The sequence below is a fragment of the Patescibacteria group bacterium genome, assembly GCA_041664365.1.
GTDB lineage: Bacteria > Patescibacteriota > Patescibacteriia > UM-FILTER-42-10 > UM-FILTER-42-10 > JAHJEX01.
In genome coordinates this window covers 57,672-115,342 of sequence record JBAYKW010000002.1, presented here as the reverse complement: position 1 = coordinate 115,342, position 57,671 = coordinate 57,672, and the positions used below count along the sequence as shown (strand labels likewise).

Below are 57,671 nucleotides of genomic sequence, written 5' to 3'. Positions count from 1 at the left end.
ACATTTTTACTTCATATCCGCCTTCCAAAAGACGGACCAGCTGTACGAATATCACATCCAGTTTTCCTTCATGCCCCAGCGCTTTCAGCGCCGCCTGCAAACGGGGTATTTCGCCGTGGTGATCCGCACCGAGAATATTTACTTTTCTGGAATTGGTTTCAAAATTAACCAGATGATGCGCAATGTCCGTCGCGAAATAAGTCGGCTTGCCGTCTTTCTTAATCAGCACCCGGTCTTTATCATCGCCGAACTCTGTAGACCTGAACCATAACGCTCCATCCTGTTCAAAGGTCAGATTTTTTTCTTTTAACTGTGCGATGGTCTTATCAAATTTCCCCGAGTCCATTAAGGACTTTTCGGAAAACCAGACGTCGTATTTAATATTCAGTTTTTTCTCCAGAAAATCCTTGATCTGTTTTAACATTTTATTCAGAACAGTCATCTTTGTTTTTTCTTTGATCTCGTCAATCTTTTTGACACTGCTCAATGTATAATTTCTCAAAACAAATGAACTGGCCAGGTCTTTGATGTATTCTCCCTGATAACAGTAATCCGGGTACGGAACCGGAATCCCCTTGCGCTGAAGATATCTTCTTAAGACCGACTCGCCCAGAGTATCAACCTGCTTGCCCATGTCGTTTACATAATATTCCCGCTCCACCTGATACCCGACATGTGCCAGAATCTTCGCCAGTGTATCCCCGAGGAATGATCCACGGCCGTTGCCGACATGCAGGGGGCCTGTGGGATTGGCGGAAACAAACTCAACTTGTATTTTTTTCCGATGGCCAAAATTGCTCCTGCCAAAATCTTCCGCTTTATCAAATATTATTTTGGTAGCATCTGAAAGCCAGGCGGGTGATAAATAGAAATTAATAAATCCCGGCGCAGCCAACTCCACTTTTTCCAGAATATCATTATCCGCGATCCTTTTTTGGATTCCTTCGACCAGCTGACTGCCGAGCTCCATGGGACTCTGCCTGAGCGTCCCGGCCAGTTTCAGAGCCACATTACAGGAATAGTCCCCGTACTGATTATTTTGCGGATATTCAATATCAATTTCAGGGATGTCAAAACCGATCAGCTCATTATTCTGTTGCTGCTTCATAATCTCATCCCTGACGATATTTTGTATTTTCTCTTTGATCATTAACTGTATTATAGCTTCTTTAACGATAAAATAAAATGTCTACTCTAGGGTAGTCTGAATGACGTCATTCAGGCAACTCAATATGAGAATGCCTTCATTAGCGATGAAATAAAAATAAATCTCCAGGGTAGCTTGGATGACGTCATCCAAGCTACCCAATACGAGAATGACTTCATTCAAACAACCCAATATGAAAATAACTTCATCCAAGCTACCCTACACAATCCGCGATTGACCGGTGGGTAATTATCCGATATGATAGCGTATCGCCAATTAGACCTGACAATGATAGAATTACTATAGATATTAATGAAAATTATAGCAAAAAACAAGCGCGCCTATTTTGACTACTTTGTTGAGGAAACACTGGAGGCCGGTTTAGTTTTGACCGGGCCGGAAGTGAAATCAGCTAAAGCAGGCCACGTCAACCTCAAAGGCAGTTTTGTTTCTTTAATCGACGGCATTCCAAAAATTGTAAACTGCCACATATCATCATACAAGCATGCTAAAACCAAGCAAAGCAACTATGATCCGACCGGACCCAGAAAACTGCTGTTAAACAGGAAAGAGGTGTCATCATTGATCGGATTATCACAGCAAAAAGGCTTGACATTACTGCCACTTTCTATTTATACTAAGAACGGATTTGTTAAAGTCGAGCTTGGTTTATGCAAGGGCAAGAAGAAACACGACAAGCGTGACATTCTGAAGAAAAAAGCGGTCAACAGGGAAATTGCCCAGGCCATCCGCGACAAGACAAGCCGCTAGTAAACATCATGGGGATGTTACAAAATCGACAGTAAGTTCATTATAGAACCAGCAAATCGGAGCTCCGGGAACTCCGTTATCAATCCTGGAACAATCATAAATGCCAAATCATTTATGTCCAGAGTAAAGACTGCATTTGCATCTTTATCTTTGGCACCCGCAGTAGCCTAAAACCTACTGCCATCCGTTTTGCTGATGCTCGATGGGCAAATAACGGGTGTCATATTATCGAGATTACTGGTTCAAGCGCTCCAGATGAATCAGGACACCAAAATGGAGACCGATACTTACGGCTTTGTTTGCTCTATACGTAAGTATTTAAACTTAGAGCAAACTATATTTGTAGAAGGTTTTATGGTTTCTTGCTAGACAGGGGTGAAAAGCCCCTCATCTCCACCACTCGACTCATCACGCTTTGCGTGATTCGCTCGTGGTCTTCGACCACTTTCATTAATACAATTAATAATTAAGCATCACAACTATTTACAACAAATTCAACAAACCGATTGATCGAGGGCCGAGAAAAAACAGTTTTATTCGAGCCACCGAAGTTCTATTAATTGATGAACAGGGAAATAAGTTGGGCACCGTTCCGATTGCAGAAGCACAGCAGATGGCTATAGATCAGGGAATTGATCTTGTTGAAGTTTCAACCGGAGCCACCCCTCCGGTATGTAAATTGGTTGATTTCGGAAAATACCAGTACCGGAAAGATAAAGCGGAACGTAAACAAAAAGCCAAACAGAAAAAGGTAGAGATCAAAGGAATCAGGCTAACCTTAAAAATCGGCAAACACGATATTGATGTCAGGCTGAAACAAGCCTCAAAGTTCCTGGACCAGGGTGATAAAGTAAAGATTGAAATGATGCTCAAAGGTAGAGAGAAAGCCCATTTTGACCTGGCTAAAGAAATATTTGAAAATTTTCATGCGAGTTTAGGTGATACCATTTTGATTGAACAGCCGATTGTCAGAAAAGGCGCAAAATTGATCAGTATCATTGCAAAAAAGTAAATTACTAATTACCAATTACTAATCACCAATTACCAGTTACCACTTACAAATTACTAATTACTAATTACGAATTACCAACTACTAAACAAACCAAATGCCGAAAATCAAAACTCATAAAGCAACAAGCAAACGAATCAGAGTAACCAAGCCAAGCAAGAGAGGTAAGAAATCAATTAAAATGATTCAGCGCACTTCCGGACAGGATCATTTCAACTCTCGTGATTCAGGCGAGGAAACTATTCGGAAACGAAGAGACAAAGTCATTCACAAGACCAATGTCAAATCAATTGAAAAATTGATGCCCTATCGATAAACTTTATAAAATATAACTGATACAAAATAATGCCTAGAGTAAAAAGAGGAACCGCGCATGTAAAAAGGAGAAAAAACCTTTTAGCACGCACCAAGGGTTACAAATGGGGACGCAAGAAAAAGATTAAAGAAGCCAAGACCGCGGTCTTAAAAGCCGGCGCTCACGCATTCCGTGACCGACGCGCCAAAAAAAGATCCGCCCGCAGTGTCTGGCAGATTCGAATCAACGCCGCCGTCAGAGAAGAAGGATTGTCTTATTCCAAATTCATCGACCTGCTGAAAAAATCCAAAGTGGAAATCGACCGCAAAGTTCTTTCGGAACTGGCGCAGAAGAATCCGGAAGTTTTCAAGGCAATCGTCAAACTGGTGCAAAAATAGTTTCTAAATAAACAACGTAGGCGCGAATTCGAATTCGCGCCTACGTTTTTGTTTTATTCAAATTACCATCGTTTGCGGTCGTAGATGATGGTTCCAATAACAATCCCGATAAAATCAATCCCGGCATCCCACAGCGAACCGCTTCTGCCCGGCACGAAAACCTGGTGGAACTCGTCAGACAAAGCATAAAGTAATGATACCAGTATCCCGGCCGCGATAATTTCCAGGTATAACATATTCTGATGTTTAACCGTTCCGGTTTTCAGGTCTCTTTTAATTTCATCATTATTAAAAAACATTCTCAGCAGTAAAATTACCAAAAGCCCGTATTCCGCCATGTGGGCTATTTTCCTCAAAACCAAATCAAAAGTATTCGGCAATCCGCTCTGTAAATCAGGGATTGATGATAAATAGAAAATTAGCCCGGCCAAAAGCAGCGGCGGAAGGTAATAGTAAATAAGTTTCTTATATCTGTTCATATGACCATTTCATTATATGTTAACAAAATAATATTGCAAGCATTTTAGCTAATAATAGCCAAAATTATCTTCTTAAGTATTGACAAAATGCAGATTTAGGTATATACTACGCGGTTAACAATTGAATAGGTAGAGGAGAGAATCTTTAGCAAAAATCGCCTTACGTCTGGATATTGCAACCTCAAATTATAGTATGCAGACGTAAGGCCTTTTTCTTGTAAGTTGTCCAACAAACAACGAGAAACCGCCTTTAACGATAGACGCGCGGCAGTGGCAATTCACCAGCACTGCCTTTGACAACCTACCCCACCCTGGGAGGAAAATAATGTTCAAGTTCCGCACGATTCTCATGGCCGTCATCCTGATGGCCGTCATGTTCATCACCGTCACCGCTTCTGCCGACACGGAGGTCACATTGACCAACGCTCAGCTAGAGCAGATCCTGAACTCCGGCAACGTCGCCACGGCCGATTCCATGACGATCACAATTCGGGTGATCGATAGAGATGCGGTCCCATCAACTTATACATTTTTTATGGAGGCAGCTATAATAGCTCTGATAATAATGGCCTTCGGTAACGTTGTGGCGATCTGCATCATACTGATCATGAAGCTGTTTTCGAGACTCTTCGGCAAGTGAACGCGGCGGTCCTATTCCTGGATCGCCATTGACAACCGCCCTCTCTGGGAGGAAACGAAGATGAAGTTCCGCACTCTGACCATGGCCGTCACCCTGATGGCCGCCCTGTCCATCGCCAACGTCTTCGCCGCGACGCCGGAGGTCACACTGACCACCGCACAGCAGGAGCAAGTGCTCCAGCTGCAGGCCGCCGGCAAGATCACCCAGGCCGACAGTCTGAAGGCTGTATTCACTGCCCAGACCACGCTCGACCTGCAGAAGGCAGCTGCCAGAGCCGAGCTCAGGAAGCTCGCGGCCAAGAAGCAGTCCGAACGGGAAGCCGTTTGGGCCAAGGCCGTCAGCAAGCTCACCTTCGAGGAGAGCATGCAGTGGGCGGCTGACGATTCCACCGGAAGTCAAGAGGAGAAGCTGGGCTGGCTCAACAACCGTTGGGTCGAAAGGTACGGCTTCAAGACCTTCGACGAGAAAGCAACCCTGGATGAAGTCCTGGATTCCATGTGGTTCCAGGTCAACGAACGTCGCGCCGCTGCCAAGCAGCGCATCGAGATCGACACGCGCGTGCGGGCCGCGATCAATCCCCTGCGGGCCGACCTGGAGGAGAAGATTAACGCCGGCGCCGACGCTGACGTCAAACTGGCCCAGATCATCGGCAACCTCAACGAGGAGGTCGTCGACCTGCAGGCCCAGATCGCCGAGATCAAGACCTGGCAGACCTCCGCAGATTCCAAGTTCGAAATTCTGCTGAACACCGCAAACGCCGGCCGCGTGAATATCGCGGCCTGTATGGAGGCCCTCAAGTACGCCAAGTACAATGGGTCGCCAGAGAACGCCAAGCATGCGGCGAAATTCGTCGCCAATGCGAAGGCGAACACCCAGCCGGTGACGTTCCCCGAGAACGACACCGAGTAGCTGCGAATCCGATTCGCAGCACCGCTCTTTCGGTCGAACCTCGTTCGACCACCCCTCGTTCCATAGAAAGGTTCCCATCTATACCAAGCATTACGTCTTGGCAACTTGCAGATGATCGGAACCTTTTTTCTTTACCAAAAACAGTAGGCGCGAATACGTATTCGCGCCTACTTATTATTTTGAGCCCTGCTTTTTATTATGCTTTCAGTTTACTCAACCTGGCATCAATCACTTCAATAATCGCGTTATTCCCCCTAGTAACAGCTGCTAACACTTCCGTATCGGATCCATAAGGAGGGTTAGCTTTAATTTCTTCAATCACTCCCCTGGCTCCTTCCCTAATATTTTCCAGCAAAGTCGTGTTGTTAATTTTTGCAATATCATCCAGACCAATACCGTCAAGCGCCTTTAATACTTCCGGCGAAACATTGTCCATATCTGATAGAATACCGGTTACCAGGTTTTCCATGGCAAGTTTGACATCCAGCGGTGATGCCGGAATTTCTACACTTGATTCTATGTTGGTAGGGATGCTTTCAGCCGGTGAATTTTTGAATACATCTCCATATATTTTTTCTGTGTGCTCGATCGCTCTTTCAATCTGCTGTCTCATGAATTCCGCTTCTGGCGAATTACCCTGACCAGCTGCTTGCATTGAACTCAATACACTGCGATGCAGATCAATCTTCCCGGCTTCCATTTCAACTTTATCAATATTTAATTGAATATCACCTTTTTTACCTGCCGCTTCCCAAGCGCTTTTAATTTTTTCCCTGAAATTATCCTGCAGAGAACCGGATTCACCGCTTGTAGATCCTTCTACATTAACACCCGTCACATTACCGGTATTATCATAAGTAAAACGCGCTGTAATTCCGTCTGGTGTTTTTACTGTTTCTAACTGATCACCGGCTGTTTCAGCTGCTGAACTTGCGTCAGGTGCAACCGGGATTTCAGGTGGCGTTGTGCCTAGATTCTCTGCGCCCTGAATATGTATTATCTTGCCCGCGGATGTGACTTCTTGTATAGCTTTTAAACCATCCGTATCTGTAACAATAACTCTCATATTTCCATTTTCCGTCATCTTAAAATCCACTGCTTGTGTCGTACCGGCATTCATATCTGGCCCCGGTTCAGGTATAAAGTCAATCTTATGAAGCAACTTATCACCGATAATTTGCCCGTTAAAAATTCTTATGCCATTCTGCCTCATAAAATGATCCGCTTCCGGCGTGGCTTTGATCGTCATACCTTCCGGTATTTCGGTCTTAGGAATAGGGTTGAGACTGCTGCGTGGAATTTCGCGCGCGCTGTCAGTGCTTTCGGCTGGTTTGGTATCAGTGGTATTATTATCAGGCGTTACTGCATTATCGGTAGTTTTCAAGTCCAACAATTCATCGTCATCATCTGCATCAGTTCCAACACTCGCATCCCCAATAATATCATCGTCAGTGTCATCCAAATTATTCGCTTCAATCCTTTGTGCCTCAATCCTATTTGCCTCTTCCAGCAGTTTCGCATGCCCGGCTTCGCTGTCCAGTGGTATTGGTTGATCAAAATGCGTATCGCCGATTCCAGATATCATACCGTGATCTACAGGTACAAGTTCACCCGCGAGTTTAAATGATCCAGTATTTTCGTCGTTGACTTCAATATTAGTAATGTTTTTATCAAGACCAGTTTGCTCTCCCGTATCATCAACCAAATCGTTAAACGCACGGGCTTCTGCATGCTCAATCTGCGCCTGATCCAGATTTACTTCCGCACCAATCGGCTTAGCCATATCCGCCCATGTTTCATTTTTAATATTATTTAAATATTCTATTGCACCGGAGTTACCTACATTATCTGCTGTAATAAGTTGCTCCGCATGAGCCGTTAATTTTGACAGAACTTCCTCATGAAACCCGGCAAAGTTTGTGATTGCTAATTTTCCATCCGCAACCGTTACGTATTTTGCAAAGGTTTCCGCAGAAACTCCTGCTATATCATGCCCTTCTGACAGCGCAGTCATGTTTGCACCGACATTTAAAATTCTAGCTCCTTCCAGGTTCGTAATCTCACCACCGATATTTGCATCATCCAGCGCCATACGGTAAAACACCTGCTCCAAAAATTTAGGAGCCCCTTCCTTGCCTAGATCAAGCGCAAGGTCAACTTTGGCATCCGCGGTTTCCGTCTGGAATCCGGCATGCTCAATTGACGGGTGTTCAATTGGGAAACGTCCGGCTAAAACAGCATCGTGTCCAATCAGTCCTTTACTCTCCCAGGCTGCTAAAAGCTTGTCTGCGTTTTCTTTATTTTCTCCGGCAAGTTCGGCAATAACCTTTTTCAATTCTTCCGGCGAAACCTGGCCTTCAAATGAGTTTACTCCTAATGCTTTCTCTAATCCAACAAGCGCTCGAGACTCCTGAATAGAATTAGCAATTTCGGGATGCGTGCCCTGCCAGGATTTAAGCAGTTCATCCGCCGAATCGGCATTTACTCCCTGCAATTGAGCTGCTACCTTTTGCACATCTTCAGGAGTTATACCATCCGCTGAATCTACTCCAAAGCTTGATTCTAAATTTATTATTCTTTGTTCATTTAACATCCAGGATGTAGGTTGTTCTGCTCCAACCAGCGGTTCTACCTTAGGAGGGATAGAATCTGTTCCTGCCACGGCATTTGAAGCAACTGCCTCACGCGGTGCACTCAAATTTTCACCGGATTTAGGAATATTGGTTTCAGCCGGAGCGCTGGGTTCCACCTGCGCGTCAGGAACCGCTCCCCCTTGGACTCCCGCATTTTTAAGTGCGTCATATTTCAAAGTCTCCGCTGTAATCGGTCCTGGTGTAGGCTCTACCTCAGCAACCTGGGCAACTCTGCTAGCTTCCGCCGCTGATATTGCACCCGAGTGTTCTGCGTGCGGTGTATTAAGTGCCGCAGTGTCTTCTGGAGTGAATGCCCCTGCTGAAGGAGCCACGCCCTTTGCCAAATTCTCTGATTGTGCAGCATCCGGTGCATGACCATGTAAACCTTTAAATAATCCAAAAGTTCGGTGGAATGTTTCTTGCCAATTTAGTGTTAATAAAACGGCTTTAGCAGCATCACCGCTACCGTTCATTACAGCAGTCCATGCTTTCTGAACCTCTTCTGACCTTTCTATCGCATGCTGAATTGATTTACTGAATGTACCCGAACCATAGTCTCTCACTTCATCAAAACCAGCCAATGCAATCATTGCCGGTACCATTGCCTTTGCCCAAGTACCCGCTACAGCCATATTTTTCTTTCTTCCTTTCTCCATACCTTTCAGTCTGCCTTGGCCAAACATCTCCCGAGCCATATCCCAGAGCCCATCAACAATCAGTTCTTTTGGTGTTACTCTTTCACCATCTTTTTTTGCATCGTGTAGATTTTTGAATCTTTCACCTAAAGCAATTGCACCACTTGCGGCGAGACGAATTGTAAATGCACCTGACACAACACCCACTCCACCCACCACCGTCTCTTTAACATAATCCATCTTCTTTGCTTTTTCCCCTACATTTTCATCCAAATCACTGCTGATCTCACCTTCAATTGCATGTTGTAAGGCATTTAACCTTCTTGCTTTTTCAGCGTCACGGCGATCAAGTTCAATATCAATATCTGCCGCCATTTGAGCATGTATTTCTGCTTCACCTTTGATCCACCTTTCTTCCAATAATCTAAGTCTTTCTTCCAGCTTTACTTTTTTTTCTTGAGAAAGAAATTTGGATTCTTTAATTTCTTTTCTCATTGAATTCATTCTTTGTTGAATTCTAACATCTCCTGTTTCTGATTCACCTACATTCAGCTGATCTAATCTCGCCCTGATCTGTTTTTTCTCATCTTCATCTGTCGTTGAATCTAATCTCTTCCTCAAATTTTTCTCCTCTGCAAGTATCCCCATAATCCTTCCAGCTTCGCTTAATCTGGCATTTCTTTTTGCCCATCGATCAGCAAGTCGAAAAGCCGTTCCGGCACCAAATAATTTAGTAACTCCAGCTGCAAATTTACCGGCGTTCCAGGCGGTCTCCTCCCATGCGCTCGCATGATCTTTTTCTTTTTGACTTATGTATTCACCTTTCCACATTCTACCCAAAATTGCACCCTTTTTTTCAGGTACACTGACATTCTCTTCTCCTAAATTTTGCCTGATTAGTGCTCCTAGTCGGGTTAAATCCACGGAACTTAAAGTGTCGTTTTCCGGTTTAGCATCTTTCTTTAGCAATTCCATTATCTCCGGATAATTGGGATTATCTTTATCCAATATATTCATTGACACGTTCTCCTGAAATTTTCTAACAAGTCCGGATCCGTCGCCATGATCTACACCAACAGAATTTTTGCTATATATTTCCCATCCCAGTTGCCTGCTAGCAATTTGATCCTGAAGCACTTCGTCTTTAAGCGGGTCCCCAATACGATATCTGGTGTCCTGTTGATCCGGATGGTCATTTATATATTTCTGTTTAGCCATATCCCAGTACGTCCAAGACTCGCTCTTGCTGTGGGTACTGGGTTCCAGATGTAAACGATACATTATATCATTAAATTTCTCTCGGATTTGAGTAACAATCGGTTCAAAATTTGGATCATCCTTGATGGATTCCAGTGTTGTTGCATAGGCATTTGCTTGTGCTATTGTTTCAGGCGAAACATCATCTGCATTTTCAGGAATCATATCCAAAAACATCAAATAATCTCTTGCCGTAGCATTTAATTCTGGAACCGTCTCTGCTTCAGGCGCTCCACTACCATCCGGAGTTGGGACAACAGGATCCGGCGTTACTGCATCTGCAGATACTGGCGCACCTTTTTTTCTAGAAAAAATTCTTCTCAATTTACTCCCACCTCGATCCGCTGCCGGCGTAGCTTGCGAATTAGACGTACCGGATTCCTCCCCTCGAGCTTGATCTCCCCCTGGAACAATATCATTCTCATCTTTTATATCATTAAAATCCGCATCAATGATAGATGAATTTCTTGGATTATATGGGCTTGTTGGTTCTGGCATATTTTTATAATTAAATGTCTTGTATCTTTTTTTGAATTTGTTTAATCTTTTCAGCACCTTCTTCATTTCCTATTTCAGCCTCTAGCGTCTGAAGCTCTTGTTCTGTTTTAACTTCTAGTTCCTGCATTTTTGCTGCATAATTTTTCTTTATGTCAAATAAGACCGCACGTAGCTTTTGAGTGTCTTCATTACTACCTTCTGTATATTGTTCGATCTGTGCCAAAACCTCTTTCAGTTTATCATCATCAATACGTAATATCATTTCTATTAGCATCAATTTCAAATCAGCGTCCAGCGGAGCACTTTTAATCATTTCCGCCGCCTTAACAAGTAATTTTGAATCAGGAGTTGCTTGCATTTTATTAATAGTTATTGGTCAATTTCTTTTTCAATATTATCAAGATCTTTCATAATAGAACCGGACAAATCATCCCGTTTAGAATCATATTTTTCTTTAACCTCACTGAGCTTCATTGCCAGTTCTTTATCTATATCACCACCACGCGCTACATTTTCGGTCAATAAACTAACCAATTCGTCTATTTGTTCCAAAGTCATATCTGGTATCAGCTGAATTATTGAAATCTGTACATCTTCCGGTAGATCGGATGATTGTAATAAAAGCACTATCTTTTTCCCAAGCGCGCGCGCTTCTTCCTCTAAATTTTCCCCGGTCTGCTGATTTGTATTATTATTCATATTGTTTTTTGAAATAATTTAAAAATAAATACCCTAACTCAAAAAGAGAGGGCATTTTTCGATTTCTATCTTATTTAATAAAAATAGAATCATGGATTCATATTTAACTTATGTTTATTTTTGTTTTACTTCGTTAGTATATCACATTATGTTGATTTTGGCAAGTGCATTTACTTAACTACTGCACTTTTTTGTGTTATAGTCTTTCGTATGTGGTTCACAACTCATGTAATTACCGGTGCCGTTATTAGCCAGAACATACCTTCAGTCCCGGCCATTTTTAGTGTATCTCTTATTTCTCACATTATAATAGATATCCTGCCACACGGAGACAATATTCTGATGGGTAATGATATGGAAGAACCGCTTCATGCCAAAATTGATAAAAAAAGAGAATTCTTCCTATTTGCTTTCATCGATGCCACTTGTTCACTTTCCGTGCTTGCTGTTTTAATATTTTCAAAAAAAATGGATCTGGGATTGCTATTCTGGGGAATACTGGGAGCGGTAATTTTTGATATTATTAGCAGCATTAATTATTTTGTCAGATGGAAATGGTTAAATAAGTTTGAGCGTTTTCATATTTGGTTGCATACACTCCTGACCAGGTATTTCAAAAAAGGCGATATTTCCCCCAAATTCGCCCTAGGTTTACAAATTTTATTTGTTGTTGTAGTATTAGGGGCGCTAGTCTACTAGCAATTTTTTTACCCTGGGCTCGTGGTGTAGATGGCCTAACACGTCTCCCTGTCACGGAGAAGATCGCCGGTTCGAATCCGGTCGAGCCCGCCAGTTAATTGAATAAACTTAAAAGGGGCGTCCTCGGAAAGGAACGCTTTTTATGTTTTACAGAGATGAAAAAGAAAAAAATAGATTCAGAATAATTATTATTTCACTTTACCCTATATTCCCTATCGCCTAATTTAATAAGAGAGTTTTACATAGTTATTTTGGTAATAATTAAAGCTGTAGCTAGACCCCAATTTTTTGACGTTTTTTGTTTTTAAAACAAAGTGATACAATATATCCATGAAGAACGTACTCATACTTGCCAATCCAAACGCCGGAGTAGAAGCATTATTTATGCTAGCTAAAATTAGTCTGCTTAACCGTCTGAAAAAAGAAGCTGTTTTTTATCAGATTTATGAAACAATCGAACAGGTGCCCGGCAAGATATTAAAAAGCCCGCTGGACAAGGTGATCGTTTTGGGTGGCGACGGGACCCTGCATTTTGTCACTCAATATTTATATAATAAAAAAATTGATATTCCAATTGCCGTAATCCCAACCGGATCGGGCAATATATTTGCACTGACCGTTGGTATCCCGATTACTATCAATAAAGCAATCAAAACTGCGCTTCATGGAAAACCGAAAAGAATCCCACTCGGAATCGTAAATGATAAACACCTTTTCATGATCAGCGTTACTACCGGGGTGCATGCGCAAATCATGGAAAAAACTCCGCGCTGGAGTAAAAAAATTATCGGTGCAGCCGCATACTACTTAAGACTGCCGCTCGATCTGGCGAATATCATTCAACATGAATATCAGATAACATTGGATAATAAAAAAACTATCCAGGGGAAAGCGAGTTCTGTTTTTGTCTTTAACGGCATGCCCAAAATTTCGCGTGGAACATTTTCTAATATGAATTTATTTTCTTCCAAACTATATGTTTTAATAGTAGATGCAATCGGTGCTAAAGAGATTGCCCAACTTTTTACATCAATATTTATACAGGGAAAACTTGCGCCAAAAGGTTCTCAGTTTTATGAAACCAAATCACTATCACTGATCACAAAAAATTCTTCTACCAGACTGGATTCGGAACAAAGCACTCTTAAAAACATGACTATTAAAACCATACCTGGCGTGGTACGGTTTATGTTACCAAAATAATTCATCTAGAATCAAAAAAGATGCGATCTGTTAACCGCACCTTTTTTTATATTCTTAATCCGCGTCAATTATTCTTAAGTTAGGTCCGCCGTCATCCCGGGGTAAAACAAGCAGTTCATCCCGTCCGTCGGCATCCGTATCACCGGAACTGATATTAACACCACTTTGGAAACTCTCACTATAGACCAGAAATTCCTTCAGTATTTCGGTTGCAGTTTTATTGAATACACGGACAATCGGTACAGCGCCGGAACCCACACCTACGATAATCTCGTCCTTGCCGTCTCCGTCAACATCACCGCCGGTCAGTGAAACACCACCTCGATAATTCGGACTAAAGGCGTAGAACCCCGGATTTAATTTTTTTACCAGATTAGGCTGGATGCTAAACATTTGAATATGCGGTGCGCCTGTAACCGGCCCGGTAAGAATCTCGAAGCGGCCATCATTATCGAAATCCAGGGTAATGGGCATTATCCCGTATCTGAACGTATTTTTGTCATAGGCAAAGAAATTTGCCAGAATTGTACCTTTTGCATTATGCACTGTTACTTGTGCTCCACCGCCCGGACCGGCCGTAACTACAATCTCATCTTTACCATCTCCGTTGACGTCCCCTCCGGCAATAAATGCACCACCCTTAAACAACCCGTCCAGAGCAAAGAACCCAGTGTCATATAAAGTACCATCAGAATTAAAAATTCTAATATGCGGTCTCCCGCCTGGTCCCGGGGCTGTGATAATTTCTTTTGTACCATTGCCGTCAACATCCCCGATCGCCACCCTGACACCGGAACGCAGATGAGTAGCATACGCGAAGAAAGATGCCAGAAGATTTCCATCAGCGTCAAATATTTTCACTTGTGGTCCAAAACCCTCCCCCGCACCAACAACAATTTCCGCTCTGCTATCACCGCTCAAATCAGCTGATGCGGAAAAGAAACCGCCCCGATACGCTTCATCATGGGTAAAAAATCCTCCACCAGCTACAACCGGCCGGTCACCGGTAAATGGAACCGGTCCGTCAATTGTATGCTCGATTTTCGGTATTTCCCCTCCCACTGATATGGCAAATCCCCGCTCCAGAATCCCTACCTGTCCGTCTGTATTTGTTACACTAATGTCATAATACCCCCCTGCCATATTGCCAAAAGGAATTTCAACCGCTATTTTTCCGCTGGATTGGATATACGCCGCGTTGGCATTATGTTCGCCAAAAGCAACCGTCGCTCCATGGCGGAAATTACTGCCAGAAACAAGAATCATTTTGGTTTCGGACGTGCTTCCAGCTATTTCCTGAACATCCGGGTAAGACGCGGAGATTTGTGGTGCGGGATTTGTGAATGGCGCATCTCCTGTTATATCAACAGAACGAATCAGATCATTCCATGAATCAGCCACATATAGACGTTTGCCGATCAGATCAACCGCCACCCCTTTAAGATTATTAAACTCAGCCAGGCTCTTGTCGCCATTTTTAAAACCTCTATTGCCTGATCCCGCGACCAGCTTTGTTACTCCCGTGCTTGTATTGATAACCCGTATGCGATGCGAGCCAACCTCTGTTACATATAGATTGCCGTCCGGAGCCCATTTCACATATTCCGGATAAGAGAATACTGCCTTTGTTCCGATTGCATCCACGTAGCCGGCATTTCCGGATCCAGCCACCGTTGATACCACACCGGTTGTAATTACTATTTTTCTGATGCGATGGTTATTGGTGTCCGCAACATAAAGGTTCTTGCCGTCTGAATCAATAGTAATGCCGAATGGCCTGTTAAACTTCGCCGACGCTCCGGTGCCGTCCGCAAATCCTTCCACACCGGATCCAGCGATTAAACTGGTCTGACCGTTCGAGATGCGGACTTTTCTTATTCTGTTGTTCCCGCTGTCTGTAACATACAAATATGCATTGTCCGGAGAAATAACAATTCCCGACGGGCTTTTGAAGTAAGCGCAACCGTCAACATCCAATTCATATTCCCCGACACATTTAGTTCCTTCCTGATATCCGTTATCATCTGTACCGGTCGTATTGATTAAACCGGCTCCTGAGATTAATGATGACTCAAAAGGAGAAGCCGTAAGATCAACCTTCCTAATCCGGTTATTCCACCGGTCGGCCACGTATAATGCAGTTCCATCGGAATTGATTGTGATCCCCTGGATGGCGCTGAATCTGACAGCCGGGTTGTTATCTGTGCCCTCACGGTAATTATCAACGCTACTCCCGATTACATGGGAGACTGCGCCAGTTGCCACAGTTATCTTCCTTATTTTATTATTCTCCGCCACATAAATATATTTTCGGTCAGCGGATAAAACCATGTCGTAAGGTCTGCCGAATAATGCGGCGGATGATGATCCGTTTTTATTGCCAAAACGTTCTTTCCCAGCGAATGTAACACTGGCTCCTCTTTCCGCATCACCCGAAATATTATTGAATTTTTCAATCGTACCGATCCCCATATTTGAAACATAAATATAATCTCCATAAGAAACCAGCCCTGAAGGATAATTGATTGAAGCCATGTTCGTATCCTCGGCAAATGCCGAGGTGGTTTTTGTTGTCAGATTAATTTCTCTAATCAGATCCGTATACCCGTCACCATCCGAAACAAACAACGTGTTATCATCAGCAAGCGCGACACCCCAAATATTTTCAAACTGAGCGTCAGATCCGACACCCTCCTTGTACCCTGGCGTGCCTGACCCGGCGATTGTCGTTATGGTTCCGCTTGACGCTCCGACACTGACAACTTTATAATCACCGCTGCTTGCAACATAAATGACAGATCCGGATGAATTGATCGCCATTTTTTTTGGACTGCTTAATCCGGATGTTAATGTTGTTACTGTACCGCCGGATGTTGAAACTTTTTTCAGCGCATTATTTCCCGTATCGGCAATATAAAGTGTACTCCCGTATACAGAAACGCCCTCAGGGTTACTTAGATCAGCACTGACCAGCGTAGTCACCGATCCGCCGGCAGAAATTTTCTTTATTTTATTGTTACCCGTGTCAGCAACATAGACATTACCGGAACCATCCACTGCTACTCCGCGTGGCAGAGCAAATTCGGCTACTGATTTTGAACCGATTACGTCACCATAAGATCCGGTGCCGGCAACTGTTGATACAATGTTAGATGTGTTTATTTTTCTGATTACGTTGTTATACGTATCGGCAATATAAAAATTACCGGATGAATCCACAGTAATATCTTCCGGAAAATCAAAGTAGGCGTTGACCGCCGAACCCCCGTCACCATCGTATATCTTTCCGACATACGTAGTAGTATCTCCATATGCCGCATTAACTGAACCGGGTGTTATGAGGGATATTATGAATAATAGCGCGGAAAAGGCTAAAAGTATGCGTTTTTGGCTTATATACATAATGTTTTATTAAGGAATTAAATACACACTCATTTTACCATAAACAAAAAAGTGAACATACAGTTCACTTTTTTGTTTTTTTATTCTCCTATAAAATCTCTCTCTGAATTTCCTGCTCCAGCAGAGTGTAGTTTTCCAGCTCTTTACCGTTGATATAGAATGTCGGCGTTCCTTGAACACCAAGATTATTCCCGTTTTTAATATCCGCATTTACGATATCCTTTTCTGCCCGATTATCGAGACAGGCACTAAAAGATGCCGCATCAATTCCTGCAATCTGACTTGCATAATTTTTCAGATCATCTTTTTTCAGGTTATTCTGGTTGTCAAACATGATATCATGCAATTCCCAAAATTTTCCCTGGTCATTAGCACACTCTGATGCAAGAGCCGAATTAAATGCATTCTCATGAATGGTTGTTAAGGGAAAATGTTTAAATTCAAACCGTATTTGATCACTAAATTTTGCTAATACTGAATCCATATATTTTGCCCCGGACTGACAGGCAGGACACTGGAAATCAGAGTATTCCTGTATAACTATTCTGGCATCGGCGTTACCACGAAACGGCCTGGCTGATTCCACATTATTGTATGCTACTTTATCGTTTGGTAGTGACCAGAGTATAGCAATAACTGCAACAACTGCTATACCAATTATACTCACTGTCAGCTTGGTTCCTTTTTTCATGTTTTTTTTAAATTAATGGTTTGATAGTGATTATAAAGATACAGGCTAACAGCAATCATGACAATAGCTATGTATTGATTAGGTGTTAATCCATACCAACGAGCATCTGACATTGGCAGATCATCCGCGCGGAAAAAATCCGCTATAAATCTGCTAATCCCATACCAAAACAAAAGTATCGTAGTAAAGAATCCTTCTTTTCTTGACCAAGGATATTTTTTTAGAATTAAGAACAGAATAAAAAGCAACAACATGCTCAGAGCATTGTATATTGTTGTTTCGTGCCGGATTGTCCCATCCACATACTCCATACCCCAGGGCACGCTGGTTATCTTTCCCATATGGTCATGGATCAGAAAGCACCCGATTCTGCCTATGAAGATGCTAAGCGGGAGAATAAATACAACCGGTTCCGCTAGCTCCCAAAAACTAAATTTCTTCTTTCTAGTATAAATCAGAAACGCTAATATAGCACCGAATACACCGCCGATCAGCGTCGCGCCACCCTCCCATAATTTGAAAACTGAGAGCCAATTTTCACGGAATAAATCCAGATTTCCTAAAACATAGAAGAATCTTGCGCCCAAGATTGCAGAGATGATTACCCAAAAGCTTGCGTCAATAATCTTTTCCGGATCGCCACCTCTTTTTTTCAGTTCACCAGCCGAAAAATATATCCCGACGGCAAATGCCAAAGCAAGCATGGTCCCCCATGCTTGCAAAGTAATTGGTCCGATTTCTATACTGGTAACCTGAAAATATGGAATCATACCAGCCTATTTCTAGATCAAGGATTAGTTAGCCAACGCCTGATCAATGGCAGCTTCAAAATTTGCCTGAGGTATGGCACCACTCAAAGGTGTTGTATTTCCATCAGCGTCAATCATGACCGTATAAGGCGTACCCTTTCCGCCGGCTGCCTGTGCTTCTACAGATTGCGCAGTAACCTTGTCTTGATATTTTCGTGAATCAAAACATTCATCAAATTGAGCTTTATTTAATCCCAGTGTCACTGCCAGTTCCGAATAATATCCTTCAGCTAACTTTGACTGATCTGCGTAAAGTGCATCGTGGTATTCCCAGAACTTACCCTGGTCATTTGCACATTCTGCTGCTTCTGCCGCCGGTACTGCCTGCGGATGGATTGAAGTTAACGGAAAATGTTTGTAGACCAGTCGGATATCACCTTCATACTTATCAAGTAGCGCATCCAAAGTCGGAGCTACTCTTGAACAATAAGGACATTCAAAATCTGAAAATTCCACTAAAGTAACTGACGCATTTTTATCACCACGAATGTGGTCGGTATCTGTTATTGCAGTCAACTTAATATCAACCGGCGCTGCAGCTGCCGCTGTATTTGTATTTGCTACTGCAGTATTGGTATTTGTGTTTGTATTCTTATTGGTTGCTACTTTGTCTCCATCGCCGGACATTGTTAATACTGTTATAAAACCGACAATGCTGATAATCGCGACACCAACCGTCAAACCAAAAACAAAACTTGCCTTTGGAGACATGTTGCCAAAAAATCCTTTTGTTTCTTGCTCACTCATTTATTTAATTCCCTTCTAGTAATTAATTATATAGTGTTAATAGTATAAATGAATTGAATAAAGTTGTAAATATCGCCTCAGAGCGTATCCGGCTGCACATCAATATCAACGATACTACAGGCTAATAACGGGTCAATTCCCAGTTTTTTTGCTTTGATAATCAACTCATCACTTTCAGACCCGGGATTAAAAAATACTTCCTTAGGTTCTTTTTTAGCAACGTCCTCAATAATTCCCATACCAATAAACGGGGGCAGATAAATGCTTACACGATCAATATTTTTTTTAATCTCCAATATTGAGCCATAAACCTTTAATCCCTCAATCATTTTTTCGGTCGGGTTGACTGGAAAAACTTTCCATCCTTGATTGAGATATGCCCGGACCGCCTTGTTGCCATATTTTGACCGGTCTTGTGACGCACCAATAATCGCTACACTTTTTTTCATAATTATGTATAAAATTATTTAACTGATTGCTCTTCTTTTCGCTCACGCAATAAATGTAAGCCAATATACGAAAGCGGCGTATAAAGGATACCCATAACAACTTTGTACAACCACCAGGAAATAATAATGCTGATCAGTGTGCCGGTAGAATAAATACCTGCGAATGCAATCACCATGAATATTACCGAATCCAGCAGTTGTGACCAAAGATTAGATAATATAGAACGCAACCAAAATAATTTAATTTTCAGTTTATCACGGAAGAAAAAGAACGACAGCACATCCTGATATTCCGCGATTAAGAAAGCGGCGAGTGAAGCGATGGCTATTCGGATCGAAATCCCGAAAATCTGATTATAGCCCGCTTTTGCCCACTCACCATCCGGAGACCAGGGTACAGCCAGTGATAAAAATGAAAAGCCAATAAATATTGCCGTACTGACAAAACCCGCCAGTACAAATAACTTTGCAACACGTTTGCCGTAAATTTCTCCGATAACATCCGTGGTCAAAAATACGATCGGGAAAGAAAAAACAGCCGCGGAGAGATGCGAACCGAAAATAAAAGGCATTATTTTCAGTCCGAGTGTATTTGCTGCAAATAGCGATGTCAGGTAAACAGCCATCGCAATAATTAATTTTTTAAAAGAATGCTCGCTGAGTTGAATCATAATTTTGTAATTGGAATTTTAATGAATTAAGCAGAAACAGATTACAAACCAGAGGCAAATAAAAATTACCCCCAAACAAAAAGCCGATAATTTATCACATCATTGGACTAAACCGATTAATTAGCTAGTAACAGATCTATTAACGCCTTAAAGTCTTCCAGCGGAACTACACCTTCGATACGATAACCGTTTAAAAACCAGGTTGGAGTACCCCTGACGTCAACCGCGATACCGTCGGTTCTGTCTTTTTCTATTTCAGCTGCAAAACGGCCGCTGTCTAAACATGTATCAAATGACTTTGCATCAAGTCCGATTCCTATGGCAAATTGTTTTAAATCAGCGACGGATAGATTTTCCTGATTCTGATACAGCTTATCATGCATCTGCCAGAATTTACCTTGTGCGTTCGCGCATTCAGCCGCTTCATGTGCTTTCGGCGCATTCGGATGGTTTTCGACAATAGGAAAGTCACGAAAAACAAATTGGATCTGATCACCATAAGTTGATGTCAGTTCTCTGATTATGGAGAATGCTTCACCGCAGAATGGGCATTCAAAATCCTCAAAAGCGATAATTTTAACTTTTGCATCCGGCGAACCTAAATACGGGTCATTATCAGCGCTGACATCATAAACCTTTAAATCACTTACTTCATTTTCAGGATTGTTAATTAATGCATATATCTGGAATATTAACACCGCAGCAAATACGATTGTCAGTAAAATAAATACAATTATTGTAATTCCCCACCACCTCTTAAACCATCTTTTCTTTTTTGGTGCCGGCGTCGGTATAATCGCGCTCGGACTTAGTTCTTCTTCCACTGTATTTACGTTATTGATAAGCTGTTTGTATTATATCATATTTGAATAAATGAATAACTATTGATGACAAATAATGCCAGGGTAAGCAATAATACAACATATAGAATCCTCTCAGTGATTCCTCCCGTTCTAACCCTAAGCGGTTTGGGCAACATGTGAAAATTCCACTTCCAGGGCCAAAGTAGAGGAACGCCATGATGAGTCATGCCGTCAGCAATGATATGACTCGCATAACCCAAGGTTAATACTAACCAAAACTCGTGGCCGAGAATTTCTACCCACTGACTCAAAAACAAAAACAGGAAAAAACTTCCCCACCCCACCAAGATCACAGCCAGTATGGAATGGAAAGCTCCCCTATGTTTAAAAATGGATGACACAATCCAGCTGATCAAATAAAAAGGTTTCAGCGCGATTCGATTTTTTCCTTTTCCGTAACCGACTTCCAAGTGTTTAATTTTGGAATCAGACGCGTCCAAATCAGGTAGTAAACCACCCAGGGCCCCCATTAAAATTAAAAAAGGGTTCCAGGAAAAACCGGAAAACAATGCCAGCACCCAGACAGTATTTGCGCCGATAACGGCGTGTGTTGATCCTTTCATTTTTGTATTTTATCAAATTTTACATTTTTTATATAGAGAGATATAGGATGTTAATTTTAGAATAATCTATTTATTAGTAAGCAGGAACATGTAATCAGTAACTGGAAACCTATTCTGATTTAATGATTATCCGTCCGATTGCTAGCTACTTGTTACTAGTTACTATCTTAACTATTTGACCTAAGATTAGCCAAGTGGTATAAATAAAGTGCCCTTCCTTGGGCATTTCATTGCACCTACCAAACAAGCTTCGGAAAGGGATGCTTGTTACCACTTCTGACCGAAAGGAGGTCTTTTGTTTGCGCGGCTCATCACAATGTCGCACATCCTAGCTTGTCGTCACTGACGCGACAAAACCTTCATGGATGGAGGAAACTGTCATGAGACGACTACATCGGCCGCGATTCGCGGTCTTCGTGACGATCATGGCGACTCTCGTGATCATGACGGCGGCGGCCAACGCGAGCGCGAGCAACGCGTATGCTACGGCCCCGCGGACCGACGAGCTGAGCAGCGCAACGACCCTCGCTTGGGCCTTTGCGCAGAACGACGGCACGATCGCGCACGTCAACAACAAGACGACGGCGATCGCGGATGCGAAGTATGCGGAAAACGCCGATGTGCTCATGTTCATCAGCGCGACCGCGATCATCGAGGCGAACTCGACGCTGGTCCTCCAGACGACGGACTATGCGTCACTGACGAAGCACGAAGCGACGACGAGCAGTAGTCGAGATGACCACAGCGCCTTCGAGGGGAGAACTCGTGATGCCAGTGGAATTCTCCTGGCCGAGCACGTGATCATCACCAGCAGTCTCGAAGTCCCCAAGTCGGCCGTGGTGGCCAAGAAGACGACCAAGACGCAGGACGCCAAGACGGCGAACACGAGCGGCGTGATCCGCGCGTAACCGACACGCGTCGGACACGTTGAAGGCTTGAGCCTTCCATTCGTGGCCCGTCCCAGACTAACATGGGACGGGTGTTTTTTATTTATTTTATAGCGAATGATATCCTATTTGGGTAAAAGCAAATTCATTCGCGCCCGGTTCGAATAAATTCGAACCTATCCAAAAACTATACTGTAATAATTATTCTAGAATTGATTAATTCGAACCTATCCAATGATAATCAAGATTTGAATGAATCTGACCTCGGGTATCTCGGGTGACGTCACCCGAGCTAACCAATAATCACAATCAATCAATTTTATCAATTATCATTATTGAATCATCGTCCTGGTAGTAATTATGCCATGAAGAATATTTCCAATCCTCCGGATTTTGCACATACCCGTGCTTGACCGGGTTGTTATGAATATAGTCCAGTTTTTCGATAAATTTTCTTTCTGAATAGATGTTGAAGTCGTAAAAGCTTTTTTGCCAAACATTCCCTGTTCTTTTAAGATACCTATCTATTTCTCTGGCGCTTGTCCCTTTTATTCGTTGAACAACGTAAGATATATTACCACGGGTAGAAGCGAATTCATTCGCTTCCGGTTCGAATAAATTCGAACCTATCCAAAGTTTTAGCAATAAATGCACATGATTCGGAATAAATACGAACCCAACCAGATGGAATTTTAATTCATATCTCAATCGATTGATAACATCCAACAAAATCTGACAGCAAACATCATCACCAAAATACGGGACACTGTTATATGTTCTCGTGGTCACAAAATGCACATACCCTGGAATATTATAACGCTTCATAAATCACACCTTTCGCTGCTTAGTTCCAGATCAATACCATCGGTCTCCATAGTAATTGTCCCGCACTGGTCATTTCGAATTATTTCTATATTAAGTTTTTGCAGATTATTAATTGATTTAAAATGCGGATGACCGAAACTATTTCCCTCCCCGGATTGAATAACCGCATAGTCAGGACTTACAGCATCCAAAAATAGTTCACCGGAGGAATATTTACTGCCATGATGCCCAACTTTCAAAATATCCGATTCAATATGTATCATTTTTTCAATCAGCTTTTCCTCCACCTCAATCGGCGCATCACCAGTAAACAGAAACTCTCTATCTTTATACACCAGACGGGATACAACAGAGCTTTCATTAAGATCCTCAGGCTCTTTCCCGGAATAATCTTCGAAGGGATAAAGGATTTGTAATTCCAGCTGATCACCCAATTTATATGTTTCACAACAGGTTGCAACTTTTAGCGGAATTGATTTTTCTAAAATAATATCAAGCCATGCTAAATAATCTGGCGCATTATGTATAACGTCCCCGGAAAAAAGCACTTGATCGACCTCGTAGCGTTTAAGCACTTCCACTAGCCCGGAAACATGATCGGAATGAGCGTGCGTCAGAATCATCAGTTCAATATCACGGTCATAAAACGGCAAGAATTTGCCTATTTCATTTACAACCATATTGCCCGGCCCGCCATCAATTAAAATATCCTGATTTTCCGGCGTACGAATCAGGATGGCATCCCCTTGACCGACATCCAGAAAATATATTTTCAGCTCTGAATTATTTTTACCAAAAATATAAATTGCCAAAAATAACACTACCCCGATGGATAGTGTTATTAAACTGATTTTTTTGATCATTGCATCCTCAACACGCGGACGCCCAACTACTATTCAATTATAAAAGATATTTGATAAATTTAATCGGCACCCTCGCCGTCTAATTTTGATTCTGACGGCTTGAAATTGAATTCAAAATTATTCGGTTTGATGAATTCATTTACAATATCCTTTGTATCATTTACTTTTAACTGTTTGAACAGAAAATCAAACTTTTCTTCAATTTCTTTTGCAATACCCTCTTTCACTGCTTCCGGTAAGTTCATGATTTCTTTTTTGAATATTCCCAGGGGCTTTTTTCTGGATTTATAAATGAACTGATCATCCGTTTGATCTTCCTTTTTTTCATCGGACATATTATCCCAAATCCATTTATACATTTTATCCCTTAGTTCACTGGGGAAAATTGCACTATCGTATATCATATTCTGAAAATTCGTGGCCAAATGAACCTCCAAACATTCATTCTCCGGCAAATTGTGAAACGCTGAATCGGGCAGTGTGGATGCGCCGTGCTGTACGGTACCGCCTAAATTGTATTTTTCCCGGGCGAATACCGACAGCTCTTTATGCGTGGCAAAATCCACCTTTACCTGCGCAATCGAACCGTCCGGCAAAACGACACCACCATGCGAAGTGCCGGTTTGAATGCTGATTTTACTGATACCTTCCCGATCAGATCCTAATGCTTCGTTATACCCTTCCATAAATACTTTTAGCTCTTCCGCTGTACTGTTCTTTTTTCCAACCTCGCCGATCTCCCCGCCAATGGATATATTAACCCCTTCCGGCTGAATATCTCGGATATATTTTGTTAATATTGCGCAGATTTCAAAATTATCGCGCTGTTGTTCAACGATGCTTTCTCTATCAAGATTTACAAGTGTAGACGAATCGATATCAATATTCATAAAACCGGCGGCAACAGAATCATCGATAATGCTTTTTAATGACTGTATCTCGTTTTCTCTGTCGGCAATAAAATTTTCGAGTTTTGCCTGAAAGTGGTCTCCCTGGATGAATACCGGTCCGGAATATTCTTCTTTTATTGCAGCTGCCAGGATTACTCCAACATATTCAACGGGCGTTTGATGCGAATAACCCATTTCAGATTTCGCAAGCTCAAAAATAAATGATCCGGTATTATTATTTTTTGCCACTCGAAAAACCGATTTCGCCAGATAATACGTCAGGCTTCTTAAATTAATTGCCGGAACAGTAAACCCGGAACATTTCCCCTCTCCGTATGCTCTATACAGATCATTAATTGAGCTTAAATAAATTCCTTTTGACTTTGCTATCTTGAAAATATCAGAAGTAATCTTCTGCTTCTCATCGATACTGTCGGTCATAACCAAATCTTTAACCAAAGTATCTACGTCGAACTTCTGATTATCAGTCTGTAATGTTTCGCTCATAATAAAATTCTTTATATTTAAATCTAATAAATCCGATCTATTTTACCCGTTACCTTCTTGTGTTTAGCTGTGAAATCTTGTCGTACTCGCCCGAAACAGAAACCTACCTGCTCATATAAAGCAACTTGCTCCAGATCAACCGAACGGCGTTTGATAGCCTCTGCAACATCCATATAGTGAAATACTCCATCTTTGAATCCGGTCACTGTAACATTGTGTACTCCCTCCAAAAGCAGATATGCTGCCCCTGCACCCGCCTCTATGCCAAAATTAGCGTCATAGGCAGACGTAAATCCACTACGCACCAAATGACTAGGTACAACGGCTCTGACTTCGGGTGTGTCGTATATTCCTTCCACATACATTCCCTGCTCCTGCATAAACTGTTTGATTTCCGGATCACTTTCCAGTCTTCGCTCCAACTCCTTTGCGACGTATTTACCGGCCCCGGTAAGTTTTTTATGCCCGAACGAATCAAGTCCAACAGAAGAATCATGAATGTCTTCTCCGGATGCGTCTTTAAAACCCTCCGCAACCACAATAATATAAGTACCGGCATTGATATCACTTTCGATAATCCTTTTGGTGAATACTTTTTTCATGTGGCGGTAAAGCTCGTCAAAATCCACCGGAATTTCCGGAATCAAGATTGCATCGCATTCACCAGCCACGCCTCCGCGGAAAGCATTGTGCCCGGCATAACGGCCGAATGTTTCCAAAACCATAATCCGATTATGCGTACGGCCGGTTGTTTCAATGTCGCGGATAAATCCGGCCAGGCGCTCAATAGCTGAATCTCCACCGACAGAATATGACATCAGGTCCAAATCCATAGTTTTTGGAGCGTGCACGCATTTTATACCGTGCTTATCCAGGTCCAATATCACACTGCCCGTATCGTCACCACCACTGATTACCAGGCCGTCAATTTCAAATTTTGCAAGACCTGCTTTAATTCGCTCATATTTATTCTCGTCTTCAATCTTGGCAATTTTCACCCGTGAATGACCGGCTTCTGATCCCGCTAAATTTATACTAAAAACATCCAACCTGGACGGCGTCAATTCAACCAATGAATCCATATCAATCAAATTATATAATCCGGCATAGCCGTTAGGTATGGCAAAAGTTTTGACGCCTTTCCGGCCGGCCATTTGCGCGGCACCTTTAATAACCGCATTTAGTCCTCCTCCGTCGCCACCACCGGTGATAATTCCGATATTTTTCATACACTTATTATAGTTATTGAATCAACAACAAAATTACTTAAAAAGTCGCATTTTTCTACATCAAGCATATAATATTTACTTAAAAAGTCAATTAATTTTTATGTCATTTGAAGTTCATCAAATCGCTTTTGTCTTCTTGCAACAATGATCATCAAAACAGCAATTAATAAATAACCGGCGATCAGCATTGCCAGGGAAAATTCAGAAATATTGATGGAAGCAAATTGTAGATCAGAAAATAATTCCACAACCTTAATAATATAGGCAAGCATCAGCCAGACTATCCACGAAAACACGGTTGCTAGCGGAGGAAAAATAAATGATAATAATCCGGTTAAAAAACCGACACCCATAGCAAACGGGATTATCGGCAGAATCAATATGTTAACCAAGATCGCTACAACAGACAATCTGCCAAATTGAAAAAGTATCAGGGGTAATGTAAATATTGTGGCTGACGTTGTTGCAATAAATGACTCCCTGATTTGGAAAATGTTCGGCAGGCGGGTAAATATTTTTTCCAGCATCGGCGATAAATAGATTAATCCCATTGTTGCCAAAAATGAAAGCTGAAATCCCGCATCAAATATCAGCACCTTCGGATTAATAACCAGCATAATCACAGCGGTTAGTACCAAGGTATTAGTAATTCGCGAAAGGCGTCCCAGCTGTTTGGCAATCAGCATAACGATTCCCATTACAACCGCCCGCACGACTGAAGACTGCGCGCCGGTAATCAGCATAAAAAACAACAATGCGGTAACAATCAACCAGAACGCTCTTTTGCGCGGTATACTCAAATTTTTGCACGCAGAAAGCAAGAGGACTGCGATGATTGTGATATTGTAACCGGAGATCGCCACGATATGCGTTGTGCCGGTCCGGTTAAAATTCTCCATCAGATCATCGGGAATTCCCCGCTTCGCACCCAGTAGCAATCCGCCGAGAAATGATGACTGTGGTTCCGGCAACTGCCGGTTGATATTTTGGATAAATTTATTTTTTATCCCGAACATATGGGACAGAACTCTCGATCCGTTATTTTGGGATATAACTTTTATTTTCGGACGATAACAAATTGAATAAACACCAAAACGGGATAAATATTTGTCATAGGCAAAATCCTCTATTTTTTCCGGTGCTTCCAAATTGCATTTTATTTCTAAGCGATCTCCGTATTGATATTCCGGAAACAGTTGCGTATTAAGCAACACCTTGCCGGCATGCGATTCGGGTCTGACTGTCAGCTTTACCTGTTCTTTGCGGACATCGGGTTCTTCAATGATTATTCCCCTGAATTCCTTTTCCGATCCGTTATAAAAAGCAATGTGCTGTTCACTGATATTTGGCTTTGATAAATTAAAACGCCAAATTCCAATTATAATTCCAAGCAAACAAAGCAGTAATAACCGCCATAACTTTTTTTGCCAAATGAATACTAAAACAACAGTCAAACCAAAAAATAAAACATAAGTAAAAAAAGGATCGATATCTGCTCCAAATGATGCGATGCCAATTCCGCAGATAAAGCTGACCAGAAAGTATAGAAATATTCTTGATTTTCCCATCAAAAAAGTCCCCGTTCAGGCGGTGCCAGCTGCATTTACAGAGTAAATGCCCTGACCCTGCCAAGAGGACTCCCATGGTTCTATTATACTTATTCAGTACATGATGTCAATCAGATTACCTTGCAGAAGAATCATTTTTACTATCGGTACCACTTCTAGCTTTCCTAGCCAGTTCAGCCGGATTTAAAGTATAGATTGTATTAACTCCTAATTTTTTTAGAAGCTTAAACTGCTCCTCCGGCCGCAGAGGTTTGATAACTTTGCCGGCCTTTTCCATCCAAGTCGTTGCCATAGTTTTTAAACCGGCCTGCTCCGCCAAAGCCGCGTATGAGCGCATCATTTCCTCACCGGTTTTTTTAGAAAAAAGTGAAATTATATTGCTGGCGATTAAAACTGCTGATAGTGAAATTGAACTTCTATCCCCTCCTAAAATTTCTTTCATTTCTTCCGGAATACGGAAAAAGGCATAACCTGTTTGCGCATGCACCCCCTCACCTCTTAATTTTGCTTCCTTGGGGCTTGGGTAGGTCCCACCGGAAAAGACTATTTCTACCGAACCCATCTTGCCCGCCCTCCAACCATCCGTGCCTTTTAATAAAAATTTTTCTAATCTACTTTCTATATCCCCATCAGCTCCATCTTCGATTGGGACAGTTAGGAACGGCGTTATCCCACCATTCAATAGAAAACCTTTAATCTCGGGGCATTTTTCGTATGCTGCTTCAATAATTGCCGGTGACAGTGATGCGATTCTTACTGCATCCGCTAAATCATACTTTTTTATCAATTCAACAATCCCATCCACACTGCTTATGTCTTTTAACTCGAGTACTAATTCATGATCTTCGCGGTACTTTTGGAAAAATGCAAAAATTTCATCCATGCTCGATGTATCCGGAAATTTTTCTTTAATTTCATCAAGCGTCATTTCGCTTACCTTCTTCCCTTGGAAAATATTTTCTTTCAATTTTAAGGCATGTGATACCACCGGATGACCGTCTTTGGTGGAACGGATATCCATTTCTATTGTCCTCACCCCGGAATCAAGCGCTTCACCAAAACTTTCCAAACCTAAAGTCCACTTATGCTGAACCATGTCATGCTCTTCCTGGAAATCCAGATTCCTTCTGATTTCAGCGATCATCTTAACCAGTTGTACATTTAATGCTTCAAGGTGTTCTCTTTTTTCTGTATTATCCGGATCTTCCGCAACTTCCAATGCGACTGCAATCGCCAAATCATGCAATTTCCCTACATCCTCATAACGGCCTACCAATTCCCATATTGGCGCCTTTTCAATTGTTTTTGGTTGATCAGACGGAGAAAATGCATTAGTTTCATCATCAACTAAACTTAATTCTCCATCCTGCGCATCAGAAAATTCATATCCATCATCATCTTCAGAAACATTTCTGGCTAGATTATCGGGACGAATTGGGTATTCTTTATTCATAAGATATTGGTCAGTTTATGATAAACAAATATTACTCAACAGTTACGGATTTTGCGAGATTCCTTGGTTTGTCGACGTCTCTCCCCAACGCCACCGCCATGTGGTAGGCAAAAAGATGCAGGGGGACAACAGTTAATAGCGGCAGGAGCAAATCCATCGTTGGTGGTATATAAATAACTTCATCTACCAATTTGGCTATTTCATTATCACCCTCCGTCGCGATGGCTATAATCTTTCCACCGCGCGCTTTAATCTCCTGGATGTTGCTAATGTTTTTTTCGTAATAATCATCTTTCGGCACGACTACCACGCAAGGGAAATTTTCATCAATTAATGCGATCGGACCATGTTTCAACTCAGCCATCGGATATGCTTCAGCATGAACATAAGAAATCTCCTTCAATTTCAGAGCGCCCTCCAATGCAATGGGATAATTAATTCCCCTGCCCAGAAAAAAGAAGTCTTTATATTTTGCGTATTTTTCAGCAAGCGTTTTTATATAGTCGTTCTGAGCAAGGATGTTTTCTATTTTTCCAGGAATATTTGTCAACTCTTTGACTAATTGTTGTCCGGTTGAAATTGACATATCGCGCAGACGCCCGAATTGTAGCGCCAGAATAGCCAGTGCCGTTAACTGTCCGGAAAAAGCCTTGGTGGATGCTACGCCGATCTCCGGACCGGCATGGATATAAGTACCTCCGTCCGATTCCCTGGCGATTGTTGAACCAACCGTATTCACGATACCAAGTGTCTTTGCACCTTTTCTTTTTGCTTCTTGCATGGCTGCCAGTGTATCAGCAGTTTCACCCGACTGACTGATCGCAAAAACAATAGTCCCTTCATCAATAACCGGATCGCGATAACGGAACTCAGAAGCATACTCCACTTCCAGAGGTATATTGGCATAACGCTCTATCATATATTCCCCGACTCTGCCGGCATAATGCGCGGTCCCGCAGGCAATAATTACAATCCTCCTCACACTCCGCATTTCATCATCGGTCATGTTCAAACCGCCGAGATGAGCAATGCCTTCCTCAGGTATCACCCTGCCGCGCATCGCATTACGGACTGCGTCTGACTCTTCAAAAATCTCTTTTTGCATAAAATGATCATATCCTTGTTTCTCAGCTTCTTCGATCCCCCAATCAATTTTACTGACTTCATGATCCCGCTCTTCTTTGCCGATTGTAAAAATCCGATATTTATCAGGAGATATTTCCGCTATTTCTTCATCTTCAAGATACACCACATTTTTGGTATGGTTGATCAAAGGTGCAACATCTGAAGCAACAAAATTTTCACCGTTACCCAAGCCAATCACCACCGGACTGCCCTTGCGCGCAGTGATAATAAGATTCGGATGGTCAGAATGCATAACTACGATTCCATATGTCCCTTCTATTTTGGTGAGCGAAGTCCTGACCGCTTCACTCAAATCACCTTTATATTCCTCTTCAATCAGATGCGCTAAGACTTCCGAATCGGTTTCGGTAATAAATGTATGTCCTTTTTCGGATAACCACTTTTTTAATTGCAGATAGTTTTCGATGATTCCATTATGCACAATGGCAATTTTTTCCTTGCAGTCCGTGTGCGGATGCGCATTAACTGATGACGGCTTGCCGTGCGTCGCCCAGCGCGTATGTGATATGCCGACTGTGCCGTTCCATACCTTATCGTTTAATGCGTTTTCCAGAACGGCAACTTTCCCCTTTTTCTTTTCCAGCTGGATTTTTCCATCTTCAAATATGGCAATTCCGGCTGAATCATAGCCTCGGTATTCGAGCTTTTTTAAACCGTCCATTAAAATTGATCTGGCTGGCTTATTCCCTATATAACCCACAATTCCGCACATATATTTTTCCTTGGTTATTTAGTAAATTGCTAATTTTTATTACCCGATTCCATCCGTAGATATGCTTCGACAAACCCCTCCAACTCTCCGTTTAATACTCGCTCCGGTTCTACCGTTTCATATTTTGTTCTATGATCTTTTACCATTTTATAAGGATGCAGTACATATGACCTGATCTGATTTCCCCATTCCGCGGATAATGTTTCTCCTTTCAATTTATCTGACTCTGCTTTCCGCTCCTTCAGCCTTAACTGGAAAAGTTTATTTTTAAGTATTTTTAATGCAAATTCCCTGTTCTGCATCTGTGAACGTTCATTTTGACAGGCAACTGCCAAACCGGTAGGTAAATGGGTGATACGTACAGCGGAGTCGGTAGTATTGACGCTTTGTCCGCCGTTTCCCGATGAACGGTATGTATCTATTCTTAATTCCTCATCTTTGATTTCAATCTCGCTGACGTCGCCCAGATCAGGAATTACTTCTACCAGCGCAAAAGACGTATGACGCATTTTTTCCGCATCAAAGGGGGAAATCCGGACTAAACGATGAACACCCGCTTCCGACTTTAAATACCCGTAAGCCCATAAACCTTTGATTATAACTGTGGCGCTTTTCAATCCGGCTTCCTGACCTTTGCTTTCCTGGATGATTTTTGCAGAATACCCTTTCCGCTCAGCAAAACGCAGATACATCCGAAGGAGCATCTCTGACCAGTCTTGCGCATCATTTCCGCCTGATCCGGCATGGAACGTCAAAATCACGTCCTTGCGGTCATACTCTCCACTCATCAAAGTAAAGAATTCGTAATCTTCATATTGCTCAAGCAGTGTCTTGTATTTCTTTTCTACTTCTTCCCGCAGATTCACATCCTGGTCCGCTTCATCGATTTTAGCTATTTCCAAAATATCATCGGTCTCCCGCTTAAGTGTCTCCCATCTTTGAACCTCTTTTTGAAGCTCATCAGCTTTTTGGCTGACATCTCTGGCATTATCTGGATTGTTCCAAAAATCAGACTGGTTCATCTCCAATTCCAGTATTTTGATTTCTGTTTTTAATTGCTCAAGGTCAAAGAAACCCCCAGATGCCGGAAATTTTTTTCCTTAATTCTTTTATTTGTTCGATCAACTCTCGCATATTATTCCTTTGAATATTCTTCTAAGACCGCATCAATTGTTATTTCATTATTATCGCGCATTACTTTTAATACGACTGATTCACCGGGCAGGAATTTTCTGATAATCCTTGCCAGACTGTTATTTCCGTCGATAAGCTCGCCGTTAATGGAGAGGATAATATCGTTCTCCTTTAAACCGGCCTTTTCTGCGGGACTGCCGGCAATTATTGCCAGATCTTCATCAGTTCTTCCCTTAGTGATCAGAGCACCTGCCTCAACTGGCAGACTGTTTTTTTCAGCGATTGCCGGTGTCACGGGAATATAACGGATACCCAGAACCGGCCTGACGATTTTTCCATATTTTTGCACACTGGCAACGACGGTTTTTGTTTCATTAACCGGTATGGCAAATCCGATCGATTCTCCCTGGCTGTCGATAGCGGTATTCATGCCGATCACCTGACCTTCAAGGTTTAAAAGCGGACCGCCGGAGTTACCGGGATTAATTGATGCATCTGTTTGAATCACACCTTCCAATGTCTCCGTCCCGCTCTGTCCGCTGGCGGTTATCGTACGGTCAATTCCGCTGATTACACCGCGGGTTACTGTGTTGCTATATTCTCCGAGCGAATTTCCGATAGCGATAACTGTCTGCCCGATTTGAAGCACATCAGAATCACCCAGCTCAGCCGCTGTTAAACCGGCTGCTTCAATATCCAAGATGGCGATATCGTTCAGCGGATCAATTGATACGACTGTTGCAGCATAACTTTTTCCGTCGTTGGTCAGTACGGAGTATTCGGCATTTTCGATTGACACCACATGTTTATTGGTAACGATCATTCCGTCCGCTGAAATAATAAATCCCGTACCGCTACTTACCTCCTGCTTTCCGCTCGGGAGATCATTCGGCAAATCAAATTGAAAAAAATTATCGAAAGGATAAACATTCGGACCGGTCTGATTGTAATAATCGCTTAAATCCTGCGTGGCAATAATGCTTACTACCGCCGGGCTGACTTTTTCCACAACATCTACCGTTGAGGAACTTTCTTCAATTACATATTTTTTTGCTTCTAGTGATCCGGTTAAATTTGAAAGCGAGTCGTTATTTCTTACAATACTGCCACCCAGCATCCCAAACAATATTCCAGAAGAACCGCCGACAAAAAAACTTAATACTACGGCAATAATTATTGTGTTTCTATTGTTGTTTTGTGATCTTTCCTTGTTCATTTTTTTTACCAAATATTAATTTTATTATAAATCCTGCTGCTAATAAAGATATAGCTATAAATGGAATTATTAAAAAGAACATTATAAATATTGCTGCTTCTCCACTCAAAAATAAATTAGATCCGATAATCAATACCATAAATATTAAGCCAGTTAGAACTATAAACAATAATGTGATGGCCGCATTTGAAGTATTAATTGTCTTTTTACTGAATAGTTCTTTTTTTGAACCTTCTATTCTTAAAACAAATGAAAATAAAATATATAAAAACAAAAAAGAAATAACCAATATACATATTGAAGTAAATGTATACAACAAACCACTATAGCGATTAACCATATCAAATTGGTTATCAACAATTCCTAAAATTTGATATGTCAAAAATATTGTCAAAAACAGGCTAAGGAATAATCTAAAAAAACGTTTTTTTTCTTCATTTATCATAAAAACCAATTAATGATAACTGCATTCTTTTCTTTATTATACGTTGATTCTACGAATAATCAAATAGCATAACAGAGGCATTTTTAGCCTCTGTTATATAGTACGCAAATTACACTATAAATATTACATCATCTTCTTGCGGATAAACGCAGGAATTTCCAGATCCTCTTCTTCCTTTTTGATCTGTTTAGATTTTTTATCGTCGTTTAAATCGCCTCTCATGGACGAAGGAGATACCACAGGCGCTGCTGGTGCGGGAGCTTGTGAGACCGAATCTTCAGTTCTGCCAAAATAGTTGATTTCCTGTGTATTGGATGTTTTGTGTTTGAATGCCTTCGGCTTCGAACCTTCACCAAAACCGGTAGCAATCACGGTAACCTTCACTTCATCATCAAGCGTTTCATCGACAACAGAACCAAAGATAACTTTTGCATTTGGATCGGCGGACTCTGTAATAATCTTCGCTGCTTCATTAACCTCATACATACCTAAGTTTGCACTGCCGGTAATTGTAAACAAGACGCCTTTGGCACCTTCAATATCGAGTTCAAGTAGCGGACTATCAATAGCTGCCTTCGCGGCTTCCACGGCTCTGTTTTCACCACTGGCACTGCCGATTCCCATTAATGCGGAACCGGTGTTCTCCATGATCGCTTTTACGTCAGCAAAGTCCACATTGATCAAACCGGGTACGGTAATCAAATCTGAGATTCCCTGAACACCCTGTCTTAAAACATCATCCACAATCCCGAACGCATCCAAGAGAGATGTCTTTTTATCAACTATCTGAAGAATCCTGTCATTGGGAATTGTTATGATGGCATCAACCCTGTCACTTAAATCTCTAAAACCAGAATCAGCAATTGATTTGCGTTGTGCGCCTTCAAAATCAAATGGCTTTGTTACCACAGCTACAGTCAGAGCACCGAGCTCTTTGGCAATATCAGCAATCACCGGAGCAGCACCGGTACCGGTACCTCCGCCCAAACCGCAGGTTATGAATACCATATCAGCGCCTTTCAGAGTTTCTTTCAGTTCTTCGCGGTTTTCTTCCGCGGCTTTCTGTCCCAGTTCCGGATCCATGCCAGCACCCAAGCCCCGAGTTGTGCCCTTGCCGATATGAATCTTTTGCGAGGCCTGTGAATGATGCAGGGCCTGCGCGTCAGTATTTATCGCAACGAAATCAATACCCTTTATCTTTGAGGTTATCATTCTGTTGATCGCGGAACCGCCGCTTCCACCAACACCCAGCACTTTTATCTTGGCAAAAGTTTCGATATCAGGCTTGATTTCCATACCTTTTTTCATAAAATAATTATGTAATTTTTACTTCTTAATAATAAAAGGTTGCAAAGAAAAATGCAAGCCTTTTATACACACGTGAACACATAATTTGAACACTACAATTTTTCCTAAGGCATCAGTGATTTGAACCACTTATTCATTTTTCCAGTTACGTCTTTTACCGAAGAGAAGCCGCCTTTAAAAGCGCGGGTCGATTTTGTTGTTAATTCAGACCCCCATAAAACCAGGCCGATCGCCGTAGTGAATGTCGGATCATTTATTTTATCGATTGCCGTGACAACTTCCAGCGGATAACCAACATGGCATGGCAGTTTAAACGTGGCTTTCGCTGTTTCTACAATCCCGGGCAGTTTTGCACCGCCACCGGTCAAAACAATCCCCGCCGGAAGCAATCCGCTTCTGCCGATATTTTTCAGTTCTTTTTCAACCATATCAAATATCTCTTCCAGTCTCGCTTCGATTATTTCAGCAACGTGTTTTTGTGAAACCCTTTCACTTTCCTGCGGTGAGAATTCGCTCAAATCAATCTCTTCCCGTTTGTTTATTTCATTGGGTAGAGAGGATCCGTATTCAATTTTAACTTTTTCCGCAACATCAATCGAAGTTCTAAGTCCTATCGCAATGTCATTTGTAATATGTCCGGAGCCGATCGGCAAAACAGCCGTATGTATGACATCACCCTCTTCCATTACCAGCAAACTGGTCGTCGCGCCGCCGATATTTAATACCGCGACACCCAAGTCCTTCTGCCTTTTTGTCAGGATTGATTCGGCAGAAGCTAAAACTCCCAAAACCAAATCGTCTATATCAACGCTGGTCCGGTAAATACATTTTGTGAGATTTTTTATTTGAGATGACTGACCGAGAATTATTTCCGCATCAACTTCTAAACGGATTCCGGTCATTCCGGTCGGATCCTTAATCCCTTTTTGATTGTCTACTGTAAAACTCCTCGGTATGACATGTAAAATTTCGTAGTTCGGCGGAGTAGCTACCGTTTGTGCTGCTTCAATCGCTCTTTCCACGTCTTCTTCTCTTATTTCGCCGTCGGCTTTTGCCACAGCGACTATGCCGTGGCTGTCCTGAGAAATAATGTGTGAACCGCTGATTGCTACATAAGAATGTTCGATCGGGATACCGGTCATTCTTTCCGCCTGCTCTAAACAGGATGAAATACTGGAGACAGCATCCTCTATACTATTAATAACACCCTTACTGATTCCTTCGGATGGTGCTTCAGCAATACCCAGAATATGGACTTTGCTGTCTTTTTCATGTTTTTGCCCAACAACCACACGTACCATGTTGGATCCTACATCTAGTCCTGTTATTATTTCTTCTTGTGCCATTTGATTTTTATCTATTTGTTATGTGAGCAATTTTTGTATTCAGTATGAAATACACGCTCTCTTTGATTTTTATTATACCGAGTATTGGATATTTCTGCAAATTACTCGAAAATGTACGGGACGAATATATAAATTCCGATCATTATCGCGCCAATTGACGCAATCAGTACAACCGCAGCCATAATATCTTTGACAATTTCCACATAGAAATGGACCCTGGGCTTCAATATATCGACAATCTTTTCAAACGCGGTATTAATCAGCTCCAGGATTAATACCATAAAAATAACCAATGAAAGCAGGATGCGCTCCCAATGCTGCAGGGGAAATACAAGCATTAATACAAATATTACAGCAGCCACGATAATCTGAACACGAAAATTCTGTTCATTCTGGAATACATACTTTATCCCTTTTATCGCATAACGGAAACTCTTCAGCAGTGTTTTTAGATTTACTAATGGCATGAATTTATATATTGCTCAATAAGCTAGCGATCCTCCCCTCCAGTTTTTCCATTTTATCCGCCCTCCCCTCTGACTCGTGCGTAAAACCCATTAGATGAAGAATGCCATGGATAAATAAAAATTCAAATTCCTCTTTGTATGTTCTGTCGTTTTCTTTGGCACGCTTTTTTACGAGTGCATCCGTAATTATTATTTCCCCGATGAATTTATCTTTTTGCTTTGGTGATATGAAAGAACTTTTCTTTGATTTTATCTCTTTTTCTTCAAATGATAATACGCTTGGAACGCTATTTACTCCCCGCCAAGCTTTGTTCAAAGCTTTGCCGGTTTTTTCATTAACAACCGCGACGGAAATACTGACTGAGTCCTTCTTTCTTACCGCTCGCAGGGCAGTTCTTAAAATTTTAATTAACCTGACCTTTTGAACCGGACAACTGACTTGCTTATATAGTTCTACCTGCATAGATATTTAATTAACTTACATCAACACTGCTTCTAGATCAATTTAGACTGCAAATACTGTTAGTTACCGCTTATATTCGTATTTGCGTTTAGATTGGAGTTGGTATTTGAATTTGTGTTTGTATTTGTATTTAGATTCAAATTTGAGTTTGAATTGGAATTAGAATTACCATTGCTGTTTTGATTGGTGTTGCTATTTGTAACTGTTACCGGTGCTATTACAAAACTCTTATACATCATTTCAAACGTTTTCCGGAAACTGGCTTCTGCTCTAGTCCCGAAGTTATACGTAATGATATAAATAAAATCATCTGATGCCAGATAAACTGTTTTTGTATCCGCTCCGACAACACCCTCCCTGCCGTCCCAAGCAGTAAATGTCGCGATCGTTTCGCTATTCAGTTCCGGATACTGGGACATATACCATTCTTTTGCGGAAAGCGAAGAGAGATTATTTGTCACTAATACCTCAACAAATTCAGCTAAGCTTGAAGTGAATAATACCTCTTTATTTGATGACCTATCAATAGACTGCGCAATCCAGTCTAAAGGATACAGAATTGTGTAACTGTAATCCTGATTGGCAAACCGGCCTATCGTTGCCATATTCTGAATCTTTCCGATTCCGGCCGGGTTATAGCCGCCGGCCACCTCAATACCATCCGAATAGCCGTCGCTGTCTGTATCCGGTTTATTCGGTTCTGTCCCAAATGATTCTTCCTCCGCGTCGGTCAGTGAATCACGATCCGTATCCCTGCTGTTTATAATCGTAGAATTTGTATTCAACGTAATACCGACATTGGTATTTAAGTTGGTGTTTCTATTCAGGTTTGAATTTTCATTCAGATTGGAATTCACATTCAGAAGACTATTTGTATTCTCATTTTCGTTAATATTTCCGCTAGCGTTCTGATTACTTATATTTGCATCCACAACAACCTGATTCTGGTTTTCCACTAATGTATTCGTGTTCTTATCACCCATTATTTTCTGGAACATGAATGCGGCAACCACGCCAAGCACCAGTATTAATGCGACAACACCAATAATAATCGATGGAAGATTCTTCTTTTTCTTTCCGCCGGTTTTAGAAATTCCACTATGAAACCTGGCCGGAATAGTGTGAATCTCGCCGACTGCTTTCTTCTCTTTTATATTTTGTGAAATATTTTCTTCCGAACCACCCGCTTGAGGGCCTAGGTTATTATCCGTGTTCATATCTGTTTTATTGATTTATGTTTTTTATTTCGTTTTCAATGTCTAAAAGCTTGCCCGGTCCGTTCGGATCATAACCGCCTTTTACTTCTTTCCCATCCAAATATGTATCGCTGTCGGTATCCGGATTAAGCGGATCCGTTTTATATACTTTCACTTCATCAAAATCAAAAAGTTCATCAGAATCACTGTCCGGCCTTTGAATACTGGTACCCAAATCTTTTTCCTCTGAATCCAATAATCCGTCAGCATCCGTGTCATCGGCCTGAACAGTGTTGGTATTTTGAGCATTAACATTTGCAACTTGGTTGGTGTTTGAATTAATATTTGAATTTAAATTAGCTGCCGGAACATTTGTATTGTTGTTGACGTTGGTATTTGCGTTATCTTTATTGAGCACCAAAAAATAATATGCAGCGCCAGCGCCAAAAACAACCAGAAGCAGCAGTACAAAAAGAAACAGCATTTTCTTCCCTCCTTTTGGCTTAGGTACTTCCGCTCCCGGCACTTCTGCCAGCGGATTTGGCGGAGGAACCATCGTCGGATTAGCAGTCGGACGCGGGGCAGCAGGAGGCATTGCTCCATCACCCACAGGCGCTGACGACGGAAATGTAGAAGGAGTTTCCGTCGTGACATCCGTTTCTTCAAAAATATCTTCGGCTGGATCGCCCATTGGAAAGTTTGATAGGGGTGTTGTTGGTTCTGGCATATTATATTCCTAATGATAAATTACTAATTTGGTTGTTGCCAATTGTTAATCCAAAATCCGTTAGTACCGTCCGCAGCTTCAGCAGAATAGTTGAAACAAGCAGAACAATTAGATCCAGCGTAGCCGGCACAAGGATTCCCGCTATAAAGTCTATCCGACCTTATACCGCTGTTATACGCTCCCAAGCCTGAATACTCCAGTCTGGTAAACAATTTTGGGTTTGAACTATCATACTGGTATGCGTAGGTTTTGGAAGTGTTGGGACAATTGAATGTATGCTCAGCATCATTCCAGCAGGTGCCGGATGGATCGTAGGGCGGAACGCTACAGGCCGGTGTTCCGGAAAATTCATTGATCGGATCCAGAGGCGGATTCATGCCAATAGCATTACCGAATTCAGCCATCCAAGACGGCCATTTACTGGAAGTAAATCCCGACAAGAATGTCCCGGCGGAAAGCTCCGGAAAACCACTGTTATGATACCCATAGTTTAAGAGGAGATAGCCAATTTCACCGATATCGGTAACACGCTTCGTATCACGAACAATACAATCTTTATTTGTTCCTCCGGCGCAAGGAGAATTCATTAAACTCGGTCCGGAGTTGAAATACCAATTCTGAACTAATTGATTATAGATATTGATTGTCTGACCGCTTGCCCCTTCGTTATAGGAAATAAGGTAGATATTCGGCCACAGTGTCGTGCCGTCATGATTGGATGCCGCGACATAAATAGTTCTGCCCGCCCGACAAGCCTGATATCCATCAACCGTGCCGATTGGTACGCACGATCCGGTATCCTCCGGGAAAATTTGGTTGAACCAGGCGGTTGGCGAAAGAAAACTGCCGTTTTCCATAACACGAATTCCAATCACATCTCCGGAAGTATTACTACTAATACATGTAGCATCGTCGTCTTTACATATTGAGAAAAACATTTCTTTAAGCAGTTCATCCTTCAGAGGATCGACAGGTGAACGGGAAATAATCATAGGATCAGCAGTACCAGGTAAACCGCCCTCACGACAATAGAAATCCGTGAAATTTGTGGACGGTGCAGGATCACTGAAGAAGAATGGTGGTATAGTCGGCCATGGATCCTGGCACGCCTGTACCGTGGCCTGTACCACCGCAAATCCTGACCCTCCCCCAGACGGCATAGTAACATCCGCACGAATCATCGCGGTTCCATCCAGACCTTGATCCGTGCCTATTAATGTTGAAGGAGAATTTGGTAAAGAAATATTTAGTACACCGTTGGTTACCGAATTATTCCAGTTCCAAGTACCGCCAGAAATATTAGCGTTAAATTCATTTTTTGCCCAAGCCAAATATCTATGCTGGTTGCCAGCAACAGGATCTACATCACCGGTACAATTGCTTTGAATACATGTATACATGTCATGAAAAGCAACTGGTTGAGCTGGATATGGAGCACCGTATTGAATACTTATTTCGACGTGATCCAATAAACACCTGTCTGCATCGGTATCAAAAGTTGATGTAAAAATGCCATCCATACCCACTTGATACTGATTTAAAACACCATCATGAACACCGTCATTAATATCTGATTCACCGTTAATGGTTATGGTATGCGATTCACTCGGATTCCATTCAGTATCCGAATAAAACACCAGAAAAGTATGGATTCCATCGTTGTAGCTATCTATCGTCCCAGTATATGGTGTACCGGATGCGTCCTCCACAATAAATGTGGAAGAATTAAATGTTGATGCATCCATAATCTGGTTAAATTCAACCACGATTGACCGGTTTGTACATACATTCGGCTCTCCATCAAACGGATCCACGTTTAATACAGCCGGCCTGCCGGTACAGCACATAGTTCCGCCCATATCACCGCAACCGATGGTATTCGGGGCTCCGCATTGATCATCAGTAGCACACCCGCAATAAAGCCCTCTTGCAGGTCCGGTACAGCCATCCTGGTTTGATAAACAAGTCAGACCATTATATTCAGTGCCAGGCATACAACACGATCTGCAGTCAGCTCCCTGTGGTCCTGGTGGTGGTGGAGTTTCAGGATAAATATCACCGGTATCACTGATACAGCGATATCCGGCCGGAAAAGACAGCGGGCCCGAAAGACAAGAAGTATTGTCAGGGATTTGACAAAGCGCTCCCGGTTCGCCGGTACTGCACATTGCCAGGTCGGAACACATTCCGGTAAAACAGCATCCGCTGGTACAGTCCGAATTAACATTGCATGTAATACCAAATGGAACAGGATTACTGTCGCCTACTGTAGGAACCGTAGAATGTACAATCCCAGTTCCGGTCAGTGCATCGGCCGGAAGATCTATTTCCTGTATTGAAGTTTCATCCCATGAGGTAAATCCCGGAGAATCTGATCTGCCGGCACTACTGGTAAAATCAATCGTGCCATCCGTGCCAAAATCTTCTCCCACCGCTTCAGTAGCATTCAATTGCCCCTGAGTTCCGCTGCTCGGATTAAAATAGCAAAGGGTTGGATGGAAAGGCCCATCGACATCAAAAGATATAATTGGACCTGGTGGAGTATTGGTGTAATCTCTTTCACCATAACTATTTCTTATTCTTATCGGACCATCTACCGCATCATCAAAAGTTGCCGGAGTATCTTCATTCGGCACTTCCACGACGATAGATGTGTCCGTCCAGGTTGTTCCCGCCGGACCACATGCCGGCCATGATGTCGGAACCCACGGACCAGGGCTTCCAGAAAAATCAACTCCTGCAAGTCCAGTATAACTGCCAAACATACAACCATTGATAGTAACCCCAGTGCCAATTGGTGAAGGGTTTGGCACAATACTTTGGATAATCGGCGTGCAGTGATTATTCACGCAAGTACTGCCGGAGCATAATGAATTACAATGAATTGAATCTTCACAAAATGTAGGATCAACTGTAAGTAAACGTTCTACCGGAGGAATTGATGATCCAGATATCCACGCTCTTACCATGCCAGAGCCTTCATTACGACCTTGATAATGAGATACCGTAGGTCCGGATGATAAGACTCTTTCGGCTACATAGGGTGGTACAGTTCCGACATTAGCATTCCAATTCCAATCATAAGTACCAGATAAAATCTGACATGCGGGTCCAATCGCAGAAGAAGTAAACATTGCATTTGGAGCGGAATTAACAGTATAAAGAAAATACGTATCTGCGATTAAATTATAAGCTTCAATACCGCATTCCGTAGTATCTAATTTGGTCCTAAATTTCCAAACATAATCTGTTGCCATAGATGTGTTTGATGAAAGACTTCGAACACCGGTGGTAATTGTACCGCGATACCATGTGTTAGGATTTAAAAATGCTGAGGGATCAAATTCGAATGTATCACCAGTTGGCATGGTTAATGCCCCTGTTAATGCTGCGCCAACGACTAAACAAGATGCATCATTACATGGTTGAAAAAAAACATTTGCACCATTGATCGTTGAAGGATTCATGTTTTCGCTAAACCGAGCAGAAAATTTAACATTACGGCATACTTCCTGATAATCAGGCCATGGGGAAGGTGATGATAGTGTATATTGATCACAAAAATTGTTTATCACAACATATGGTGTTCCTGGTGGAACGGTCAGAACTGTAAAATTAATCCCGTTACTCGGTCCTGCTACGTCACTAGTTACAGTTACATCCCCACTCACGGCACCCGCCGGCACTGATGTTGAAATCGCGGTATCAGACCAGCCACCGACAACTCCGGATACTCCCCCGCCATAGTCGATATGACCCGACCCTTGAGTTGCACCAAATCTTTCGCCGGTTGCATTCATTCCCGTTCCTACATAGCCCGAAGTCGGACTAATCGACCACAAACACGGCCCATCAGATACTTCCGTACTGTTTACAAAGAAGTTCGGCCCGCCAAGATAATAGGCGGCGGAATATAGAACACCATAACTGGGATTATCATAATCAAGTTCTACCTGAACCTGTGGACGGTCATTATTATCATATACTGCCGGGATTTTTGTCGTAATATAATTATCATCATATGTCCCAAGTGCAGGTACAACGGATTGCTGAGGACGCACATTATCATCAAAAATTATATGAGTTGGGACAGCAGGGTTTGCGGGCGTTCCTTTGAAACAAGCGCCCTGAATTGTTACACACGACTCACGTGGACCTTGTGTGGGACTGAAATAGGCAACATACGGTGAACAGGTACAACTGGCAGGATCTGTAACGGAAAATCCCCACTGCTTGCTTAAATAGTTACCATTAATATCTATCACCATATTTGTTGCGACATTAACGATGTATGCAGAATTCGCAACAAGATCCGGGTCCGGCCTAAGCCTGAATACTTTGAAATCATTAGGGGTAGCAGTATCCACTGCTTCAAAAAAATTATTACCAAATTGGACATAGTAAGGTCCTGGAGATGGTATTGTTGATGGAGAAAGCGGTGGGGATTGTCTAAAGTCAGTGCCATTATCAATCGTAATCTGCAAAGTTTGGTTATACATGGAAGTGCCGAAGGTGATGTAAATATCCGTACTCGGACATTCATTCAGTCCGGTCGGATACCAGCTCACTACTCCCGGAACGGCATCGTTCGTTTCAAACTCCCAAACTATCTGTCCTACCATCGGGTTAGTACACAAATCTTCAACACCCTGGACCCTGATCTGATACCAAGTAAATGAGTTTAATGGATTTACGGCCGGATTCTCAATGTAGATATTTACTCCTTGGGAAATTGACTGCACTAATAGATTGTTATTGCTATATTGACTCACAAACGAACCACAAGAGTCGTCCGTACATTCCCAAAGTTCAAAATTATTTTTTGGGTGCCCACTTGCATCCATTATGGAATTATCATCAATCGGTTCATCGAAATGTAGTGTGAAAATAGGTGCCCGAGACACATTCCGGTCCGGATACCCCGCCCCGGAAAAGATCGGGTAAGTAGAATCAATCTCCGGCGGAGTGATGTCGGTTTCATTACCCACAGTAAAATCCCATTTCCAAGGATCAGGTCCGTCCGTACAGTCGTCGCAAACTGAAATATTTCTAAAATCCAGATCCTGGATTGGAGTACCTGTTGTCGGGTACCATTCTTCATAATCTCCGGCGTTAAAAAGACTATCATGATAATATGTTACGGTTCTTGCCGAAGTTAAAAAGTCATCCGTTGTACTTGCAAATGGTCCACCGACTGCAATATCTTCAGTTCTCAGATTGTCCGGCAGTTCTGCCGCTTCTACAGTTGCAGGATTAATTGGAACGTTAAACACCGCTTTTATTGATGAACACTGAGTAACGGGGCCAGATGGTTGCGTTTCACGCGAAGCTTCAAATCCTGTAATCTCAAGATCAGCTGTTGGGAATGATCCGCTACCGCAACTGGTTGCACAAATATTGCCGGGACAACAAGTCTCACTGCAAACAGCTGCACCACACATTACCGACCCACCGCTCGTCGCGTCATCAATCGTCCGCATGACAAAAAATACAATCGCCCACGATAATAGGACAATCGCGAGACCGATCAAACCGTTAAATATAATCTTTTTTGCCTTGGCAATTTTATCCTGATTGCCTTTGGCAGTCATCCAAACAAACCCGCCGTACATTATGATAATTACCGCCACCAGACCCAAAAGGCCCAATGCCCATTGGACAATGTTGATTACCGTCTCCAGAAGGTCTCTGGTACCCAGACCAAAAGTGGCACCCAAAGTAGAATCAAATGATATTGCATTTGCAATCGGTGTAACAAAAAAACTGACCGCGCCGGTCACAAAAACCCCCAGTAAAGCGCTAGTCAGCATACCTAGTCCAAAAAAACTTTTTTGTTTTGAGTTTTTCCTCCCTTTGGTCAACATAGTTGAAAGGTGGTTATTTATTTTTGATTACTATTTTTTTACGAAAGAATCTGGCGCACTTTCTCACTGACTACCTTGCCTTCCGCTTTTCCCTGTGCTTTCGCCATTACCTGACTGATCACTTTACCCATGTCCTTCATAGACTCTGCTCCGGTTGATTCGATCGCCTCTTTGATTATCTGCTCCAATTCTGTTTCAGAAAGTGGTTCGGGCAGATATTGCTGTAAAAGATTAGCTTCTGCGGATTCTGCTTCAGATAATTCTGTTCTACCCCCCTTTTCAAACGCTTCTGCGGACTCTTTTCTTTTTTTTATCTCTCTCTGCACAACAATCATCGTCTCTTCTTCCGACAGCTCTTTTCTTTTGGCGATTGATTCATTTTTTACAGCCGAAAGCACCATCCTAAGCGTACTGACTTTTTCCGGTTCTTTCGCTTTCAAGGCTGTGACAACATCTTGTTCTAACTTTTCCTTCAGACCCATAAATATTCGAAAATTAATCTAATAACAAACGTTAAAACACCAATTTTAGTGTATTTATCTTCTGCCGCCTCTTTTTTTCGATCGATCAACCTCTTCCAGTTTGCCGATTTTCCTCAGATATTCCTTTTTAGACTTAATATCTTTGCGCCTTAAAGCGTCATCTTTTGTTTTCCTTTTGTTCTTTTCCGGCTCATGAAAACGGCTTTTTTTAGCCCTAATTAAAACGCCACTCTGCTGGACTTTCTTAGAAAATCGTCTGATCAGGCTTTCGGATGTTTCACTGTCTTTCTTTTTTACTTCAACCAAATTATTCACCTCCCTTAAGGTGTATATTTAATAGTTAGTTCTTTTTTAATATAACACTCTTGTTTAATAACGTCAAATATAATAAACAACCCTTCTAGAGGTAGAAGGGTTGTTTTATCTGATATTTAATTTTTCTATCCGATTGCCCCCAGTTTTTTCCCGCCAATCAAATGCAGGTGGATATGATCAATAATCTGGCCACCCTCGTCACCACAGTTAAAGACCAGCCGGTAGCCGGATTGGGAAATATCATATTTTTTTGCCAAAATCCTCGCCCGGTCAATCAGACTTCCCAGCATTATTGCGTCATTTTCTGACAAGTCAGAAATTTTTTCCACATGTTTTTTTGGGACGACTAAAATATGCACCGGGGCCTGAGGGGCGATGTCTTTGAATGCGATCATTTCATCATCTTCAAATACTATGTCCGCGTAGCCTTCTTTTTTGATAATTGAACAGAATACACAGTCCATATTTATTCCTCAAAATGGTTATTGGTGTTTTGGATAATCGCCTTGGCTTTTTCCAAACGCTTTTTCAGTTCGTTATACACTTTGTTATAATCGACCACCTCTTGTGATCCGCCCTCCATATCTCTTAAGAGTATCGTTTTATCCAGCATTTCTTTTTGTCCCAGAATCAGTGAAAACTTTACTCGGAGCCTTGCCGCGACCGACAACTGATATTTCAAACCCTCTTTGGAAAAATTGCTTGCTGCCCGGATTCCTTTTGCCCGCAGGTCCTCAACCAGCTTCAGTGCCTGCTTTTTCGCACTTTCACCGAGTTGAGCGACAAAAACATCTGGCGGTTCCGGCAGAGGGATCACAATTTCCTTTTCCCGCATAGCCAGTACCAAACGTTCAACTCCACCGGCATAGCCACAGCCCGGTGTCGGTCTGCCACCCAGAATTTCTGTCAGATCGTCGTAGCGACCACCGCCACCCAGCGCCGACTGTGAACCGTCATCATTTTCCGGCCAGATTTCAAAAGTCGTCCTGGTATAATAGTCCAATCCCCGGACCAGGAACGGGTTCAGCTGATAAGCAATATCCGCTTCATCCAGATATTCCAGAACTTTTACAAAATGCTCTTTACACTCTTCATCCAAATGATCAACAATGTGCGGAGCATCAACTAATATTTCCTTGCATTCTTTCACTTTGCAATCGAGCACACGCAGAGGATTTTTCGTCAAACGCCTTTTGCAGTCTTCGCAGAGAAACTTTTTTCTGGAAGTTAAATAATCTGCGAACAGCTGCTCATAATCTTTTCTGCACTTTTTACAGCCGACGCTGTTTATTTGAGTTACGACCGGTATTCCGATTGTCTTATAAATACTTTGGCACATCACAATTATTTGCGCGTCAATAATCGGATTGTTATCCCCGATCGCTTCAAATCCGAACTGGTGAAACTGTCGGTATCTGCCCGCTTGCGGGCGGTCGTAACGGAAAAATGGTCCCCAATAGAAAAGTCTTACCGGCTGTGGTCTGTCCAACATCCCGTGTTCGATGTATGCCCTGACGATGCCGGCGGTGTTTTCCGGTCGCATGGAAACATTCAAACCGCTTCGGTCATCAAAAGAAAACATTTCTTTTTCCACTATGTCAGTATTCTCGCCGACAGAGTGGGTAAACAAGCTAGTTTCTTCCAGAATTGGTGTATCGATCATTTCGTAGGTATAATCCTCCGCTACTTCTTCCACCAATTTCCGGACATAATTCCAGTATTTCTGGGATTCCGGCAAGATATCTTTCATTCCTCTTAAAAGTTGGGGATGCTTCGAACTTCTTTTCTTCGGTTCTGCATTTTTCTCATCTTTGACAGGGGCTTTTGTGACTTTACTTTTTGGCATTATAAATTTCGGTTAAATGTTGTAATCGGGTAAATTAAAATGAGTTAATTTATTAAAAGGCCACGCTCTGACCCATGCTTTTCCTACAATGAATTCTTTTCCTATGGGTCCGATAATTCTGGAATCAAGACTGGATCCCCTGTTGTCGCCCATTACATAATATTTATCCGCATCTAGCACAATATCAATATTTCCACTGGTATAAACTGTATCATCCAGATAAACACTTTCGTCCAAAATGATTCCTTCCGGGTTTGCGGTATTCTGAATTATCACTGTGCCATTTTTTACCTGTACTGTTTCACCCGGCAGACCGATAATTCTTTTGATAAAAAACTGCGATGTGTTCCTTGGATCCTTCAATACGATAATATCTCCCCGGTCCGGTGCATTAAAACGATAACTGATTTCATTGATAATTAGATATTCATAATCATGAAAGGTCGGTTCCATGGAAGCGCCTTTAACATAAAAAGGTTGGACCAGATAATATCTGATCGGAATTATTATCGCCAGCGAAATGATAATAATCTTTGCAACTTCTAAAACAAAAAGTCCCGTTGCTTTCCAAAACGGATCCGGTGTGATGCTTTTTTCATTTAACTCATCCAGCGCATCATTAATTTCCTTTTCATCTTTCTGCTCTGTTTTTTTTGCCATTTGATTTTTTAATATTGAATCTCAAATTATATTAGGTCTTATCCGGTGTTCACCAGGATAAGTCGAGTGGTGCTCGTGTCTGGATTTGAACCAGAGACCTTTCGAATGTGAATCGAACGCTCTAACCAACTGAGCTACACGAGCGCGGTGGACAGATGTGTGGATAGTGCTCACTGCCTGCCGAAAGGCATATAACCAGCCGCCCGTCGCCATCGCTTGCGCACAGACGTAAGCGGGCGAGAGCTACGAACCCCTGTAAATAAAGGAGATAGCACACGAAGTAGCCTTATTGTAACACAAAGAAAGTAATATTTCAAGCCCCTCGGATGAAATCTTAATCAGGCCGATTACGTATTAATTATTGTAGTAGATTTTTTGTTGAAAATATTATATAATATTAGCGATATGAATCAATAATTTTGTATTTCTAACCCGTCAAATGAAAAGAATTAATTCAGAAAAGGAATTTAACCTCCTGGATAAAGTAGAAAAAGGACAGGCACTCGAAAAAAAGAAAAAACGTCATGGTTTCGGTTTTTTTGTCGGTAAATTTTTTGTTTATCTTTGCGTTGTTGTTGTCCTGGTCGGTCTCACTTTTTCTTACAAGGTACTGCTTTCTGCCAATAGTGTAATTGCATCATCTGACATACCTTCACTGATCAGCCAGTTAAAATATTTTGTTGTAGCACCGGAAGATATGATTGACGGAGAAAAAGAGGATCGGATCAATGTTCTGATGCTGGGTATGGGCGGACAGGGACACAGCGGTGGATATCTGGCCGATACGATCATGATTGCCAGTGTTAAACCATCGACAAAGGAGGTCGCTTTTATATCCATACCGCGGGACCTTTACGTGCCCATACCGGACAATGGCTGGAGAAAAATAAATAACGCTTATGCATTCGGCTATAATGAAGATCCGGAAAGCGGCGGTGAAGAGTTGATGATCGAAGTAATTGAAGACATCACTGGTTTAAAGATTCATTATTACGGGAGAGTTGATTTTGAGGGTTTCCGAAAAGTCATCGACGATATCGGCGGAGTCGACGTTACAGTAGAGCGGACATTTTATGATCCACTATACCCCGATTATAACTACGGCTATCAGCCGGTTTCATTCCAACAGGGAAACAATCATTTCAACGGGGAAAAAGCGCTACAATTCGCCCGTTCCAGACACGGCAATAACAATGAAGGTTCGGATTTTGCCCGGTCACAGAGACAGCAGAAAATACTACTGGCGGCAAAAGAAAAACTGTTATCAACATCTACGCTACTCAACCCCAGTTTGATTTTAAACATTGTGGATGATCTTGCCGATCATGTCCGTATGAATATGGAACCATGGGAAATGATCAAACTTTATAACATGATTAAAGATGTTTCCGCCGATCAGATTATTGACGAGGTGATTGATAACAGCCCAGACGGTCCTCTGCATTCGGAAACAACAATTGACGGAGCATACATATTACGTCCAAATGCCGGGCTGGATGATTTCTCCGAAATTCAGGAAATTGCTCAAAACATTTTCCAAGTTGAAGAGACGAAAACTGTAACCCGGGAAAATGCCACCATCGAAATCCATAATGGTACAAAAATTAACGGCCTCGCTGCTAAAACAGCGGAAACTCTGCGCAACGCCGGTTACAATGTTGTCGCAGTCGGTAACGCAGCGGAACAAAACAACCAGATTACGACGATTTATGATTTAACCGGCGGGACAAAGCCGCAGACTTTAAACGCGTTAAAAGAGGAAATCGGATCAGAGATTGCATCGACCGTTCCTGCATATTTATATACTCCTGATAAAAATGAAGTTACCTATCAGGGATTAAGCGCGCCTTTAAATTCAGATATTGTTTCGCAAAGTGGCGAAGTTGATTTTCTGATTCTTCTAGGTGCTGATGGAATCAATCAGACAAACAGTTCTATAACCAATTCCGATACACAATAATATTATGTCAAAAAAGTTACCGCAAGTTGCATTGATTGGCCGAACGAATGTTGGTAAATCAACGCTTTTTAATACTTTACTGGAAAGACGAAAGGCCATAACATCCTCTGTCCCTGCGACCACCCGTGATCGCAATTTTGGCATATGTAATTGGCAAGGGAAAAAAATTACTTTAGTCGACAGTGGTGGTGTGAATATTATTAAAGGTGAAGAGATTGAAGAAAGTATCAAAAAGCAGGCTGAAATTGCCGCCGGGGAAGCAGACTGTATCGTTTTTGTTGTTGACGGCGCACAAGGTATGATGCGACAGGATAAGGACATCGTTCGCTGGTTAAAAAAATCCAAAGTGCCGGTAATTTTAGCCGTCAATAAAATAGATAACCCAAAAAGAAAAGCGGAAGCAGGCAGTGAGTTTTATCAACTGGGGATAAAAGATACAATCTATGTTTCTTCCATCAATGGGAGTGGAACCGGGGATCTGCTAGACGCCATCATCAAAAAAGTTCCGGAGAAATCGACGGAGCTGAAAGAGCCGGATTTGAAACTGGCAATTGTAGGCAAAACAAATGTCGGAAAATCTTCCTACGTAAACGCCCTGCTCGGAGAAAACAGAGTGATTGTTAGTTCGCAACCCCACACCACGCGTGATCCTCAGGATATTGAAATCCAGTATAACAAAAAAAGAGTGCTGCTTGTGGATACGGCCGGATTAAGAAGAAATAAGATTAAAAAAGGAGAGTCAGGGATAAGAGCGATCGAAGCAGAAAGCGCCAGAAAATCTCTGCTCGCGATAAAACATGCGGACGTCGTATTACTGATGCTGGATATTACTGAAGAAATCTCGTTCCAGGACAAGCATATTGCCAGTGAAGTGGTGGATGCCAAAACAGGCATTGTAGTGGTTTTAAACAAATGGGATTTGATCCGGGATAAAAATGTGAAAACCATTAAAGACTACCTGAAGTATGTCCATAGCTTTTTTCCGTTCCTTTTATGGGCACCATATGTGTTTATTTCTGCCAAAGACAAAATCCGTCTGAAGAATCCGATAGATTTCGCATTGAAAATGAAAGAAAACAGGGAGAAAGTGATTGATTCTGAACAGCTTCTGGAATTTATCAAAGAATTTACAATAGATATTAACAGCAAGCAAAGAAAAGACACTAAGCCGTTTAAAATGACATCACTTGAACAGGAGGATATTAACCCCCCCACCTTTCTTTTGAGAGTAAATGCAAAAATTCCGCCTCCCCATGCTGTTACTGATACTTTAAAAAAGGCTATTCGGGAAAAGTTTGATATTTGGGGTACGCCAATTATTTTGAAGGTTAAACTTAAAAGACATGAAACTAATCATAGGGTTAGGAAACCCGGGGATAAAATACAAAAACACAAGGCATAATGTCGGCTGGTTAATGTTGGATGAGCTGATCAAGGCTTTGTCTATTTCTTCCTTTAAAACTGTGAAGAAGTTTCAATCCGACCTCACTCAGGGGCAGATCAATGATCAAAAGTTGATTTTGGCTAAACCACTGACTTTCATGAATAATTCCGGAAAGGCAGTATCACTCTTAAAAAACTTTTACAAGGTGGATCTGGAAGATATTGTAATTGTGCGGGATGATTTGGATCTGGAATTCGGGAAGTACCGGGAAAAGCAAGACAGCGGTTCCGGCGGGCACAACGGCATTAATTCAATTATTGAAAATATCGGCAGTAAAGGTTTTATTCAAATTAAAGTGGGTATTAAAAATGACCTGCTTGCCAAAATAGATCCGGCGAGTTTTGTTTTGCAGAAATTTACCCTGCAGGAAAAGAAGCAGTTAAAATCACAACTGCCGGAGTTTGTAGCAAGAATCAAAAATTTTTTGCAATAAAAAAGAGCCCACGACTAGATTCGAACTAGTAATCTTCACACTCCTGGTGTGATGCTCTACCATTTGAGCCACGTGGGCGATTTTCTGGTGCCAGCGGAGGAGTTTGACGAACTCTTGAAAACAGATCAAGTGTTCTTCAAGCTGAACTACGCTGGCAACCAGTGAGACCAAATGGTCGGCGCGTCGGGAATCGAACCCGAGACCTTCCCACAGAGTGGGACGCTCTATCCAGCTGAGCTACGCGCCAACCTTACAATGTGCAGAATGGTGCCCCGTCGAGGACTCGAACCCCGATCGGCTGATTGAGATGTCAGCTGCTCTGCCATTAAGCTAACGGGACACCAAATAAATGGCAGGGATGGTAGGACTTGAACCTACGACCTTCCTACTGAAAGCAGGATGCTCTATCAACTGAGCTACATCCCCAACAAGACTTAGGTGGGCCCGTCTCGCGTGAGCGAGAAACTGATTGGTCGATGCTCGCCAAGGGATTCCTTTCGGAAACGGGCTTCCTTGCGGAGAGCCCCATCGCTTCTTCAGTTTGGCATCGGAGATGCCAACGGACCCAATATGTCATAATACCCAGGGTGCTATCTATAAGTCTGATGGCAAAGGGTATTGTTAAGGAGGATACAATACTCTTAACCGACTTATAAATAGCACGCTGGGCACTACATCTACTGTTCACTAGGCCACTTACAAGCGATAGAAATATTCCATGTAGAAATAGTTCCTATCTTTATAGCTACTAATAAAAACTAAGGAGGGGTTGTTTAAATTTTCGCCACTTGCAAGCAGCTTGGTAAACAGTAACTTTGATATTTATTTGTAAAATATGCTGGCTGTTTCTTGAAATGTGAAGTATAATGTTAGCATAATTTGTTTTTTTGTCAACCCCATTAGAGAAAATCCTCTAACGGGATCAAGATTTATAAACTCAAACAGTATAATATTTGGCTAATTTTAGCCTCGAAATTTAACAAAAGTGGAAAAAATCAATCTCGGATTCCGCAACCTCATCTCAGAAGCATTACCAAAACACGGAAATGAGCTGACTGAAAACACGTTTTCAGCCCTGAGTAACGGAACTCTGCAATCATTAATCATCAGTAATATCCTCACCTCCCCCTCATTTGATCACAGGGCGCTTTTTTGGTTAACCAAGGATTCAGGACAATCGGAGACAATTAGGGTAATGCTGAATTTTTGGTTGAAATCATTTGCATTTGATACGCGCGAGGTTTATGTTTGGGACAATCAAAATGAAACAGAAAAGACCAAAATACTTTGGTCACTACTTACTCAAAAACCGGTGATTGTTTTATGCTCGATATCCGGATTGGAAGAGATTGTAGCTGACCCGAAAGATTTTGAAAATCATCAGATTAATATCTTAAAAGACAGCACTATCCCGACAACCGACCTGGCAAAAAAATTAGTTGAATTAGGATATGTAAAAGAAAATTTCGCGTCTGCACCTTTGATGTTCAGTCAAAAAGGTGGCACGTTAAATATTTTTTCACCTCAATATCCATTGCCGGTAAAAATAGATTTTGAAGGAGAAATAGTGGAAAATATTTCTTTCTACGACCCGGCTGATAAAAAAAGTAAAGGGGGTGTTGACTCTGTATCAATCCTTGGTAATTTTCCTGTTTCCCGATTTGAACATTCAATATTGGAATACGTTTCCATGCATAATTCTCTAAGTATCGTATATATGGATCCCGTTGAGCTTGAGGAATTTTCATACGATTGGAAAAGAATCGATAAAAAATTATACCCCCACCCCAGAATTGTTTTTGAATCCTTTCCGAAAGATGCTAAGGAAATAATTATTGATTTTAAAAGCGCCCCTCTCTTCCATCATAATCTGGAAAAATTTGTTATAGAAGTCACTGAATTAGCAAGGAATAAATATTCAATATTTATTGCAACTTCAAAAAAGCCGGAACTGGAAAATGTAATTAAGAAATTAGGTCCGTTAAGAAAAAGTATTAATTTTATCAATGCCGCGCCTCCATTATTGGAAGGTTTTACCCTGCCGTTACACAGAATCGCTTTTTTTACTGATCAGGAAATCTTCGGTTATTCAAATGGGGAACAAAAAATCAAGGCATCAAGCATTGATCATAAATTTTTGGCGGAATTGAAAGCCGGGGATATCGTTGTTCATCTGGACCATGGCATCGCTCGGTTTCGCGGTATGGTAAAAAAAGAAATAGAAGGGATGCTCCGGGAATTTTTCTATCTGGAATATGATCACGGTGACAAGCTGTTCGTCCCCATCTACCAGGCAGAAAAACTGAATAAATATATCGGCAAGCAGAATCCCCCCTTACACCGGCTTGGTAGCGGGAATTGGAAAGAAGTGTGTTTAAGAATAAAACGTGATTCATTAAAACTAGCAAGACAACTTTTAGAAACATCAACACTAAGAACACAATCGGAAACAATCCCGTTAAAAAAAGAAACTGCGGATGAAAGAAAACTGGCTAATACTTTTGAGTTTGAAATGACAGCTGATCAAAAACGCTCAATTGATGAAATAAATAGTGATCTGGCAAAAAATGTTCCCATGGACCGTCTGGTTTGCGGAGATGTAGGATTTGGCAAAACGGAAGTCGCAATCAGAGCGGCATTTAAAACAGTGATGAACGGCATGCAGGTCGCGCTACTTTCCCCCACTACCATTCTGACTCAACAGCATTATGATACATTTAAAGAACGGCTGGAGCATTTTGGCATCAACATCGCTTTGCTCAGCCGGCTAAAAACATCGAAAGAACAGAAAGAAATCGTAGAACAGCTGAATAATAATCAAATTGATATTGTTATTGGAACCCATCGGCTGCTTTCCAAAGATATTCGATTCAAAAATCTTGGGTTGATTATTGTGGATGAAGAACAGCGTTTCGGTGTTGAACATAAAGAAAAATTAAAAAGACTGAAAAGTAATGTTCACATTTTAACCCTGACTGCCACACCCATACCCCGCACACTAAACTTTGCCCTGTCGGGATTAAAAGATATTAGTACCATTGAAACCGCACCCCCTGGGCGACTGCCGATCGAAACGATTATCCGTCCGGCTCAGGATGAATTGATAATTGACGCAATCCAATCGGAATTAAAGCGCAATGGCCAGGTTTATTTTCTCCATAATCAAGTAGAAACAATCGAAGCCAAAGCAAAACAAATTAAAAAACTGGCGCCCGGAGCCAGAATCGGAATTGTACACGGGCAAATGGAAGAACATGCGATGATGAATGTCATGGAAAGTTTTGATAACGGAGAAATCGATGTTTTAGTTTCAACTACAATAATTGAAAACGGGTTAGACCTGCCGAATGCCAATACATTAATTGTGGAGGATGCAACTAACTTCGGCTTGTCACAGCTATATCAATTAAGAGGAAGGATCGGCCGTGCCGACCGGCAGGCCTTTGCCTATTTCTTGTACAAAAGTAAACAACTTACCCCGGACGCAAAAAAAAGACTGATTGCACTGATGGAGGCAAAAGAACTCGGCAGTGGATTCCAACTTGCTCTGCGTGACCTGGAAATCCGCGGTACCGGCAATCTTTTAGGAAAACAACAACACGGAAAAATAAATGCAATCGGCCTGAATTTATATTTGAATCTGATCCAGCAATCAGCAGAAGAAATCAAAACAGGAAAGATCGCGGAACCGGTCAGAGATGTCAGTATTGATCTCCCGATTTCCGCATTAATCCCCACATCAATGGAACCACGCGAAGAAAAGAGGCTGCATTGGTATCAAAAATTATCTGCCACGCGCGATATAAAAGAATTACACAAATTGGCCAATCAGTTTTCCTTGATGACAAAAGCACCGGAAGAATACAGGAACCTCATCTCTCTATTAGAAATAAAAGTACTAGCCCAGAAAAGCAGTGTAACAAGCATAGATACCACTTTTGTAACTGACTCGGAAGAAGTAGCCAGAAAAAGAATTGTCTTTAAATTTAATAAAAGTTTAGTACCGACCCAAATTGAACAGTTATTTACCGTCAGTGACCAATGGTCACTTGGTGAGTTTACGGTTAAGATTGATCTCGATGCACTTGCAAAAGACTGGTTGAAAGATATTAAGAAGTGTGTTAGTATTCTCTAAGAAAGAAAAACAGGGCGTCCAAACACTATTGGCCCTGTTATTTTTGTTCCAGAAACCGCACTGCGGTCTTGGAGACAAATTCCGGCTGATACAGCCGATGAGCATTGCGGTAAACGGTTTCGGGCTGACCGGTCAGCCCTTTTGCGCGACCAACTTCGGTGATTGCTTCGCGCAGAGTAGTGCCGTCTACCGTAAACGTCTCTCCGCCAAGAACCCTGATCTCCCACCGGAAGATCTCCTTTTCCTGAGGTTCGGACACGGCAGGAAACAGTTCCGGCTGGTCCGCAGGATGACTGGTATGAGGCATGTTCCCCTCTTTCGACGTGGGAGTAAAGCTCCCGGTCAAGGTGGAAAATCAATGAGCAAAACCATTCACCAACCTTTCACTGCTATCGGGGTACCCGATAACAGAAAAAACTTAACATCTACGCATTAACCTGTCAAACATAATGGATCAAATATTCTGGAATAGCTTTAACTGCATCCCGCAGGTCGGACCACGGACTTTTAAAAAGCTGATTGCCGGTTTTGGCAATATGGAAAATGCATGGAAAGCTACATATCTTGAATTATGTGCATGTGGCGTACTGCCAAAAATTGCGCAGATAATTGTGGAAAAAAGATGTCTGATTAACCCGACCAAGGAGTGGGAAAAACTGGAAAAGCACGGCGTGAAAATGATT

The 57,671-nt window shown here is 42.0% G+C and carries 49 protein-coding genes, 7 tRNA genes, 1 other RNA gene and 1 pseudogene (2 of these 58 cut by a window edge); 16 read left to right on the top strand and 42 right to left on the bottom strand.

The genetic code is table 11. The features are described from left to right. Positions 1–1,150: the 5' portion of an arginine--tRNA ligase gene (argS, locus tag WCW66_02625; GenBank protein ID MFA6391627.1), read on the bottom strand. It extends 509 nt beyond the left edge of the window; 1,150 of the gene's 1,659 nt are visible here — the first part of the coding sequence; its start codon is at positions 1,148–1,150; the stop codon falls past the left edge of the window. 309 nt (positions 1,151–1,459) lie between these two features. On the opposite strand from argS, the gene smpB reads away from it, so the two are divergent. The 5 genes from smpB (at position 1,460) to rplT (ending at position 3,620) form a co-directional block, all read left to right on the top strand. Further along, positions 1,460–1,918 (top strand): SsrA-binding protein SmpB, encoded by a 459-nt coding sequence (smpB, locus tag WCW66_02620; GenBank protein ID MFA6391626.1) that lies wholly within the window; start codon positions 1,460–1,462, stop codon positions 1,916–1,918. A 10-nt stretch (positions 1,919–1,928) separates the two neighbouring features. Further along, positions 1,929–2,317: a transfer-messenger RNA gene (ssrA, locus tag WCW66_02615) on the top strand. Between the two features lie 73 nt (positions 2,318–2,390). Next, positions 2,391–2,930, top strand: a complete 540-nt coding sequence (infC, locus tag WCW66_02610) for a translation initiation factor IF-3 (protein ID MFA6391625.1) — start codon at positions 2,391–2,393, stop codon at positions 2,928–2,930. Between the two features lie 94 nt (positions 2,931–3,024). Next, complete coding sequence (locus tag WCW66_02605; protein MFA6391624.1) at positions 3,025–3,243, top strand: hypothetical protein; 219 nt, start codon at positions 3,025–3,027, stop codon at positions 3,241–3,243. A gap of 29 nt (positions 3,244–3,272) precedes the next feature. Then, positions 3,273–3,620, top strand: a complete 348-nt coding sequence (gene rplT, locus WCW66_02600; protein ID MFA6391623.1) for a 50S ribosomal protein L20 — start codon at positions 3,273–3,275, stop codon at positions 3,618–3,620. A gap of 62 nt (positions 3,621–3,682) precedes the next feature. On the opposite strand, the gene WCW66_02595 is transcribed toward rplT, so the two are convergent. Continuing rightward, positions 3,683–4,099 (bottom strand): VanZ family protein, encoded by a 417-nt coding sequence (locus tag WCW66_02595; GenBank protein ID MFA6391622.1) that lies wholly within the window; start codon positions 4,097–4,099, stop codon positions 3,683–3,685. Positions 4,100–4,424: 325 nt separating this feature from the next. On the opposite strand from WCW66_02595, the gene WCW66_02590 reads away from it, so the two are divergent. Beyond that, positions 4,425–4,739, top strand: coding sequence for a hypothetical protein (locus WCW66_02590; GenBank protein MFA6391621.1), 315 nt, complete (start codon positions 4,425–4,427; stop codon positions 4,737–4,739). 60 nt (positions 4,740–4,799) lie between these two features. Then, complete coding sequence (locus WCW66_02585; GenBank protein ID MFA6391620.1) at positions 4,800–5,648, top strand: hypothetical protein; 849 nt, start codon at positions 4,800–4,802, stop codon at positions 5,646–5,648. A 196-nt stretch (positions 5,649–5,844) separates the two neighbouring features. Here the strand turns inward: WCW66_02585 and WCW66_02580 are convergent, their stop codons facing one another. Genes WCW66_02580 through WCW66_02570 form a run of 3 tightly spaced genes read right to left on the bottom strand, consistent with a single transcriptional unit; the run spans position 5,845 to position 11,370 of the window. Beyond that, positions 5,845–10,671 (bottom strand): hypothetical protein, encoded by a 4,827-nt coding sequence (locus WCW66_02580; GenBank protein MFA6391619.1) that lies wholly within the window; start codon positions 10,669–10,671, stop codon positions 5,845–5,847. Between the two features lie 10 nt (positions 10,672–10,681). Further along, the gene (locus tag WCW66_02575) at positions 10,682–11,029 is read right to left on the bottom strand and encodes a hypothetical protein (protein ID MFA6391618.1); all 348 of its coding nucleotides are present in this window, start codon (positions 11,027–11,029) and stop codon (positions 10,682–10,684) included. 11 nt (positions 11,030–11,040) lie between these two features. Next, positions 11,041–11,370, bottom strand: a complete 330-nt coding sequence (locus tag WCW66_02570) for a hypothetical protein (protein ID MFA6391617.1) — start codon at positions 11,368–11,370, stop codon at positions 11,041–11,043. A gap of 210 nt (positions 11,371–11,580) precedes the next feature. On the opposite strand from WCW66_02570, the gene WCW66_02565 reads away from it, so the two are divergent. From WCW66_02565 to WCW66_02555, 3 genes are all read left to right on the top strand, one after another. Next, entirely contained in the window at positions 11,581–12,069 is a 489-nt protein-coding gene (locus tag WCW66_02565; protein MFA6391616.1) for a hypothetical protein, read from the top strand. A gap of 15 nt (positions 12,070–12,084) precedes the next feature. Beyond that, positions 12,085–12,162, top strand: a tRNA-Asp gene (locus WCW66_02560). A 237-nt stretch (positions 12,163–12,399) separates the two neighbouring features. Further along, entirely contained in the window at positions 12,400–13,272 is an 873-nt protein-coding gene (locus tag WCW66_02555; GenBank protein ID MFA6391615.1) for a diacylglycerol kinase family protein, read from the top strand. Between the two features lie 54 nt (positions 13,273–13,326). Here the strand turns inward: WCW66_02555 and WCW66_02550 are convergent, their stop codons facing one another. The 8 genes from WCW66_02550 to WCW66_02515 form a co-directional block, all read right to left on the bottom strand. Continuing rightward, complete coding sequence (locus WCW66_02550; protein ID MFA6391614.1) at positions 13,327–16,674, bottom strand: FG-GAP-like repeat-containing protein; 3,348 nt, start codon at positions 16,672–16,674, stop codon at positions 13,327–13,329. An 88-nt stretch (positions 16,675–16,762) separates the two neighbouring features. Then, positions 16,763–17,365, bottom strand: coding sequence for a DsbA family protein (locus WCW66_02545; protein ID MFA6391613.1), 603 nt, complete (start codon positions 17,363–17,365; stop codon positions 16,763–16,765). After that, on the bottom strand, positions 17,362–18,135 hold the full coding sequence (locus WCW66_02540) for a prolipoprotein diacylglyceryl transferase (GenBank protein MFA6391612.1): 774 nt from the start codon (positions 18,133–18,135) through the stop codon (positions 17,362–17,364). Before WCW66_02540 ends, WCW66_02545 begins: the two co-directional genes overlap by 4 nt. A 24-nt stretch (positions 18,136–18,159) precedes the next feature. Then, on the bottom strand, positions 18,160–18,921 hold the full coding sequence (locus WCW66_02535) for a thioredoxin domain-containing protein (GenBank protein MFA6391611.1): 762 nt from the start codon (positions 18,919–18,921) through the stop codon (positions 18,160–18,162). Between the two features lie 77 nt (positions 18,922–18,998). Next, positions 18,999–19,370, bottom strand: a complete 372-nt coding sequence (locus tag WCW66_02530; protein MFA6391610.1) for a CoA-binding protein — start codon at positions 19,368–19,370, stop codon at positions 18,999–19,001. Positions 19,371–19,384: 14 nt separating this feature from the next. Further along, positions 19,385–20,041, bottom strand: coding sequence for a queuosine precursor transporter (locus WCW66_02525; protein MFA6391609.1), 657 nt, complete (start codon positions 20,039–20,041; stop codon positions 19,385–19,387). A 116-nt stretch (positions 20,042–20,157) separates the two neighbouring features. Continuing rightward, positions 20,158–20,865 (bottom strand): DsbA family protein, encoded by a 708-nt coding sequence (locus WCW66_02520; GenBank protein ID MFA6391608.1) that lies wholly within the window; start codon positions 20,863–20,865, stop codon positions 20,158–20,160. A 35-nt stretch (positions 20,866–20,900) separates the two neighbouring features. Continuing rightward, entirely contained in the window at positions 20,901–21,467 is a 567-nt protein-coding gene (locus WCW66_02515; protein ID MFA6391607.1) for a metal-dependent hydrolase, read from the bottom strand. A gap of 365 nt (positions 21,468–21,832) precedes the next feature. Between WCW66_02515 and WCW66_02510 the strand changes: the two genes are divergently transcribed. Beyond that, positions 21,833–22,375, top strand: coding sequence for a hypothetical protein (locus WCW66_02510; protein ID MFA6391606.1), 543 nt, complete (start codon positions 21,833–21,835; stop codon positions 22,373–22,375). Between the two features lie 288 nt (positions 22,376–22,663). Here WCW66_02510 and WCW66_02505 read toward each other — a convergent pair whose 3' ends face one another. From WCW66_02505 to WCW66_02395, 23 genes and pseudogenes are all read right to left on the bottom strand, one after another. Then, positions 22,664–23,179 carry a transposase gene (locus WCW66_02505; GenBank protein MFA6391605.1) on the bottom strand — a complete coding sequence of 172 codons (516 nt, stop codon included), beginning with the start codon at positions 23,177–23,179 and terminating at the stop codon, positions 22,664–22,666. Continuing rightward, positions 23,176–24,042, bottom strand: coding sequence for a ComEC/Rec2 family competence protein (locus WCW66_02500; protein ID MFA6391604.1), 867 nt, complete (start codon positions 24,040–24,042; stop codon positions 23,176–23,178). The genes WCW66_02505 and WCW66_02500 overlap by 4 nt, the downstream gene beginning before the upstream one ends. 59 nt (positions 24,043–24,101) lie before the next feature. Next, a complete protein-coding gene (locus WCW66_02495) occupies positions 24,102–25,439 on the bottom strand; it encodes a class II fructose-bisphosphate aldolase (GenBank protein ID MFA6391603.1) in 1,338 nt (445 codons plus the stop codon). A gap of 23 nt (positions 25,440–25,462) precedes the next feature. After that, positions 25,463–26,668 carry a 6-phosphofructokinase gene (locus tag WCW66_02490; protein ID MFA6391602.1) on the bottom strand — a complete coding sequence of 402 codons (1,206 nt, stop codon included), beginning with the start codon at positions 26,666–26,668 and terminating at the stop codon, positions 25,463–25,465. Positions 26,669–26,766: 98 nt separating this feature from the next. Further along, entirely contained in the window at positions 26,767–28,236 is a 1,470-nt protein-coding gene (locus tag WCW66_02485) for a ComEC/Rec2 family competence protein (protein MFA6391601.1), read from the bottom strand. Positions 28,237–28,351: 115 nt separating this feature from the next. After that, positions 28,352–29,689, bottom strand: coding sequence for a glycerophosphodiester phosphodiesterase family protein (locus WCW66_02480; protein MFA6391600.1), 1,338 nt, complete (start codon positions 29,687–29,689; stop codon positions 28,352–28,354). A 31-nt stretch (positions 29,690–29,720) separates the two neighbouring features. Next, complete coding sequence (glmS, locus tag WCW66_02475; GenBank protein MFA6391599.1) at positions 29,721–31,547, bottom strand: glutamine--fructose-6-phosphate transaminase (isomerizing); 1,827 nt, start codon at positions 31,545–31,547, stop codon at positions 29,721–29,723. Between the two features lie 29 nt (positions 31,548–31,576). Continuing rightward, positions 31,577–32,652 (bottom strand): annotated as a pseudogene (gene prfB, locus WCW66_02470) (peptide chain release factor 2). Between the two features lie 30 nt (positions 32,653–32,682). Beyond that, positions 32,683–33,897 (bottom strand): trypsin-like peptidase domain-containing protein, encoded by a 1,215-nt coding sequence (locus WCW66_02465; protein MFA6391598.1) that lies wholly within the window; start codon positions 33,895–33,897, stop codon positions 32,683–32,685. Next, positions 33,866–34,342, bottom strand: coding sequence for a hypothetical protein (locus WCW66_02460; GenBank protein ID MFA6391597.1), 477 nt, complete (start codon positions 34,340–34,342; stop codon positions 33,866–33,868). Before WCW66_02460 ends, WCW66_02465 begins: the two co-directional genes overlap by 32 nt. A gap of 123 nt (positions 34,343–34,465) precedes the next feature. After that, positions 34,466–35,650: a cell division protein FtsZ gene (gene ftsZ / locus WCW66_02455; GenBank protein MFA6391596.1), complete on the bottom strand. Its 1,185-nt coding sequence runs from the start codon at positions 35,648–35,650 to the stop codon at positions 34,466–34,468. A gap of 104 nt (positions 35,651–35,754) precedes the next feature. Continuing rightward, the gene (gene ftsA / locus WCW66_02450) at positions 35,755–36,996 is read right to left on the bottom strand and encodes a cell division protein FtsA (protein ID MFA6391595.1); all 1,242 of its coding nucleotides are present in this window, start codon (positions 36,994–36,996) and stop codon (positions 35,755–35,757) included. 101 nt (positions 36,997–37,097) lie between these two features. Beyond that, positions 37,098–37,463 (bottom strand): diacylglycerol kinase, encoded by a 366-nt coding sequence (locus WCW66_02445; GenBank protein MFA6391594.1) that lies wholly within the window; start codon positions 37,461–37,463, stop codon positions 37,098–37,100. A 4-nt stretch (positions 37,464–37,467) separates the two neighbouring features. Next, a complete protein-coding gene (ybeY, locus tag WCW66_02440; protein MFA6391593.1) occupies positions 37,468–37,926 on the bottom strand; it encodes an rRNA maturation RNase YbeY in 459 nt (152 codons plus the stop codon). Positions 37,927–37,985: 59 nt separating this feature from the next. Next, complete coding sequence (locus tag WCW66_02435) at positions 37,986–39,143, bottom strand: hypothetical protein (GenBank protein MFA6391592.1); 1,158 nt, start codon at positions 39,141–39,143, stop codon at positions 37,986–37,988. 7 nt (positions 39,144–39,150) lie between these two features. Beyond that, positions 39,151–39,849: a hypothetical protein gene (locus tag WCW66_02430; GenBank protein ID MFA6391591.1), complete on the bottom strand. Its 699-nt coding sequence runs from the start codon at positions 39,847–39,849 to the stop codon at positions 39,151–39,153. Positions 39,850–39,872: 23 nt separating this feature from the next. Beyond that, positions 39,873–45,713, bottom strand: a complete 5,841-nt coding sequence (locus WCW66_02425) for an Ig-like domain-containing protein (GenBank protein ID MFA6391590.1) — start codon at positions 45,711–45,713, stop codon at positions 39,873–39,875. A 38-nt stretch (positions 45,714–45,751) separates the two neighbouring features. Further along, on the bottom strand, positions 45,752–46,195 hold the full coding sequence (locus tag WCW66_02420; GenBank protein MFA6391589.1) for a GatB/YqeY domain-containing protein: 444 nt from the start codon (positions 46,193–46,195) through the stop codon (positions 45,752–45,754). A 54-nt stretch (positions 46,196–46,249) separates the two neighbouring features. Beyond that, complete coding sequence (locus WCW66_02415) at positions 46,250–46,501, bottom strand: 30S ribosomal protein S21 (GenBank protein ID MFA6391588.1); 252 nt, start codon at positions 46,499–46,501, stop codon at positions 46,250–46,252. Positions 46,502–46,635: 134 nt separating this feature from the next. Further along, positions 46,636–46,974 carry a histidine triad nucleotide-binding protein gene (locus tag WCW66_02410; protein MFA6391587.1) on the bottom strand — a complete coding sequence of 113 codons (339 nt, stop codon included), beginning with the start codon at positions 46,972–46,974 and terminating at the stop codon, positions 46,636–46,638. A 2-nt stretch (positions 46,975–46,976) separates the two neighbouring features. Then, positions 46,977–48,356: a histidine--tRNA ligase gene (gene hisS / locus WCW66_02405; GenBank protein ID MFA6391586.1), complete on the bottom strand. Its 1,380-nt coding sequence runs from the start codon at positions 48,354–48,356 to the stop codon at positions 46,977–46,979. Between the two features lie 12 nt (positions 48,357–48,368). Beyond that, positions 48,369–49,016 (bottom strand): signal peptidase I, encoded by a 648-nt coding sequence (lepB, locus tag WCW66_02400; protein ID MFA6391585.1) that lies wholly within the window; start codon positions 49,014–49,016, stop codon positions 48,369–48,371. 67 nt (positions 49,017–49,083) lie between these two features. Continuing rightward, positions 49,084–49,160 (bottom strand) — tRNA-Val (locus WCW66_02395). Between the two features lie 295 nt (positions 49,161–49,455). Here WCW66_02395 and WCW66_02390 point away from each other — a divergent pair. From WCW66_02390 to pth, 3 genes are read left to right on the top strand one after another with little or no spacing between them, the layout of a single operon-like run. After that, positions 49,456–50,976 (top strand): LCP family protein, encoded by a 1,521-nt coding sequence (locus WCW66_02390; protein MFA6391584.1) that lies wholly within the window; start codon positions 49,456–49,458, stop codon positions 50,974–50,976. 4 nt (positions 50,977–50,980) lie between these two features. Further along, positions 50,981–52,378, top strand: a complete 1,398-nt coding sequence (gene der / locus WCW66_02385; protein MFA6391583.1) for a ribosome biogenesis GTPase Der — start codon at positions 50,981–50,983, stop codon at positions 52,376–52,378. Next, the gene (gene pth / locus WCW66_02380) at positions 52,320–52,853 is read left to right on the top strand and encodes an aminoacyl-tRNA hydrolase (GenBank protein ID MFA6391582.1); all 534 of its coding nucleotides are present in this window, start codon (positions 52,320–52,322) and stop codon (positions 52,851–52,853) included. The genes der and pth overlap by 59 nt, the downstream gene beginning before the upstream one ends. 5 nt (positions 52,854–52,858) lie before the next feature. Here the strand turns inward: pth and WCW66_02375 are convergent. From WCW66_02375 to WCW66_02355, 5 genes are all read right to left on the bottom strand, one after another. Then, positions 52,859–52,931, bottom strand: a tRNA-Pro gene (locus WCW66_02375). A 7-nt stretch (positions 52,932–52,938) separates the two neighbouring features. Beyond that, positions 52,939–53,009, bottom strand: a tRNA-Thr gene (locus tag WCW66_02370). Between the two features lie 16 nt (positions 53,010–53,025). Then, a tRNA-Arg gene (locus WCW66_02365) sits at positions 53,026–53,100 on the bottom strand. Between the two features lie 18 nt (positions 53,101–53,118). Next, positions 53,119–53,193: transfer RNA gene (locus WCW66_02360), tRNA-Arg, on the bottom strand. A gap of 10 nt (positions 53,194–53,203) precedes the next feature. Further along, positions 53,204–53,279, bottom strand: a tRNA-Glu gene (locus WCW66_02355). Positions 53,280–53,838: 559 nt separating this feature from the next. On the opposite strand from WCW66_02355, the gene mfd reads away from it, so the two are divergent. After that, positions 53,839–56,988 (top strand): transcription-repair coupling factor, encoded by a 3,150-nt coding sequence (mfd, locus tag WCW66_02350; protein ID MFA6391581.1) that lies wholly within the window; start codon positions 53,839–53,841, stop codon positions 56,986–56,988. 37 nt (positions 56,989–57,025) lie between these two features. Here the strand turns inward: mfd and WCW66_02345 are convergent, their stop codons facing one another. Further along, the gene (locus tag WCW66_02345; protein MFA6391580.1) at positions 57,026–57,295 is read right to left on the bottom strand and encodes a hypothetical protein; all 270 of its coding nucleotides are present in this window, start codon (positions 57,293–57,295) and stop codon (positions 57,026–57,028) included. 142 nt (positions 57,296–57,437) lie between these two features. Here WCW66_02345 and dprA point away from each other — a divergent pair, with 142 nt between their 5' ends. Continuing rightward, positions 57,438–57,671, top strand: the 5' portion of a protein-coding gene (gene dprA, locus WCW66_02340; protein MFA6391579.1) for a DNA-processing protein DprA. Its footprint extends 849 nt past the window's final position; the window shows 234 of its 1,083 coding nt (coding positions 1–234); the start codon lies at positions 57,438–57,440; its stop codon lies beyond the right edge, outside the window.

What these genes read in the sequence shown, in the direction of transcription:
- WCW66_02575 (MFA6391618.1), bottom strand. Translation starts at nt 11,029, where the DNA reads ATGCAAGCAACTCCTGATTCAAAATTACTTGTTAAGGCGGCGGAAATG.
- smpB (MFA6391626.1), top strand. Translation starts at nt 1,460, where the DNA reads ATGAAAATTATAGCAAAAAACAAGCGCGCCTATTTTGACTACTTTGTT.
- WCW66_02565 (MFA6391616.1), top strand. Translation starts at nt 11,581, where the DNA reads ATGTGGTTCACAACTCATGTAATTACCGGTGCCGTTATTAGCCAGAAC.
- ftsA (MFA6391595.1), bottom strand. Translation starts at nt 36,996, where the DNA reads ATGGCACAAGAAGAAATAATAACAGGACTAGATGTAGGATCCAACATG.
- WCW66_02345 (MFA6391580.1), bottom strand. Translation starts at nt 57,295, where the DNA reads ATGCCTCATACCAGTCATCCTGCGGACCAGCCGGAACTGTTTCCTGCC.
- WCW66_02510 (MFA6391606.1), top strand. Translation starts at nt 21,833, where the DNA reads ATGGAGGAAACTGTCATGAGACGACTACATCGGCCGCGATTCGCGGTC.
- glmS (MFA6391599.1), bottom strand. Translation starts at nt 31,547, where the DNA reads ATGTGCGGAATTGTGGGTTATATAGGGAATAAGCCAGCCAGATCAATT.
- WCW66_02605 (MFA6391624.1), top strand. Translation starts at nt 3,025, where the DNA reads ATGCCGAAAATCAAAACTCATAAAGCAACAAGCAAACGAATCAGAGTA.
- WCW66_02495 (MFA6391603.1), bottom strand. Translation starts at nt 25,439, where the DNA reads ATGAGCGAAACATTACAGACTGATAATCAGAAGTTCGACGTAGATACT.
- WCW66_02515 (MFA6391607.1), bottom strand. Translation starts at nt 21,467, where the DNA reads ATGAAAGGATCAACACACGCCGTTATCGGCGCAAATACTGTCTGGGTG.
- WCW66_02590 (MFA6391621.1), top strand. Translation starts at nt 4,425, where the DNA reads ATGTTCAAGTTCCGCACGATTCTCATGGCCGTCATCCTGATGGCCGTC.
- WCW66_02425 (MFA6391590.1), bottom strand. Translation starts at nt 45,713, where the DNA reads ATGTTGACCAAAGGGAGGAAAAACTCAAAACAAAAAAGTTTTTTTGGA.
- der (MFA6391583.1), top strand. Translation starts at nt 50,981, where the DNA reads ATGTCAAAAAAGTTACCGCAAGTTGCATTGATTGGCCGAACGAATGTT.
- WCW66_02595 (MFA6391622.1), bottom strand. Translation starts at nt 4,099, where the DNA reads ATGAACAGATATAAGAAACTTATTTACTATTACCTTCCGCCGCTGCTT.
- WCW66_02435 (MFA6391592.1), bottom strand. Translation starts at nt 39,143, where the DNA reads ATGAACACGGATAATAACCTAGGCCCTCAAGCGGGTGGTTCGGAAGAA.
- WCW66_02490 (MFA6391602.1), bottom strand. Translation starts at nt 26,668, where the DNA reads ATGAAAAATATCGGAATTATCACCGGTGGTGGCGACGGAGGAGGACTA.
- WCW66_02540 (MFA6391612.1), bottom strand. Translation starts at nt 18,135, where the DNA reads ATGATTCCATATTTTCAGGTTACCAGTATAGAAATCGGACCAATTACT.
- WCW66_02545 (MFA6391613.1), bottom strand. Translation starts at nt 17,365, where the DNA reads ATGAAAAAAGGAACCAAGCTGACAGTGAGTATAATTGGTATAGCAGTT.
- lepB (MFA6391585.1), bottom strand. Translation starts at nt 49,016, where the DNA reads ATGGCAAAAAAAACAGAGCAGAAAGATGAAAAGGAAATTAATGATGCG.
- WCW66_02430 (MFA6391591.1), bottom strand. Translation starts at nt 39,849, where the DNA reads ATGCCAGAACCAACAACACCCCTATCAAACTTTCCAATGGGCGATCCA.
- WCW66_02580 (MFA6391619.1), bottom strand. Translation starts at nt 10,671, where the DNA reads ATGCCAGAACCAACAAGCCCATATAATCCAAGAAATTCATCTATCATT.
- pth (MFA6391582.1), top strand. Translation starts at nt 52,320, where the DNA reads ATGAAACTAATCATAGGGTTAGGAAACCCGGGGATAAAATACAAAAAC.
- WCW66_02585 (MFA6391620.1), top strand. Translation starts at nt 4,800, where the DNA reads ATGAAGTTCCGCACTCTGACCATGGCCGTCACCCTGATGGCCGCCCTG.
- WCW66_02420 (MFA6391589.1), bottom strand. Translation starts at nt 46,195, where the DNA reads ATGGGTCTGAAGGAAAAGTTAGAACAAGATGTTGTCACAGCCTTGAAA.
- WCW66_02460 (MFA6391597.1), bottom strand. Translation starts at nt 34,342, where the DNA reads ATGATAAATGAAGAAAAAAAACGTTTTTTTAGATTATTCCTTAGCCTG.
- rplT (MFA6391623.1), top strand. Translation starts at nt 3,273, where the DNA reads ATGCCTAGAGTAAAAAGAGGAACCGCGCATGTAAAAAGGAGAAAAAAC.
- WCW66_02390 (MFA6391584.1), top strand. Translation starts at nt 49,456, where the DNA reads ATGAAAAGAATTAATTCAGAAAAGGAATTTAACCTCCTGGATAAAGTA.
- WCW66_02535 (MFA6391611.1), bottom strand. Translation starts at nt 18,921, where the DNA reads ATGAGTGAGCAAGAAACAAAAGGATTTTTTGGCAACATGTCTCCAAAG.
- ybeY (MFA6391593.1), bottom strand. Translation starts at nt 37,926, where the DNA reads ATGCAGGTAGAACTATATAAGCAAGTCAGTTGTCCGGTTCAAAAGGTC.
- WCW66_02500 (MFA6391604.1), bottom strand. Translation starts at nt 24,042, where the DNA reads ATGATCAAAAAAATCAGTTTAATAACACTATCCATCGGGGTAGTGTTA.
- WCW66_02445 (MFA6391594.1), bottom strand. Translation starts at nt 37,463, where the DNA reads ATGCCATTAGTAAATCTAAAAACACTGCTGAAGAGTTTCCGTTATGCG.
- WCW66_02480 (MFA6391600.1), bottom strand. Translation starts at nt 29,689, where the DNA reads ATGAATAAAGAATACCCAATTCGTCCCGATAATCTAGCCAGAAATGTT.
- WCW66_02550 (MFA6391614.1), bottom strand. Translation starts at nt 16,674, where the DNA reads ATGTATATAAGCCAAAAACGCATACTTTTAGCCTTTTCCGCGCTATTA.
- WCW66_02525 (MFA6391609.1), bottom strand. Translation starts at nt 20,041, where the DNA reads ATGATTCAACTCAGCGAGCATTCTTTTAAAAAATTAATTATTGCGATG.
- WCW66_02410 (MFA6391587.1), bottom strand. Translation starts at nt 46,974, where the DNA reads ATGGACTGTGTATTCTGTTCAATTATCAAAAAAGAAGGCTACGCGGAC.
- WCW66_02505 (MFA6391605.1), bottom strand. Translation starts at nt 23,179, where the DNA reads ATGAAGCGTTATAATATTCCAGGGTATGTGCATTTTGTGACCACGAGA.
- WCW66_02465 (MFA6391598.1), bottom strand. Translation starts at nt 33,897, where the DNA reads ATGAACAAGGAAAGATCACAAAACAACAATAGAAACACAATAATTATT.
- WCW66_02530 (MFA6391610.1), bottom strand. Translation starts at nt 19,370, where the DNA reads ATGAAAAAAAGTGTAGCGATTATTGGTGCGTCACAAGACCGGTCAAAA.
- WCW66_02555 (MFA6391615.1), top strand. Translation starts at nt 12,400, where the DNA reads ATGAAGAACGTACTCATACTTGCCAATCCAAACGCCGGAGTAGAAGCA.
- ftsZ (MFA6391596.1), bottom strand. Translation starts at nt 35,650, where the DNA reads ATGAAAAAAGGTATGGAAATCAAGCCTGATATCGAAACTTTTGCCAAG.
- WCW66_02570 (MFA6391617.1), bottom strand. Translation starts at nt 11,370, where the DNA reads ATGAATAATAATACAAATCAGCAGACCGGGGAAAATTTAGAGGAAGAA.
- hisS (MFA6391586.1), bottom strand. Translation starts at nt 48,356, where the DNA reads ATGCCAAAAAGTAAAGTCACAAAAGCCCCTGTCAAAGATGAGAAAAAT.
- WCW66_02485 (MFA6391601.1), bottom strand. Translation starts at nt 28,236, where the DNA reads ATGGGAAAATCAAGAATATTTCTATACTTTCTGGTCAGCTTTATCTGC.